This window comes from uncultured Streptomyces sp. (genome assembly GCF_947488945.1).
GTDB lineage: Bacteria > Actinomycetota > Actinomycetes > Streptomycetales > Streptomycetaceae > Streptomyces.
The window spans coordinates 114,862-170,484 of record NZ_CANLBS010000009.1 but is presented as its reverse complement, the minus strand read 5'-3'; the positions used below and the strand labels follow the sequence as shown (position 1 = coordinate 170,484).

The window sequence follows — 55,623 nt, the reverse complement described above, 5'->3', positions numbered from 1 at the left end:
CAGTTCTCGCTGATCGCACCGTCGCAGTCGGTGCGCTTCGCCGCGCCCGTGAGAGCGGTGTTCGCGAAGAACTGCCGGGTGTAGGTGTTGGCCGCGCAGGCGGCCGCCGACGCCGACGGCGCGCCGACCGCGACCAGCCCGCCCGCCAGGGTGACGACCACCGCGACGGCGGCGATCGGACGGGATTGTCCGACACTGCTCACTGATTCCCCTTGAGGTGCCCAAGTGACCGTCTCGGGACGGTCGTTCGCGGGGTTCGATCAGCGAGACGGCGTTGTGGTTGTACGGCCGCGGCGATCTTTTTCAGCGCCGGTCACCCCTGGTGGCGGCGGGGTGTACTCCCCCTGTCGGACAGGTGAACCGGCGCACCCGTCGGGGTCCCGGGTGGCGGCTCGGGCCGCCGGATCGGGGGCCGGGCCAGCCCGTTCACCCCTCTCCGGGGATACCCGTGCGGGTGCCCCCGGTGAGGGTGCTCCGGCCCTCCGCCCCGCCGTCAGCCGGCGATGTCGGCGTAGCCCTCGATGGACTGCGGGTCGCGGGTGCCGGGCCCGATGTAGGTCGCCGAGGGGCGGACCAGGCGGCCGGTGCGCTTCTGCTCCAGGATGTGCGCGGACCAGCCGGCGGTGCGGGCGCAGGTGAACATCGAGGTGAACATGTGCGCCGGGACCTCCGCGAAGTCCAGCACGATCGCCGCCCAGAACTCCACGTTGGTGGCCAGCACCCGGTCCGGGCGGCGGGCGTGCAGCTCCTCCAGCGCCGCCTTCTCCAGTGCCTCCGCGACCTCGAACCGCGGTGCCGCCAGCTCGCGGGCCGTGCGCCGCAGCACCCGGGCGCGGGGGTCCTCGGCGCGGTAGACCCGGTGGCCGAAGCCCATCAGCCGCTCGCCCTTGTCGAGCGCCTTGCGCACGTACGCGGTCGCGTCGCCGGTCCGCTCGATCTCCTCGATCATGCCGAGGACGCGGGACGGGGCGCCGCCGTGCAGCGGGCCGGACATCGCGCCCACCGCCCCGGAGAGCGCGGCCGCCACGTCGGCCCCGGTGGAGGCGATGACCCGGGCGGTGAAGGTGGAGGCGTTCATGCCGTGCTCGGCGGCCGACGTCCAGTAGGCGTCGACGGCCTTGACGTGCTTCGGGTCCGGCTCGCCGCGCCAGCGGATCATGAACCGCTCGACCACCGAGTCGGCCTTGTCGATCTCGCTCTGCGGCACCATCGCGAGCCCTTGGCCGCGCGCCGACTGGGCCACGTAGGACAGCGCCATCACGGCGGCCCGCGCGAGGTCGTCGCGGGCGGTCGCCTCGTCGATGTCCAGCAGCGGTTTCAGGCCCCAGACGGGGGCGAGCATGGCCAGAGCGGACTGCACGTCGACCCGGATGTCGCCGGAGTGGACGGGGATCGGGAACGGCTCGGCGGCCGGCAGACCGGGGTTGAACGCCCCGTCGACCAGCAGTCCCCACACGTTGCCGAAGGAGACATGACCGACGAGGTCCTCGATGTCGACCCCCCGGTAGCGGAGCGAACCGCCTTCCTTGTCCGGTTCGGCGATCTCCGTTTCGAACGCGACGACTCCCTCGAGTCCGGGTACGAAGTCGGACATCAGGCGGCTCCCTCTGTTCGGCGGCGGGCGGTGGCGGTACGGACCCCGGTGCGGCCCGTGCGCCGGCGGTACGGGGACCGGGCGGCGCGGGACCTTCGGGGCCACGCCCACGATATTGGCGGGTGCCGCACCGGGCGGGGAAGCGTGACGTCCGGCACAAGGCCTCCACCTCGGGCGCCGCCGCCCCCTCCGGCCGGTCGTTTCTCCGGCCGGTCGGTCGCCCGCACCGCCGGCCCGTACCCCCGCCCGCACACCCCTGCGGGCGCCTCCGGCCCGGCTCGCGCCCCGGCCGGTCTCCCGGAAGCGGACCCGCTGCGGCAGGATGGGCCCGTGCCCACAGCAGACCCGACACCGCCGTCCGCCGCGCGCCCCGCCGCCGGTCCCCGGCCCGCCCCCGGCCCCGCCGCCGACCGTGCGACCGACCCGGCGGCGATGCGCGAGCAGTACCGTTCCGAGGCGTTCGACGAGCGCGACCTCGCGGCCGATCCGATGGAGCAGTTCGCCCGCTGGTTCCGGCAGGTCGCCGCCGGGGGGATGCTGCACGAGCCGAACGCCATGGTGGTCTCCACCGCCACCCCGGAGGGCCGCCCGTCCTCCCGCACCGTGCTCCTCAAGCAGTACGACGGGCGCGGCTTCGTCTTCTTCACCAACTACGGGTCGCGCAAGGGCCAGGAGCTGGCCGCCAACCCGTACGTCTCGCTGCTCTTTCCCTGGCACCCGCTGGCCCGGCAGGTCATCGTCACCGGCGCCGCCGAGCGGGTCGGCCGGGACGAGACGGTCGCGTACTTCCGCACCCGGCCGCACGGATCCCAACTCGGCGCCTGGGCCAGCGATCAGTCCGCCGTCATCGCCTCCCGCGAGGAACTGAACGCCCGCTACGAGGAGTTGGCGACCCGCTACCCGGAGGGCGAGAAGGTCCCCGCGCCCCCGCACTGGGGAGGTTTCCGGGTCGTCCCGGAGACCGTCGAGTTCTGGCAGGGCCACGAGAACCGGCTGCACGACCGACTGCGGTACGTCCGGGACGGCGCCGCCGGCACCGCTGACGACGCCGGCTGGCGGGTGGAGCGTCTCTGCCCGTGAGCCGTGAGCCTTCAGTCCGCCGTGCCGCCGGCCGCCCCGTCCGACGGTGACGGTGGCAGCAGCCGCAGCAGGTCCAGGAGATCGGCCTCGGTGATCTCCTGGCCGAGGAACACCGTCCGGTAGACCACGTAACCGATCCAGCCGTCCACGACCGCCTGCACCGGCAGGTCGCCCGGCACCCGCCCGCGGGCGACGCCCCGGCGCAGCAGCGCGGTGGCCGGTTCGGCGTGGGCCCGCAGCAGGTCCCGCAGCTCGGCCCGGCCGGCCTCGCCGCGCTCCGTCAGGGCGCCGGTCACCACGCTGGGGTCGCCGAGCAGGGTCAGCGTCCGCACCAGATTCCCCAGCCACAGCAGCGCGTCCTCGCGCAGGTCGCCGGTGTCGGGGGCCGGCTGCGGAGCGAGCCGGTCCGCGACCGCCTCGGTGATCACCGCCGCCTTGTTCGGCCACCACCGGTACACCGTCATCCTGGCAACCCCTGCCCGCGACGCGATCCGGTCCATCGTCACGCCCTTGTAGCCGAGTTCGGCCACCAGTGCCCGGGTGGCCGCCAGGACGGCCTCATGGGCTTCCGGGTCGCGGTGCGGGCCGCGCCGGGGGCGGGAGGCGGCGGGGTGGTCGTTCATGGGCCCTCCGGGTACGGGAACTGGCGCGCGGAATATCTAGACTGTACGTACTGTCTAAACAAGTGGCAGTCGTACAGATCTCAGTGTGGAGGTTCAGTCATGGAAGACCGGTTCAGCGGCAAGGTCGTCCTCATCACCGGCGGCGGTTCCGGTCTCGGTCGCGCCACGGCCCTGAGGGTCGCGTCCGAGGGCGCCCGCCTCGCGCTCGTGGACGTCAGCGAGCAAGGGCTCGCGGACACGGCGGCCGAGGTGGAGAAGGCCGTACCCGGCGCGGAGATACTGCGCGTCACCGCCGACGTCGGCTCCGAGGACGACGTGCGACGGTACGTCTCCGAGACGGTCCGGGCGTACGGGCGCATCGACGGCTTCTTCAACAACGCCGGCATCGAGGGCAAGCAGAACCTCACCGAGGACTTCGGGGCCGACGAGTTCGACCGGGTCGTCCGGGTCAACCTGCGCGGGGTCTTCCTCGGGCTCAAGCACGTGCTCCCCGTCATGCGGGACCAGGGCTCCGGCTCCGTGGTGAACACCGCCTCCGTCGGCGGCATCCGGGGCGTCGGCAACCAGTCCGGCTACGCGGCGGCGAAGCACGGCGTCGTGGGCCTGACCCGCAACTCCGGTGTCGAGTACGGCCGGTTCGGCGTCTCGGTCAAGGCGATCGCCCCCGGCGCCATCATGACCCCGATGGTCGAGGCCTCGCTGAAGCAGATCGACGCGGACGAGTGGGAGAAGGCGGGCGAGGCGTTCGTCAGCGTCAACCCGATGAAGCGGTTCGGCAAGCCGGAAGAGGTCGGCAGCCTGGTCGCGTTCCTGCTCTCCGAGGAGTCCGGCTTCATCAACGCCACCGTCGTCGCGATCGACGGCGGACAGTCCGAGCAGTACTGAGCACCCGGGCCGCTCCGTCAGCGGTGCCGCCCGCCGGCGGCGTACCGGCCCCGGACAGACAGGCCGCCGGCCCCCGGACAAGCGGAAACCCGCAGGCTCTGGTCCCTCCTCACGGAGGAGCCGGCCGGATCTACCGGCGAGCCTGCGGGTCGGTGACTGCTGGGTTTTCGGCGGACAGCCCGCCGAGGACGTGCGACGACGGGCTGTCAGCCCGCAGCCACCTCACGAATCCGATAAGACCGCACTTTTCGGATCACCTCCTTTCAACGTGTGCCTCCACTCTAGGAAGAGGGCGCGGGTCGGACAACCTATTTATCGGGAACGCCCCGCACGCCGGTCCGCGGTCGAGTTGAATGGTCCTGACGTGCAGCAATGCGGGCAGGCGGGGCCGACAGGTGGCGCGGGGGGTCCGGAGTGAGTGCTTCCAGGGGCAGCGGGACCGCCGACGCGTCCGCTTCCGGGGCGGTCGCGGGGGCCGAACTGCTCGCCGCGCTGCTCGACGGGATGGACGCGGCGCTCTGCGCGTTCGACGCCGAGGGCGTCGTCACCCACTGGAACCGCGAGGCCGAGCGCATCCTCGGCTGGTCCGCCGCCGAAGCGGTGGGCCGCAAGGGCTTCGCCGGATGGGCGGCCCGCGCCGCCGACGCCGACGAGGTGGGCCGCAGGTTGATGGCGGCGCGCGACGCGCCCGGCCGGCAGGTCCACGAGTTCGCCCTGCTCCGCAAGGACGGCGGCCGGGTGCTGGTGCGGACCCAGTCCGCCGGGGTGCCCGGCGCGGACGGCGCACCGGCCGGGGTGTACTGCGCGTTCAGCGAGCTGCACGCGCAGATCGACCTGGAGCGGTCCATCGCGCTGAGCGCGGCCCTGCTGCGGGACGGCCCCTGGGGCGTGGTCCTGGTCGACGCCGACCTGCGGCCCACCGTCCTCAACGCGCATGCCGCCCGGGCGCTGGGCGGCGGCCGCACCTCACCGCTCGGCCGGCCGCTCGGCGAGCTGGTCGTCCAAGGGGTCGAGGACCTGGAGGGCGCGTTCCACCACGTCCTCGCGCACGGGGCGCCGCCCGCCCCCGCCGAGCTGTGGGTGACGGTGCGCACACGGGAGGGCGAGCGGCGGCGCTGCTGGCGCAGCGGCTTCCTCCGGCTGGCCTCGCCGCTGAGCGAGGAGCCCGCACCGCTGGGCGTCGCCTGGCTGTTCCAGGACGTCACCGAGGCGCGGACCGCCGAGCAGAACGCGGCCCGGCTCCGCTTCCGCTCCCACCAGTTGCACCGCGCGGCCCGTGCCGCGGCCGAGTGCGAGGACCCGATGGAGGCGGCCACCGCGACCCTGGACTTCACCCTCGCGGGCTTCGCCGACCATGTGCTGCTCGACCTGGTCGCGGGCGACCGGCTGGTGCGGACGGCGGCGACCCCCGCCGACGCCCCCGGCCCCTGCCTGCCGGTGGCCAACGGCTCGGTGCCCGCCCGCTACGGTCCGGGCCACCCGGCCCTGCACGCGCTGGACCGGCTGGCCCCGGTCCGGGCGAGCGGCGGGGACAGGGCGGCGGAGTGGGCGGCCGAGCGCCGGTGGCCGCGCGACGCTGCGCACGCGCTGTGCGCGGTGCTGCGCAGCCGGGGGCGCACCCTGGGGGTCGTCACCTTCCTGCGTACGTCCGACCGGCCCGCCTTCGAACGGCAGGACGCCGAGCACGCGGAGAGCGCCGCGCTCCGGGTCGCCGCGGCGGTCGACCTGGCCGGCGCGGTGGCGGCGGCCGGCGCCGACGCCGACGACGGGGACTGACGGCGTTCCGGGGCCGGACCGGGGCCGTCGGCGGAAGGGTCCGCGGGGCGGGCAGAAGGGGCGTCGCCCCCGACCGGCGTGGGCCCCCTCAGCGCCGGTAGAACCTCAGCCCCGGTAGTACCACCTCAGCGCCGGCAGTACCTCAGCGCCGGTAGAAGATCCGGTCGCCGTACTCCTTCATGACCCGCTCGTTCCACGCGTGGCCGCCGTCCACGTTGCCCGAGCGCAGCAGCGGGGGCTCGATGCCGCGCGCGACGAGCGCCTCGGCGGCGGCGGCCATCGTCGCCTGCATCAGCGCGCTGGTGACCACGGTGGAGGCCGGGGCGAACGGCGCCTCGACGCCGTCGGCGGTCAGCTCCGCGTCACCGACGGCGATCTTGCTGTCCAGCACGATGTCGCAGTGGTCCAGCAGGAACCCGCCCGACGCCGCGCGGGAGGCGGTCTCCCGCGCGTACGCCACCGACGTCAGGCCGACCACGGTCAGGCCCCGGGCGCGCGCCTCGCGGGCCATCTCGACCGGCAGGGTGTTGCGGCCGGAGAGCGAGATGATCACCAGCAGGTCCCCGGCGTTGGCGGGCGACGTGTCGAGGACCGAGGCGGCGAGGCCCGTCACCCGCTCCAGCGCGGAGCCGAGGGTGGCGGGCATCACGTCGACGCCGAGCGTGCCGGGCACCGCCAGCAGGTTCATCAGGGCGAGACCGCCCGCGCGGTAGACGACGTCCTGGGCGGGCAGCGAGGAGTGACCGGCCCCGAAGGCGAACAGCCTGCCGCCGTCCGCGACCGTCTTGGCCACGGCGGCGCCGGCCGCCGCGATGTTCCCGGCCTCCTCGTCGCGGACCCTGGCCAGCAGGCCGATGGCGGCGTCGAGGAACTGGCCGGACAGTGTGCTGTCGGTCATCGGGGCCCTTCCGGCAGGGGGTGGGAGGCGGTGCCGCCGCTCACGTTGCGGTCCGGCCGGGCGCACTGTCAAGGGCGCCGGGGCCTCTTCGGGAGAGGGCCGCCCACGGCCCGGCACGGTTGTCGGCGCGATGCGTCAGAATTGGTGCAGGGCCACCGCCGCACACCGCAACGACGTTTTCTCGTCACAGCCATCGAGGGGCACGAATGTCCGGACTGATCGACACCACGGAGATGTATCTCCGCACCATCCTCGAACTCGAAGAGGAAGGCGTGGTCCCCATGCGCGCCCGTATCGCCGAACGGCTGGACCAGTCCGGTCCGACGGTCAGCCAGACGGTGGCCCGCATGGAGCGCGACGGTCTGGTGCAGGTCGCGGGCGACCGCCACCTGGAGCTGACCGACGAGGGACGGACGCTCGCCACCCGCGTCATGCGCAAGCACCGCCTCGCCGAGTGCCTGCTCGTCGACGTCATCGGGCTGGAGTGGGAGCAGGTCCACGCCGAGGCGTGCCGCTGGGAGCACGTGATGAGCGAGGCGGTGGAGCGGCGGGTGCTGGAGCTGCTGCGCCACCCGACGGAGTCCCCGTACGGAAACCCGATCCCGGGCCTCGAAGAGCTCGGGGAGCAGGCCGAGGCCGATCCGTTCCTGGAGCAGGGCATGGTCAGCCTGGCCGACCTCGACCCGGGCACGGAGGGCAAGACGGTCGTCGTACGCCGGATCGGGGAGCCCATCCAGACGGACGCGCAGTTGATGTACACGCTCCGCAGGGCCGGCGTGCAGCCGGGTTCGGTGGTCAGCGTGACGGAGTCGGCCGGCGGGGTGCTGGTCGGATCGAGCGGCGAGGCCGCCGAGCTGAACCCGGAGGTCGCCTCGCACGTGTTCGTGGCCAAGCGCTGACCCGTCCGGCGATCAGGGGACCGGGGCAGCGGGCGTGACGGCAACCGAACCGTGACGCCCGCTTTCCGTTTTCCGCCCCGAATCGCAGCGGTCGGGCGCGGGGCGTGCCAGGCTGAGGCCAGGCATACGACCTGAGAGCGTCGGCCGGTTCCGGTCGCGCGGTCCGGGAGGGGAGCAGGTAATGCGCCCGTCGAACAGGCCTGTGCGGCCCGACGTGCCTGCCGCGCGTCCGCGCACGCCCCTGACCTGGAAACCACCCGCGCCCCCGGTTCCCGGCCCGGCCCGCACGGGCCCCGCCGACGGCGTGCGCACCGGACCCGCGCGCGGCTCCGCACCGCCCGCGCACCGTCGCGGAAGCGGAAAGACCCCGGCGCCCGAAGGCGCCGGGGTCCGTTCTCCCCTGATCCGACCTGGAGCCCCGAGCTCCCGAGGTCGTCCCCGCGGGCCGGTTTTCCCCGAGCGGCCCGCTCCCCGCAGAACATCTCCCCGTGTCGTCCGCCGCCAATCCCGGGACGGCGTCACTCGAACGAGGGGTGTGCGGTGTCGACCACCGATTTTCGAATAAGAGTTCGATAGTCTGCTCGTGCCACGGGGTCCGAGGAAACAGAAGGGGGTGCCAGGACATATGGTGCGGCGCATTGATGTGGCAGGGACCGACGGGCTGCGCCTGGCGGCCTGGGAGTTCGCCGATCCGCCCAAGGGGCGTGCGGAGACGGAGCGGGCGCCGGGGGTCTTACTGCTGCACGGACTGATGGGCCGTGCCTCGCACTGGGCGCCGACCGCCCGTTGGCTCTCCGAGCGGCACCGCGCGGTCGCGCTCGACCAGCGGGGCCACGGGCGCAGCGAGAAGCCGGACGGCGGCCCGTACACCCGTGACGCGTACGTCAGCGACGTGGAGGCCGCGATCGAACAGCTCGGTCTGGCGCCGGCGGTCGTCGTCGGACACGCGATGGGGGCGCTCACCGGGTGGCAGCTCGCCGCCAAGCGCCCGGACCTGGTGCGCGCCCTGGTCATCAGCGACATGCGCGCCTCCGCGCTCGGCGCGGCCTCGCAGCGGGAGTGGAGCGACTGGTTCGACTCCTGGCCGCTGCCCTTCGGGACCCTTGCCGACGTGCGGAAGTGGTTCGGCGAGGACGACCCGTGGGTGGAGCGCCCGAACCCCTCCCGCGGCGCCTTCTACGCCGAGGTGATGGCCGAACGCGCCGACGGCTGGCGCCCGGTGTTCTCCCGTCGGCAGATGCTGCTGTCCCGCGCCACCTGGGTCTACGACGCGCACTGGGAGGAGCTGGCCCAGGTCCGCTGCCCCACGCTGGTGCTGCGCGGACTCGACGGCGAGCTCGGCCGGGCCGAGGCCCAGGAGATGGTCCGGGTGCTGCCCCGGGGCCAGTACGCCGAGGTCGCCGACGCCGGCCACCTCGTCCACTACGACCAGCCGGACGGCTGGCGGGCGGCCGTCGAGCCGTTCCTGAACCAGCTCCACGACGAGTCCTGACCCACCCGGCCCCCTGATGGTCCGACACGGCGGCGCGCCCTGAGCACAGGGGGCGCACGCCCGCGCGCCGGGCGGGCGTATGCCCCTGTACGCAGGGGACATACGCCCGCGGGGAGGGGTGTACGCGGGCGTGCACCCGGGGCGTCGGCTGCCGGGCGGGCGGGTTCTCAGCCCTTGCTGACCGCCGCCAGGATCTCCGGCAGCCGGCCCGCCGTGCGACGGGCGGCCAGGTGCAGGCCCGCCCATGCCAGCAGCGCGCCGTACACCGCGCCGGCCGGCAGCACCGCCCACAGCGCGTCCTGGCGGTCCGACACGTGCAGCCAGACCGTCAGCGCGATCACCGGACCCGCCAGCACCCCGGACCCGAACATCCCGCCGAGGATCGAGATCCAGGCGAGGCTGCCCTGGCCGGGCACCACGTTCTTGAAGGCGCCGTCCTGCGGGATCGAGTACGGGTACAGCGCCGAGCCCAGCGCACCGGTGCCGAGCATCGCCCCCAGCACCGCGAACGACACTCCCACCGCGCCCGGCAACGTGGTCCCGTCGCCGATCACCACGGCGGTCAGGACGCACACCAGCACGGTGAACGGCAGCGTGATCAGCAGCAGCGCCAGCGCCCGGCCCCGGAGTTCGACGTACGCGTCGCGGGCCGAGGAGATCGTCTGGGCGACCATCCAGAACGCCGAGGTGTCCTGGCCGAACTGGTTGTACATCTGCATGCCGAGCATCCCGGCGGCGAAGCTGGCGAGGTACACCGAACCGGTGCCCTGCACGGCGTTGAGCAGCGGCACGATCAATCCGACCGCCAGCGCCGACACCCAGGCCGTCTTCGTCTTCGGGTCCCGGACCACGTAGCGCAGGCTGCGCCCCACCACCGTCCGGGTGCGCCCCTCCGGCAGCAGCCGGCCGAACCGCGGGGCGCCCGCCGCTCCGGAGGTCCGGGCCTTCGTGCGGCCGGGGCCCGAGGCGGCGAGGGTCGACGCGTCGGGCGAGGTCATCAGCCGCACCAGCCCCCGCCGCCAGACCCACAGCAGGGCGGCCAGCGCCGCCGCCGAGACGAGCAGTTGCGCGAGGGCGGCCCCGTACGCGCCGTCGGAGGCCGAACCGACCGCGCCGATCGCCGAGGCGGCGGGCAGCCAGCGGACCACTCCGGCGACGGGTTCGAGCGCGGCCAACCCGCCGCCCTGACCGAGCCGCTGGGCCCCGAAACTGACGAACTGGATGCCCACAGCGATCACCAGCCCGCTCAGCACCGCCAGGTCGCGCCCCTTGCGGGAGGTCAGCAGGCGGGTGTTGGCGGTGGTGACGGCCCGCGCCAGCGCCACGCAGACCAGCAGCGCCAGCGGCACCGCGACCACGCCGGCGACCACCGCGGCCGCGCCGTGCGCGGTGGCGAGGACCGAACCGACCAGCAGGCAGAGGGCGAACAGCGGGCCGATCCCCACCAGGGAGGACGCCAGCAGGGCGCGCACCAGGGGATCGGGGCGCAGCGGCAGCATCACCAGCCGCGACGGGTCCAGGGTCTCGTCCCCGCCGGGGAAGAACAGCGGGAGCACCGCCCAGCCCAGCGCCAGCACCCCGGTGAACAGCACCACCAGCGTGTCCGCGTCCTGGTGGCCGCGCAGCAGCACCAGTCCCAGCACCTGGAGCGCCGCGACGAGCACGGTCACCGCGGCCGAGCCGATGAACGCGGCCCGGCGGCCGGTGGACTGGAGCAGTCCGTTGCGCAGCAGCGTCAGCTTGAGCCGGACGAAGAGCGGGACGAGCCCACCGTCACCACGGCCGCCGTCCTTCGGCGCGGATCCCGCGGTCGGCGCGTCGAGCACGCTCATCGGGGGCCGCCCAGCCAGTCCAGGCCGTCCGCGCCGTCCCGGCCGCTCGCGCCCACCAGTTCGAGGAACGCCTCCTGCAACGAGGGAGCGTCGCCGCGTACGTCGGCGAGGGTGCCGTGCGCCTTGATGCGCCCGGCGGCCATCACCGCCACCCAGTCGCACAACGACTCGACCAGCTCCATCACATGGCTGGAGAAGACGACCGTCGCCCCCGAGCGGGTGTACCGCTCCAGGACGCCGCGGATCGTCTGCGCGGAGACCGGGTCCACCCCCTCGAACGGCTCGTCCAGGAACAGGACTTCGGGGTTGTGGAGCAGGGCGCAGGCCAGACCGGTTTTCTTCCGCATACCGGTGGAGTAGTCGACGACCAGCTTGTGCTGCGCGCCCGCGAGGTCGAGCACGTCCAGCAGCTGGGTGGCCCGCCGGTCCACCTCGGCACCGGGCAGTCCGCGCAACCGGCCCGTGTAGGCGAGCAGTTCGCGGCCGGACAGCCGCTCGAACAGACGCAGCCCCTCCGGCAGCACCCCGATCCGCGCCTTCACCGGGACCGGGTCCGTCCAGACGTCGTGGCCGCCGATCTCGACCGTGCCCCTGTCGGGCCTCAGCAGCCCGGTCACCATCGACAGGGTGGTGGTCTTGCCGGCGCCGTTCGGACCCACCAGGCCGATGAACCGGCCGGCCGGCAGCTCCAGATCGATCCCGGAGACCGCCACCTGTTCGCCGAAGCGCTTCCACAGCCCCCGCACGCGCACGGCGGGCGGCGCCGTCCCCACCGACCTGCCGGCCGTGTCCCCCCTGAGGTCGTCCTGCGCGTCGTCTCGTGCAACTGCCCGGTCCGGCATGGCGCGGCCTTTCGTGTCCCCGACGGTGGGGACCACCCTACGAAAGACGGCCGCGGGCGTCCGCCGTCTCCCGGGCGCAGGCGTACGCGAGCGGGCCGACCAGCTCGGCGGCCCCGGGCAGCCGGTGGTCGGCGGGGGCGGGTCTGCGCACCCACTGCACGGCCCCGCGTCCGCCGACGCGCGTCGGCGGGGCGGCGACGTAGTCGCCCTCGCCCCGTCCGGCCAGTCCGATCGCGGCGGCGTCCCAGCCCAGGTTCCCCACCAGTTCGGGGAGTTTGGCGGCGCCGCCCGGCAGTACGAGGAAGAGGGTGCGCCGGTCCGGGGTCCGGATGACCGGCCCCACGGCCAGCTCCAGCCGCTCCATCCGCGCCAGGGCGAGGAAGCCCGCGGACTCGGTGACGTCCAGGGCGTCGAAGCTCCGGCCGGTCGGCAGCAGCACGGAGGACGTGGGCCGGCCGGTCCAGATCCGGCGGACGGCGGGCCCGCTGCCGGTCGCCAGGCCCGCCCAGTCGGGCGTGGTGGCGTGTGCGCCGGGCCGCGCGCAGTCGGCGTCGCCGCAGGAGCAGACCTCCCGGCCGCCCACGGTCTCCAGCCAGGTGCCGGGTAACACGTCCCAACGACGTTCCTCCGCGCAGCGCACGGCGGCGTCGATCAGCTGTTCCGTCCGCTGCCTGGGGAGGGGTGCGGCTTCCTTGAGGGTGAGGGGCTCTTTCACGTCCCGCACAACTCCCGGCGTCACCGGGGGTTACGGGCAGGGGGGAGCTTGGTCGGGTCCGCCGATCCCGCACGCGGGGCGCACGGAGGCACGGGCGGGGGCGCGCGCGAGGCGGAGCGCCGTGGCGGGGTAACCAGAGGCAGGGCGTGCGGGGTGCACGCGCGCGGGCCGACAGGATCGGCGGGTGGGCTTTTTGGGCAGAGTGCGGGGGAGCACCACCGCTCGCTCGGCTCATACCGATTACGGAGGAATATGCGCATTGCCCGTGCCGCACACGGGCAGTGTTCCCCTCCGCCGTCCGCGCGCCCGGCACCGCCTGCCGGCCGCACACACCAGACACGTACCGACGCACCAGACACGACGCACACGACAGCCACCACGTCCGCACCGTTCACAGGGGGAATGACAGATGGCAGCCAGGCCGCTCGTAGCCCGCCAGCCCAACGAAAGGCTCCAGACGCTCATCCAGGAGGCCGCGTGTTCCAACGCGGGCCTGGCCAGGCGGGTCAACATGGTGGGGGCGGAGCGCGGACTCGACCTGCGCTACGACAAGACGTCCGTCGCCCGCTGGCTCCGCGGCCAGCAGCCACGCGGCAGGGCGCCCGGGATCATCGCCGAGGCCATCGGCCGCAAGCTCGGACGCACCGTCACCATCGACGAGATCGGGATGGCGAACGGCAAGAACCTCGCCTCCGGCGTCGGCCTGCGCTTCGCCCCGACGGTGCTCGGGGCCATCGAGCAGGTCTGCGAACTGTGGCGCAGCGACGTCGGGCGCCGGGACCTGCTGACCGGTTCGACGGTCGCCGCGTCCGCCCTGGTCGAGCCGAGCAGGGACTGGCTGATCTCCGGCGCGGACCCGCACGTGGCCCGCGGCTCCGGGGCGCGGGTCGGCGCCTCGGACGTCGAGGCGGTGCGGGCGATGACGACCGCACTCGTCGACCTCGACCACCGCTTCGGCAGCGGGCACGTGCGCCCGGTCCTCGTGCACTACCTCAACAGTGTGGTCTCCGGACTGCTTTCGGGCGCGTACACGGAGGCGGTCGGCCGGGAGCTGTTCGGCGCGGTCGCCCGGATGACCGAGCTGGCCGGGTACATGGCGGTGGACACCGGGCAGCCCGGCCTCGCCCAGCGGTACTACATCCAGGCGCTGCGGCTGGCGCAGGCCGCGGGCGACCGCGCGTACGGCGGCTACGTGCTGGCCGCCTCGATGAGCCACCTCGCGGCGCAGCTCGGCAACCCCCGCGAGATCGCCCAACTGGCCCGCGCCGCCCAGGAAGGCGCCCGCGGCAGAGTCACCCCCCGGGCGGAGGCCATGTTCCACGCCGCGGAGGCGCGCGGCCACGCGCTGCTGGGCGACGCGCGCACCTGCGAGGCGGTGGCCGGCCAGGCGGTCGACGCGCTGGAGCGCGCCGAGGCGGACACCGGCGACGACCCGGCATGGATCGCCCACTTCGACGAGGCCTACCTCGCGGACGAACTGGCCCACTGCCACCGGGACCTGGGCCAGGCGGACGCGGCGGCCCGCCGGGCGACGGAGGCGCTGTCCGGGCTCCCCGCGACGCGGGCCCGCAGGCGCGGCATCGGCCTGGTGCTGCTCGCCTCGGCGCAGATCCAGCAGCGCGAGGTGGAGGCGGCCTGCCACACCGGTCTGGAGGCGGTGGACCTGCTCGCCACGGTCCGCTCCAGTCGCGGCGCGGAGTACCTGGACGACCTCCAGCAGCGCCTGCTGCCGTACGGGGAGGAACCTGCGGTCCGCGAGTTCGGGGCGCGCCTCGAACTCCAGGCGGCCTGACGCACGTCCGGAGGGCGGGCCGCGACGGGCCCGCCCCGCCGCCGTGCCACGCCTTTCGGGGAGTCCGGGGGAGCCGCCGCCGGTCCTCGCGTGCGCGTGCGCCCGGCTCCCGCCCGGTGCCGTCCCAGGTGCCCCGGCCGTGTCCGGTCGAGCCCGGTGCGCCCTCCCCGAACTGCGGGTTCCCGTCGGCCCGGGGCCGCGATCCGGTGCGCCCGGCGGCACTTCGGGGCGGACCCGGCGGTGTGAAGGGGCGGTGTGCGGGCCCACGCGCTTGGCGGAGCCGGGGGACCACCCGATAGCGTGGGCCGACGATTCCATAGTTCACACGTAGGAGTCCCGGTGACGCAGAACGGACAGGGTGACGATCGGCAGCTGCCTGCCGTACGGCCCGCCCATGAAGGTGTCGTGCTGCCCTCTGACGGCGGCGCCCCCTGGCACCCGGGGCAGTCCGGGCCCACTCCACCGGGACAGGCGGCCCCGACGGGCGGCAGTCCCTGGGGGCAGCCCTGGGGCCCGGACGCCCCCCAGCAGGGCGGTGGCGGCCCCTCGGGCGACCAGGGCGCCTACGACCCGTACGGACAGCAGCAGCCCGACCCGTACGGGCAGGGCGCGCCCCAGCAGTCCGGGTACGGCCGGCAGCAGCCCGACCCCTACGGGCAGGGCGCGCAGCAGCAGGGCGGACAGCAGCCGTACCCCCCGCAGGGACAGCCGCTGCCGCCCGCCCAGCAGCAGCCGCCGGCCCCGTACGCCCAGCCGCTGCCGCCGGAGGCCCCGGCGGGCGCGCCGCTGGGACAGGGCGGCGGCGACGCGGACGCGACGCAGTACATCGCGCCCGTCCCCGGCGGCATGCCCCCGGTCCGGGGCGCCCAGGGGCAGCAGCCCGGCTCCTCCGGCCAGGAGGACGCGACGCAGTACATCCCGCCGGTGCCGGGCGGCGACGGCCCCTACGGGATACGTCCGGGCGGCCCGGAGGACCGGCAGCCGCCCGCCGAGTTCGACAACCTCTTCCGCGACGAGGCCCCGTCCGGCGCCACCCAGCAGATGCCGATGTACGACCAGCGGCAGGCCCACCAGCAGCCGCCGCAGCAGACGGGGTACGGCAGGCAGGCGCCGCAGCAGCCGTACGGCCGGCAGCAGCCCCAGCAGGGTTACCCCGGCGGCCAGTTGCCGCCGCAGGCCGCCCAGCCGTACGCCGCCGCGCCCCAGGGCTACCAGGGCGGCTACCCCGACGACGGTCCCGAAGAGGCCCCCCGGCGCCGACGGTCGCCGCACATCCCGCTGATCGCCGCCGTCGTCGTCGGCTGCGCCGTCGTCGGTCTCGGCGCGGGGGCGCTGATGAGCGGCGGCGACGACGACCCCGACGACAAGCAGCCGGTGGCGTCGCAGAGTTCGTCCGCCCCGCAGTCCTCCGGCACGCCCGCCGAGGATCCGGCGAAGCCGCAGGCGGTCGCGCTCGACGCGCTGCTCGCCGACAGCAACGACAGCCGTTCGATGGTGATCGGCGCGGTCGAGAAGATCAAAGCCTGCAAGGACCTCGACCAAGCCGCCGCCGACCTCAAGAGCGCCGCCCAGCAGCGCCGCGACCTGGTCACCCGGCTGGGAGAGATCTCCGTCGACAAGCTGCCGGACCACGCGACGCTCACCTCGTCGCTGACCCGTGCCTGGGAGGCGTCCGCCTCGGCCGACGACCACTACGCCGCGTGGGCGGTCCAGGCCAAGACCAGCAAGAAGGTCTGCAAGGGCGGTCATGCCGCCAACACCAAGGAGACCAGCAAGGCGGCCGAGCAGAGCGGCGTCGCCAGCAAGGCCAAGAACCAGGCATCCGGCCTCTGGAACAAGATCGCCGACAGTCACGGCCTCACCCGCCGTCAGTCGACCCAGCTCTGACGGCCGGAACTCCCGGCACGGCCGTCGCCCGGCCCCCTGACGGAGGACCGGGCGACGGGCGTGCGGCGTACGGGCGGGATCAGCCGCCCGCCGCGCTCCGGGCGTTCGACAGCGTCTCCGTGACGTCCACGAACCCCTGCTTCTGCGCGACGAGCCGTCCCTCGCGCACCACTTGGAACGTCACCTCGCCGTTGACGATCCGGGGGTAGGCCGACGAGCCGAGCATGTCCTGGTAGCGCCAGCGCAGCGTGGGCGTGAGGCCGCCGGTGTCGACCGACAGGCCCCTGTTCAGCACCGCCATGACGCGCGAGGCCGTGGCGTCCGCCCCGTCCAGCGCCCGGACGGCCTGCGCCAGCACGGTGTAGGCGATCCAGGCGGTCTGCACCCCGGTGTCCGCCGGGTCGATGGTGTTGTCCCCGAAGGCGTGCGCGCGCAGCACCTCGCGCATCGGGTCCCAGCGCGCGTCGCCGGAGTCCGGGTACCAGCCGGTGACGTACGCCCCCTCGAAGGGGCTGTTCGCGCCGCCGGTGCTGTCGATGAGCGGCTGCCCGACGCTGCCGAGCACCGAGGAGATCCTGACGCCGCCGTCCTCCGGTTCCAGCCGGCGGAAGGAGTCGAAGAACGTCTGCGTGCGGTCGTCGAGGACCGCCGTCACGCACCCGTCGTCGTCCGCCGCCGCGAGCGCCTGCCGGGCCTGCTCGTCGTACGAGGTCGCTGACTCGGGCGCCACCACGTCGGTGGCCGCGCCGCGCCGCGCCTCGGCGAGGCTGGTGTCCAGCAGCGGCGCCATCGCGTCCCCGGCGATCGAGTCGGGCCGCACCAGGGCGACCCGGTGGCAGCCGGCCGCCAGTTGCTTGCCGTTGCCCGCGAGCAGCGACGACTGGCCGCCGTTGACGGGGAAGGAGACGAAGCTGCTGAACTCCTCGTCGGAGGCCCCGTACCCGCCTATGTACGGGATGCCCGCGGCCTCCAGCGGGGCCAGGAAGGAGCGGCCGTGCCGGCTGTACGAGCCGACGACCGCGGCCACGTCCTGCTCGACCGCCTGCCGCGCGCACTTCTCGGCGCCGACCGTGGTGTCCTTCTCGTCGCAGGTGACGACCTTGAGTTCGCGCCCGTCGATGCCGCCCTCGGAGTCGACCCAGCGGGCGTAGGCGGAGGCCATCGCGGTGACGCCGGACTTGGACAGGGCGTCCGCGTCGTCGGCGGCGCCGCGCGGCGCCCACGTCATCACGGTGACGGGGGCTCCGGCGTCCGCGGAACCGCCGGGGACCACCCCGCAGCCGGTGGTCAGCAGGGCTCCGGCCACGGCGGTACTCGTGAAGAGCGTGAGGGTGCGGGGAGTGCTGGGGCGTCGCCGTCCGGTCATGTGCGTAAACGTTTCCGCCGGCCGGGTAACGGCGCTGTGTGCGTGGGTCGACGCTCAGTGACATCCAGGTGAATTGCGGGGGCGCGCGGGGGTGCCCGCAGGGGGAACGTACGATCGACGACCGTGAGTCAAGCTTCGGAGAACACTTCCCGTCGGGGCCGTCGCTCCCCCACCATGGGCGGCATGCCGCACAACGACATGCCGTGGTGGCGCTGGCGCAGCAACGTGCGCTCGGCGCTGCACATGCTCTCCGACCCCGTCTTCCACCACGAGTGCTGGCTCGCCGGCCGGGAGGGGTACGGCGACGTCACCGACGCCGTGTACCGCCTGGTCGAGGACACCTGGCTCGACAACTGGTCCGCCGAGAAGTACGTCGGCACCATATTCCGCGACGCCACGGAGGCGGCCGCCGTGGACGCGGCGGTCCTCCGGGTGCTGCGGATCATGCACCAGGTCGGCGCGGACGCACCTGTCTCGGCCTATCTGGCGCACGAGAGCTGGCCGGAAGCCGTCCATGTGGCCCGCCAGGCCCATGTGATGCTCGCCACCAACGACGGCGAGGACCCGGACGTCCCGCCGCGCTCGCTCGACGTCCTGCGGATCATGACCGGTTCGGCCTGAACCGGTCGGCCGGGCGGTTTCCGTCCGGGTGACCCGGCCGGGCGGTCCCGGGCCGCGGGGTGGCTCCGGCCGCCCCCGCCGGAGCGGCTCCGCAAGGCGCCGGTGTGGCACCCTACGGGGATGACCGCGCCGCAGCCCGCCTCCCCCGCCGCCACCGCCCCGGACGCCGACTCCGAGCAGTACGTCCTCATCCTGGCCTGCCCCGACAAACAGGGCATCGTGCACGCCGTGTCGAGCTATCTCTTCATGACGGGCTGCAACATCGAGGACAGCCAGCAGTTCGGCGACCGGGACACCGGCCTGTTCTTCATGCGGGTCCACTTCTCCGCCCCCGCGCACATCACGGTCGAGCGGCTGCGGGCCAGCTTCGCCGCCGTCGGGGACTCGTTCCGGATGGACTGGCAGATCCACGGCGCGGCCGACCGGATGCGCGTCGTGCTCATGGTCAGCAAGTTCGGGCACTGCCTCAACGACCTGCTGTTCCGCTCCCGCATCGGGGCGCTGCCGGTCGAGATCGCCGCGGTCGTCTCCAACCACACGGACTTCGCCGAACTGGTCGCCTCGTACGACGTGCCCTTCCGGCACATCCCGGTGACCAGGGACACCAAGGCGGAGGCCGAGGCGGAACTCCTGCGACTCGTCCGCGAGCAGGACGTCGAACTCGTCGTGCTGGCGCGGTACATGCAGGTGCTCTCCGACGACCTGTGCAAGCAGCTCAGCGGGCGGATCATCAACATCCACCACTCGTTCCTGCCGAGTTTCAAGGGCGCGAAGCCCTACCACCAGGCGCACGCCCGCGGCGTGAAGCTGATCGGCGCGACCGCCCACTACGTGACGGCCGACCTCGACGAGGGGCCGATCATCGAGCAGGAGGTCGAGCGCGTCGGCCACGGCGTCACCCCGGACCAGCTGGTCGCCCTCGGGCGGGACGTGGAGTGCCGGGCGCTGGCCCGTGCGGTCAAGTGGCACGCGGAGCGCCGCATCCTGCTCAACGGCCGGCGCACGGTGGTCTTCGCGTAGCGCGACCGCGCGGCCCCCCGGACGTCTCCGTCGCACGCGGAGGCGTCCGGGCCCGTCTCACATCCGGCTGAGCGAGGCGAGCGCGAAGAGCACGTCCGCGATGGCCTCGCGCTCGCCGACGTGCCCGGCCGCCGCCTCGGCGGGCGGCACATGACCGGCGAGCAACTGGCAGAACTCCGCGGCGTCCACCGCGATGTGCGCCTCCACGTGGTCCCGCGAGCCGAGGGCGGCGGGGGAGTCCAGCGGGATGTACCAGTCGCCGCCGCCCCAGCCCTCCACCTCCAGATGGAGCGAGCGGCCCGGTGAACCCGCCGCGACCAGTTGCTTCGCCGGTGACGCCAGTCCGGCCCGGCGGCGATTGGCCAGCGCGCCCGGCACCTGCCGCACCGCCAGGTCGATCATCCGGTGCAGGTGCCCCGACGAAGGCTGCGCGTACGGGTAGTCCACCGCCTCCGCGATGTCCCAGCCGTGCACCCAGCACTCGAAGGCCCGGTCCAGCAGCGAGTCCCGCATCGGCAGAGCCAGGTCGCCGTAGCTGACCGACTGGTTCTCCACGCCCCGCCCGGCGAACGACACGGTGCGGATCAGCGCGTGGTTCTGCTCCCGCCACGGTTCGCGCACCGCCCGGGTCGGCGGGCGACGGCCGGCCGACCAGAGGGCCTCCGTCCGCGCCACCGGCGACAGCTCCCGTCCGTCGGGGCCGAGCGGATCGTCCAGGTCCAGCGCCACCGCGACCAGCCCGTCGACGGCCATCAGGTGGCTGATCACCCCGGCGACCGTGGTCTTGCGGCTGACCTGGCGCTCGTCCTGGAACCACCGCAGCCGCACCGGGGCGTGCCACTCGGACGGGCCGATGTCCCGCAGCAGCGCGTCCAGCCGGGCGGTCTCCGCGTCGTACGGGGCGGCCCACTCCGGTACGGGGATGCGCGCCGGACGGCGCTCCAGGCATCCCTCGATGACGCGGGAGCGCAGCATCGGGTCCAGATCCAGCGACCGGTCGGTGTGCAGCAGCCCCACCGCGTCCCGCAGCCGCCGGCCCTCCTCGGCGCAGCCGTGGCAGCCGTCGAGATGGGCTTCCACCGCCGCGCTCTCCTCGGCGGAGCAGGCCGACAGGGCCCAGGCGCCCAGCAGCGACTTGAGCACGGTGTGGGTCAGCTTCGGGCCGGCCCCCTGCGCGGGGACCCTGGCCGGCCCCTTCGCCGTCCGTGCGTCCTCCGCCCGTGAGGGGGCGGATCCCGCCCCGTCCGCGTCCCCGTCCGCGTGGGTGTCGGCGACGGTGTCGCCGTCCTCGCACGGCCCGGTACCGGCCCCTTCGGTCCCGGTGGCGGCCTCGTCGCCCGCGTCCCGCGCGGTCGGCAGCGCCGTCAGGTCGGCCAGGTCCGACCGGATCACCGGCCGGGGCGTCCCGTCCAGGTCGAGGTCGTCCGCCGGGGTCCGCGGGCCGGGTATGTGCCTGACGTGCCGCACCTCGTCCTCGCCGTCCCCGCCGTTCCCGCCGTCGTCCCCTCCGGTCACAGCGTCCGCCCGTAACCCGCCGTGGAGAAGCCCTCCATCGGACGGGTGTTGGCCGTGGAGAGCAGTTGGAGACCGAGCCGCAGCCGCCTGCGCGCCTCGTCCTCGGTGACCTCGAGGTCGGCGGCGGTCTGGCGGTAGTCCCGGCGCTGCACGTAGGCGAGCTCCAGGGCCTTGCGCAGCGGCACGGGCATGGCGGCCACGATGTAGTCGGCGCGGGCCGCCGCGGTCGCCCTGCGCACCCGCTCCTCCAGCCCGTCCGGGTCGGGCGGGGCGTCCTCGCCGTGCTCGTCGGCGTACGCGTCGGCCTCGGCGGCCCGCAGCCGCCGTACCGCGCCCCGGAGCGCGAGGTGCGCCACCCAGGAGCGCATCGAGCCCTGACGGGGGTCGTAGGTCTCCGGGTGCTCCCAGACGTGGGTGAAGACCTCGCGGGTCACCAGGTCCGCGGCGTCCTCGTCGTCCAGCACCCGGTGGGCCTGGCTGTGGACGAGCGAGGCGAACCGGTCGTACAGCTCGCCCAGCGCCGCCGCCTCACCGCGTGACAGCCGTTGCTGCATCCTGCGGTCCCAGCGGGGCGGCGTGTCCTTCGCCATGCTTCCCCCAGCCCGTGCTCCGTGCCCCGTATGTCCTCGCCGTCCCCGTGCCACCCGAATGTAGTCGGGGGCCCCGGACGATGACGAACCTTTGCGGCAACTCCGCCCGCCGGGCCGTCGCGGATGATAGGGGAACGTCGCCCCCCACGCCCGGTTGACCGGGTAAACAGATCCGAACTGATCATTTCTGTATGAACCCACCTGTCGGCCGACGGGTGGTCGGGTGTTTCATGGGGGAGCGGCAGGGCAGCCGCAAGGAGGAACGGAAACTTCCGCATCCGTGCCGTTCGTTTCCGTGCCGAGGGGTCGGACCCGCTCGGCGCGGGCGGGCCGCCCGCGCGCCGACGAGGTGCCGGAGCGGTGACACGGCATCGCGGCCCGGACGGGCACGGTGCGGAGCCGACGGCCCTGGCGGGCGGTCGGCCCCGGTTCGACGGAAGCCCCCGGAACGAGAGGCCCGGTCGCGTGACGCTGAAGGTGGACGAGTCGGAGCAGGGTTCCTGGACCGTGCTCCGGATACGCGGCGAACTCGACCTGGTGACCTCACCCGTCGTGCGCCAGTCCGTGCACGGGGCGGTGGCCGAGGGGCAGCACCAGGTCGTGCTGGACCTGTCGGAGGTCCTCTTCTGCGACTCCAGCGGAGTCGGCGTGCTCATCGCCTCCCGCCGCCTCATGAAGTCCTGCGGAGGACGGCTCCGGCTGATCCTGCCGGCCCGCGGCGCCGAGGACGGTTCGCACGTCAACAAGGTGCTCGCGGCGCTCGGGGTGCGTCGACTGTTCGAGGTCTTCGCCGACGCCGAGGCGGCCGTGGACGAGCGGGCCCAGCCCCTTCCCGCCTGACCGGCGGTCCTGACCGGCGCGGGCGCGCCGGTCAGGACGAGATCGTCACACGGTGGGAGTGCGTTGGTGACACGTGGCCCGTCCGGGCGTCGTACGCTCCCCGCATGGACAGCGCAGAATACGAGCGCAAGATCGCGCACCGCTTCGCCGCCTTCGACCAGGACGGCAGCGGTTTCATCGATCGGGTCGACTTCAACGCCGCCGCCGCCCGGCTCCTCGCGGAGTTCTCCACCACGGCCCGCTGTGACAAGGGGCAGGCGCTCTACACGGGGGCGGAGGCCTTCTGGCAGGGCATGGCGGGCATCGCGGACGTCGACGGGGACCAGCGCGTCAGCCGGGAGGAGTTCGCCGGCGGGGCCGTGAAGCGGCTGCGCGACAACCCCGAGCGGTTCGCCGAGATCGCCCGCCCCTTCCTCCGCGCGGCACTCGAACTGGCCGACGGCGAGGGCGGTGGTACGCCCGGGGTCGAGGAAGTGGCGCGGGCGCTGCGGGCGCTCGGCGCCGACGACGACGCCGCGCGGGCGGCGGCGCGGGGGCTGGACACCGACCGGGACGGCCGGATCGCCGAGGAGGACGCGGTGGCCGCGTTCGCCGCCTTCTTCACCGTCATCGAACCGGACGCCTGACAGCGACGGCGTGAGGGCGCCGCCCGCCGCCCGGACCGGGCGGCGGGCGGCAGCGGTACCTCTTCGGGCAGATGTCCGGGGACGGGCGGCCGCGGCGGCCGCCGCGGACCCTCTGGCGTGCGGTGACGCACCGCAGCCGGGCCGGATGCGGGTGGGCGTGGGCTTCGCCGTCTTCGTCACCGGACGGAGTCGCGGACGCCCTCGGGTACGCTGCCTGGGATGCGAGTGGTTCAGGAACCGGAAGCTCCGGAGGCGGTCAGGACGGCCTCTCCGGTCGTGGACCGGTGCGCCGCCCGCGCTTCACGGAGCTGCGCCGGAACGGCTCGGGAGACGGTTTCCGACCCCCGTACGCGCTCCAGTTCGACTCCCCGCAACGTGCGTCGCACAGTATGCCGCACGCGTACTCCTTCGCGCTGGAATATGCCCGAAGCGCTTGTTGCGGTGACTGTACGTCAACCATGCTGTCGCGCAAGGGAATCACGTTCCGTGACCCTGAGGAGGCGCGAGGCGATGTGTCCGCCGGTTCGGATGGTGTGAGCGGTGCAGGTGCTTCAGGTTCAGCTTGAGGTCGGGCCGGATCCCGCGGAGGTGGGACGGGCCCGCAGATGGGCGCGGTCCCGCCTGGTCGGGTCCGGTATAGGAGACGACGAGCCGCTTGCCGAGACGCTGATTCTGCTGATCTCGGAACTCGTCACCAATGCCGTGGTCCACACGGGCTGCCCGGCGGTGCTGCGGATGCTCTTCGGCTCCGCGGGCGCGACCGGGGCGGCCGGCACGGTCCGCGTGGAGGTGGCGGACGCGAGCGGGCGCCCGCCGCAGCAGCGGCACGCCGAGGGCGACGACACCAACGGCCGCGGACTCGAACTGGTCGACGGGCTCGCCGACCGGTGGGGGTGGCAGCCCGAGGGCGAGGGCAAGCAGATCTGGTGCGAGGTGGACCGGTGCGGTCCGGGCGCCGTGCCGCCGGTCACGGAACTCCCGTGCACCGGTGAAGCCGCCCTGGTCTATTCGGACACCCTGACCGAACTGGGCTGACGCCGACTCGGGGCCCGGTCCGCACGGACCGGGCCGTCGTGCGTTTGAGAGGCCACCGGTCCGGTCCGGGTGCGCCGCACCGCCGTGTCCGGGTGCGCCGCGCCGCTGTGTCCGGGTGCGCCGCGCCGCCGTACGCCGTCGGACCGAAGCCGTGGTGTACGCCGACACCACAACGTCAGGCGCGGTCACCCGCCGTGGCCCGGAACGTCTTGCGGTACACGGTCGGCGTCACCCCCACCGCCGCCCGGAAGTGCTGCCGCAGCGAGGTCGCCGTGCGGAAGCCCGCGTCCCGGGCGACCTGGTCGACCGAGAGCCCGGTCGATTCCAGCAGTCGGCGGGCCCGTTCGACCCGCTGCAGGGTGAGCCACTGCCCCGGGCTCACGCCGACCTCCTCGCGGAACCTCCGGGTGAAGGTCCGCACGCTCATCGCCTCCCGCCGGGCCATGTCGCGCAGCGGGATCGGCTCGCCCAGCCGCCCGAGCGCCCAGGTCCTGGCCGCCACGGTGCTCGCCAACCCCGGCTCCGGCAAAGGGCGTTCGATGTACTGCGCCTGCCCGCCGTCGCGGTGCGGGGGCACGACCGTGCGCCGGGCGACCTCGTTGGCCACCGCCGTCCCGTGGTCGCGCCGCACGATGTGCAGGCACAGGTCGATCCCGGCGGCCACCCCGGCGGAGGTCAGCACGTCCCCGTCGTCGACGAAGAGCACGTCGGGATCGACCCGGACCCGTGGGAACAGCCGCTGGAAGTGGTCGGCGGACGCCCAGTGGGTGGTGGCCGGCCGACCGTCCAGGAAGCCCGCGGCGGCCAGCACGTAACCGCCGGTGCAGATCGAGACCAGCCGGGTACCGGGGCGCACGTGCGCGAACGCGGCGGCCAGTTCCTCGGTGAGGACGCCCTGTTCGTGGACCGGACCCAGTTCGTAGGAGGCCGGGACGACGACGGTGTCGGCCGTGGCCAGTACCTCGGGACCGTGCTCCACCACGACGGAGAAGTCCGCGTCGGTGAGCACCGGCCCCGGCGGCCGCACCGAGCAGGTCACCACGTCGTACAGCTTCTCGCCCCGGTTCAGGGGCTCGCGGCTCAGGGAACGGCCGAATATGCGCTGAGGGATGCCCAGTTCGAACGGTATGACCCCGTCCAGGGCGAGAACCACCACACGGTGCGGCATGACTACTCCCGGAAATCGACCAGTGGCACGGACCACGAACCGGTCCACGTCCCTGCTGCGAGGGGAAAGCCCTGGGGCGCCGCTCCCCTTCCCCGCACCCCGCGGCTCAGGAGCCGGTGCGGTCGCGCTGCTCGGACTCCTGGAGTTCCAGCAGCCGCAGCACATGGTCGGTGGTCCGCTTCCGCGAGCTGCCGACCGCCCAGAGCGCGGTGCCCGCGGCGGTGGTGGGCACCGCGAGGGCGAGTATCCCCACCAACTCGGGCCAGTCCCGCTCGCCGTGGCAGAGCGACCGGGTGTTGCCGGCGTAGGTGTCCGAGACCGGGGCGTCGCACTCCACCTCGTCCTGGTACTCGGTGGCGGTGAACGGCGTCAGCAGCAGGAAGCCGAACCAGCCGAGCAGCACCGCGGACACGGCCAGCAGCCCGATGCCCCAGCCCACCGCCCGGCCCGCGGCGCGGTCGAACTCCTGGCGTACGGACCAGTACATGCGCATTCCTCGTTCCGGAAAGATGGTGCGTGGACGGGCAGGCGGCGCGTGGGCGACGGGGAACCCCGGTCACACACGCTCCATCGGGCGGTGCGGCCCCACGGGCAGGACGACGTCGACGGTGTCGCCGGGGCGGACCACACCGCCCTGCCGGACCACGCTCATGATCCCGGCCTTGAAGGTGAACTCCCCGGTCTCCGCGTCGATGGCGAACATCTCCTTCAGCAGCCCCTGCTGGAAGGCGTCGAGCTGCGCGCACGGGTTGCGCAGACCAGTCACCTCCACGACGGCCTCCGGGCCGAGGTGCAGCAGGGCGCCGGTCGGCAGCGACAGCAGGTCGAGACCGCGGTGGTGATGTTCTCGCCGAGTTGTCCGGCCGACACGGCGAAGCCCTTGCCGTTCAGCTCGTCGAACAACTCCTCGTGCATCAGGTGGACCTGGCGGAGGTTGGGCAGGTCCGGTTCGTAGGTCATGCGGAACCGGTGCTTGATCTTCTCGCCCGCGTGCACGTCCCCCTCCACCCCGAGCCCGGCGAGCAGCGTGACGCTCTCCCGGTTCGGTTTGGTGAACGCGTACGTCCCCATGCTGCTGACCGCCGTCACCCGCGCGCCCATGGCCCCCGCCCCGTCCTCGTCCGTCCGCCGACAGGGCCGAGCGTAGACGGTCGGCCGCACCCCTGGGCCGGGGCGGGGAACCCGGCCGCCCTCCCTGTGGCCCGATCCTTGCGAACCATGGCCATCCGGCCACTCGTCGCCTTCCCCGCCGCGCCCGATGCTGAGGAACGTGACCCAGACAACCGAGAGCGCCGCCCGGGACGACGAGCACGGGCCCGCGACCCCCGCCGCCGACGGCCTCACTGCCGCGCTGCCGAAGGCCCGTACCTCCCGATTCCGTGTCCACCGGGCCTGGATCGTCGCCGCCGTCACCTTCGTGACGATCATCGGCGGGGCCGCCTTCAACTCGCTGCCCGGCCTCCTCATGGACCCGTTGCAGGACGAGTTCGGCTGGTCGCGGGGCGAGATCGGCTTCGCCGTCTCGATCGACATGGCGCTCTACGGCCTCACCGCGCCGTTCGCCGCCGCCCTGATGGACCGGTTCGGCATCCGGCGGGTGGTGGCCGTCGCCCTGTCCATGGTGGCCCTCGGCGCGCTCGCCAGCGTCTGGATGACCGCGAGCTGGCAACTGATGCTCTACTGGGGCCTGTTGGTGGGGCTCGGTACCGGCTCCATGGCCATGGCCTTCTCCGCGACCGTCACCGACCGCTGGTTCACCGCCCGGCGGGGCCTGGTCACCGGCATCCTGACCGCCGCCGGGGCCTCCGGCCAGCTCGTCTTCCTGCCGCTGTGCGCGTGGATCGTCGAACACCACGGCTGGCGTCCCGCCTCGGTCACCGTGGCCCTGGCCGCGCTGGTGGTGGTGCCCTTCGTCTGCCTGCTGATGCGCGACCACCCCGCCGACGTGGGCCTCGCCCCGTACGGCGGCGCGTACGTGGAGAAGCCGGCCCCCGCCCGGGGTGCGGCCGGCCGGGCGGTACGCGTCCTGTTCGACGCGGCCCGCACCGGCCCGTTCTGGCTGCTGGCCGGCACGTTCGCGATCTGCGGCGCCTCCACCAACGGCCTGATCCGCACCCACTTCGTGCCGTCCGCCCACGACCACGGCATGCAGATCACCACGGCCGCGTCCCTGCTGGCGGTCATCGGGGTGTTCGACGTGATCGGCACGGTCTTCTCGGGCTGGCTCACCGACCGCTTCGAACCCCGCCGCCTGCTCGCCGTCTACTACGCCCTGCGCGGGATCTCGCTGCTCTTCCTGCCCATGCTGATGCTGCCGACCGTCCACCCGCCGATGGTCTTCTTCATCGTCTTCTACGGTCTGGACTGGGTCGCCACCGTGCCGCCCACCATCGCCCTGTGCCGCGAGCAGTACGGCCAGGACAGCGCCATCGTCTTCGGCTGGGTCCTCGCCTCCCACCAGGTCGGCGCCGCACTGGTCGCCTTCCTCGGCGGCGTGGCCCGCGACGCCTTCGGCTCCTACGACCCGGTCTGGTACGCCTCCGGGGCTCTGTGCGCGGCGGCCGCCCTGATGGCCCTGGTCATCCGGCGGAAGGTCGCGACGGAGGGGGCGCGGGTGCCGACCGGGTGACGGGGGCCGGCATCGGCTACCGCCGCTGAGCCAGGGACCGCGCGTGCTCGACGACCCGCCGCAGTTCCTCCCTGTCGAGCCGTCGCACGTCCTGCACGAGTCCCGCGACACCGGATGTCGCGGGTGGGGGCGGCGGGACGGTCCCGGGCAGCGGTACACCGGTCGCCAGGGAGAGATCGGTGGCGGGAACACCCAGCACGACGGCGAAGTCGATGAGCAACTCGGGCGTGACCGGTACGCGCCCCTGGCTCACGCCGCCGTAGCTGGAGGCGGCCCAGTACCTGCCGGTGAGGAGGAGGAACGTCTTCGCGGTCGCTGTCCACCCGAGGTTCCGGTTGTCCGCGAGACTCATGAGGAGAGAGCCCGGGCCGGAACCACCCCTCGCGTACACCGGTGACAGGCGGGCCGGGCGGGTGACGCCCGTCGCGGGCAGCGCCTCCACGAAGGCCCGCAACGCCTCACGCCGCTGCGAAGGCAGATCGAGGGCGGCGCGGACGAGTTGGGGCAGCAGACTGCCGGCGGCCGGGTCCGCCGGGGCCAGGTCCTCGGGCACGTCGAGTCCGGCGAGGGTGAAGACATCGGCCGGGAGCAGACCGAGCCGGGGCGCGAGGAGCCGAAGGAGCTCAGGTCTGACGGCAGCGCCGCTGTGGAGCGGCGGGGCGCCGTGGACCGGATCGGTCAGGTCGGCCAACAACCGCGTCAACGGCGTAAGTTCGTCTCTCTCGGTCATGCCTCGGCACCCTAGCCGGATGGTGCACGCCTCATCCGGGAACCGCTTTCGACCGGTCCCATGCCCGCGAAAACCCCTCGCCCGCGCCCCGGCGCCGTGATCGAATGCCGGATGACCTCATTCTGGACCGGGGAACGGATACGCCTGCGCGCCGTCGAGCCCGAAGACGCCGGGGCGCTGATGCGCTTCGCCGTGGAGGAGGAGCGACGGGGGGACCTGCTGCTGCCGCCCCGTTCGGCCGAGAGCCACCGGGCGCGGGCGAAGGAGCTGGCGGCCGAGAAGTCCGAGGGCGACTGCTTCCGACTGGTGATCGAGGCGCTCGACACCGGTGAACCGGTCGGCACGCTCGGCCCCCACCACGCGAACGCGCGTGAGGGCTGGTTCGAGTACGGCATCTCCCTCGGCGCCGACCACCGGCGCAAGGGGTACGCGCGGGAGGCGGTGGGGATGCTGCTCCGCTACATGTTCGCCGAGCGGCGCTTCCACCGCTGCGGCGTACGGGTCCTCGCGGACAACGAAGCGTCCCTCGCCTTCCACCGCGGCCTCGGCTTCGTGGAGGAGGGCCGCCTCCGCGAGCATGTCTACGTCGCCGGGCGTCACCAGGACGTCGTCCTGTTCAGCCTGCTCGCCCACGAGTTCGGGAATCAGCCCCCCACCGGCGGTCACTGACGCACCGGCCCCTGCGGTCCTTCCCCGGGGCTACGGCGGCCGTCCGGCTTGAGCGTGCCGAGCAGTCGTCCGAGCTTGCGGTTTTCGTGCCGAGCGGGCCGGACCGCCGGAACGGGCGTGCGCGGCGCCGGCCAGCCGCTGCCCACCGGACGGGCGGAGTGGTCCCAGCCCAGGCAGGTGTGCCCGGAACGAAGCTCCAGCGGCTCGGGCCACCAGCCGACGAAAGGCGTGTCCGACTCCAGGCTCGTGGCGAGAGCGTCGAACAGGCCGGCCAGGTCGACGGCCCAGCCCGTGGCCTCGGTGGCGCCGGACCCGAGCCCCATCTCGTACACGTGCCCGTACGTCGGACCCGGCCGGTGATCGATGAAGGCAGTGCCCCCGTCGTTGGGGCGGGCGAAGGGCACCCACTGATGTGCGTGGTCGTAGAGGTCGTCCCCGCACGAAAGCACGGCGACGGCCTCTCCGAGGCCGTTCGCCAGATGCTCCTGCGCGGTGGCGATGGCCTCGGTTCCAAGCAGCCGGTGGCTCAGCGGAAGGAACGCCCCGGCGTAGTGATGCTGCGGCTCGGGGTGGGGGATCACGCCGTCGTGCCGCCCCAGCAGTGCCTTCAGGTGCGGATGGAGGGGAAAGCCGAGCCGCGTTTCGAGATCGGTGATCTCCTCGGCGGTGGCGGCCGGTCGCAGCGCCGCGAGATCGATGGGGACGTGCGCGGCCATCCAGCCGGTGAACCGGTTCCATGCCGCGTCGAACGTCGCCACTGAGTCGTCGGTCATGCCCCGACCGTAGACCGCGCCTGTGACATCGCTCCGGTACACCCGGACGCGTGCCGGGCGGGCGGTCGGCGACGCCCGGCCGGCTCAGCCGATCCGCTTCGCGATCTTCTGCGCGTCCAGGGCCATTTCGCGGAACATCCCGCTGATCGGGTTGGTGAACCCGGTGAAGTAGAGGCCCGGCGCCTGTTCCGGCGTCCGCGCACCGTGGACGACCGGACGGCCGCGGGCGTCGAGCACGCCGAGGTGGCCGACGAGCCCTTCGAGCCGGCGCTCGTACCCGGTGGCGGCTACGACCGCCTCCGGGGTGATCCGCGAACCGTCCGCCAGCACCACGCTCTCCCCGTCGAACGACTCCACCGCTGCCGTCGGCTCCACCAGGCCCGACTTCACGGCGGCGATCAACCCCACGTCCTGGACCGGGATCGCGCCTTCCTTCACCCGCGAGTACAGCCCGGTGGACGGCCGCGGCAGCCCCTGCGCGGACAGATCGGGCACGGCCACCTTCGCCATCAGCGCCCCGGCCCGGTCCACCAGCCGCACCGGCAGCCGCCGCACGAGGATGCCGGTCGCCTGGGCGGGCCAGCCCGCCGTCGACCGCCGGACGATGTGCGGGGCGGTGCGCACCGCGATCCTCACCCGGCCCGCGCCGCCCTCCACCAGGTCCACGGCGATCTCCGCGCCGGTGTTCCCGACCCCGACGACCAGCACGTCCTTGCCCCGGTACGGCTCCGCGTCGCGGTACTCCGCGGCGTGCACGAGCTTCCCCGCGTACGTCTCGCGCCCCGGCCAGTCCGGCAGCTTCGGGGTGTGGTTGAACCCGGTGGCGACCACGACCGCACGGCCCGTCAGCACCCGGCCGCCGTTGGCCCGGAGCTGCCAGCCGGTGCCGTCGGCGGCCCGCTCGATCCGGGACACCTCCACGCCCGTGATCACTTCCAGCTCGTGGTGTTCGACGTACTTCTCCAGGTACCGCACCACGTCCGCGCGGGCCACCCACCGCCCGAACCTGCGCGGTATCGGCAGCCCGGGAAGCGCCGACCAGCGCCGGGTCGTATGCAGATGCAGCCGGTCGTAATGCCGACGCCACGAGGCCCCGACGTGCTCCGACTTCTCCAGCACCACCGCCCGCACCCCGCGCTGCCGCAGCGCGGCTGCGGCGGCCAGCCCGCCCGGCCCGCCGCCGACCACGTACACGGGCCGGTCCTCCGTGCGATACAGGGCAGGATCGGCGGAACCACCGGCGGTGGGGGTGATGTCGGACATGTTTCGGAGCGTAACGGCGTACGACGGCGGTGGGTCTCGGCGGGAAACGGAATCCGTTGCGAATTGATCACGGGTGGAGGGGACTTGGCGCTCCGGGCCCCGCGTGGTCCCGCAGGGCCGCGAGGTCGGGCGGCGCGACCTCCTCGGCGTACGGTGCCAACTGGGCCGTCACCAGCCCGTGCAGCAGTTCCGCATCCACGAACTCCCCGACCCCCGGCGCTCCGCAGCGCCAGGTCAGCGGGTAGGTGTTGCCCTCCGGGGCGGGAATCCCCACGTACAGGTCGCGGGCGGACGGTCCGAAGCACGTCGCGCCGGGCGGCCAGGCGTAGTCCGCGCTCTCGCCCGGCGGGATCAGGAAGTACGTCCACCGGCCGCCCGCGATCTCCCGCACCACCGGCCCCGGTTCACCGTCCGTGAGGGTCACCAGGTGCTGGAAGACCGCCTCGCCCCGCACCCCGCGCAGCCGGATGGCGTCGAAGTGGATTCCGGACAGGCGTAGTTGCAGACCGGCCACCGGCACCCATTCGGGGATTCTTTTCCTCGTCATGACGACGAGGATTCCCCCCGATGCGTAGCGTGACCAGCGGAACACGGTCCACATCGGATGTTGTGGGAAGGCGGTGGTAGCGGTGGCGACGAGTGGGGAGCCCTCGCAGGTGCTGCGGCTCGTGGGCGAGCTGATCAAGATCCACCGGACCCGCGCCGGCCTGACCCAGAAGGCGGCGGCGGACCGGCTGTTGATCTCCGAATCGCTCATGGGCGCGTACGAACGGGCGGAGCGGATTCCGTCGCTGGAGTTCTTGGGGACGGCCGATCGCGTCTTCGACGCCGGGGGAGCGCTGTGCGCGTGCAAGGAGCTGGTCGACGAGGAGAAGTACCCGGCCAAGTTCCTGGACTGGGCGCGGCTCGAACGCCAGGCCCGGGTCATCAGCGCCTACGAGACCATGCTGTTTCCGGGACTTCTCCAGACGGAGGGGTACGCCTACGCCCTCTACCGCTCCCGGAAACCGGCGTACACCGAGGACGAGATCGTGCGGCATGTCGAGGCGCGACTGGAGAGGCAAGCGGTGCTGAGCCGTACGCCCCCGCCGTACGTCGGGTACGTCATCGAGGAGTCGGTGCTGGAGAAGACCCTCGGCGGCACCACCGTGCTCAAGGATCAACTTCTCCATCTGCTCGACTGCACCCGGCGGATGAACCACCTCACGGTCCAAGTCATGCCGTCCCACCAGCACACCCACGCGGGGCTGAACGGGCCGATGCAGTTGATGAGTACGGCGGAAGGCCGCAGTCTGGTGTACGTCGAGGCGCAGGGCGGCGGTAAGTTGATCTCCAAGCCCGAGCAGGTCGCTGACCTGTTCGACCTCTTCGGCATTCTGCGGGCCCAGGCGCTCACCCCCTGGGAATCGGCGGAGCTCATCGAGAAGAAGGCGGAGCAGCTATGAACGGCATGTCGGGACTGGCCTGGTTCAAGTCCAGTTACAGCAACAACGAGGGCGAGGCCTGCGTCGAAGTCGCATACGCCTGGCACAAGTCCAGCCACAGCAACAACGAGGGTGGCGCCTGTGTCGAGGTGGCCTCCTGTGCGCACGCGGTGCATGTGCGTGACTCCAAGGTCACCGACGGTCCGACGTTCTCCGTCGCTCCCGCCGCGTGGGCCGCGTTCGTGAGCGCCGCTCCCGCCGTCTGACCCCGTACAGCGCGCCGTCGCACCCACCGCACGCCACGCACCGACGGCCGCCGCGCCCCTCACAACCCCGGAGCCCCCCACACCGGGAACCAGCGGGACAGGTCCTTCTCCACGCGGAGGTCGTCGCCGAGGGTGGCGCGGACCTGGAGTTCGAGCGGGTTGTCGCGCTTCTCGCCGCCGCCGGGGGCGGGGGCGAAGGGGTAGAAGGTGCCGCGCTTGTACAGGTAGACCAGGGCCAGCGGCCGGTGCCCGTGCCCGGGGTCCTCGAAGCCGATCAGGGAGCACAGCAGGTGGGGGCCGTAGCCGCCGTCCTGGAGCAGGGTGTTCACCGCGTGCAGGTCGTTGACCAGGGCAGCGAGGTCGTCCGGCGGCTGGGTGGCGAGCAGCCAGGTGTAGCCGTAGCGGTCCTGGCTGAACTCCACCGGCACCCCGCCCCGGCCGGTGTCCGCGTCCAGCAGCTCGCGCACGTCCTCCTGGAGCCGTGCGAAGCTCCCGCCCTCGACCCCCGCGAAACAGACCGAGCCCCGGCCGGTCGGGCGGAAACCGGTGCCTGCTTGGAGGGTGAGCGCGGCGGACGGCACGGCGAAGAGCTGGTCGAGGTCGGGGCGCACCGGCTTGCTGCGGCCGAGGATCGCGTCGAACAGGCCCACGGGCCCTCCTTACGGGCGGGACAGATCGGCGGAGATGCGGGCGAGCTGGTCCAGACGCTGGTCCAGCGGCGGATGCGAGGAGAAGAGTCGGCCGATGCTCTCCCCGGAGGAGAAGGCGGGGACGAAGTAGAACGCGTTGTACGGCTCGGCCTTCCGCAGATCCTGGGTGGGTATGCGGGCCATCTGCCCGCTCACCTTCGTGAGGGCCGAGGCGAGCGAGGACGGCCGGCCGGTGAGGAGGGCGGCGGTGCGGTCGGCGGACAGTTCGCGGTAGCGGGACAGCAGCCGGGTGAGCAGGAAGCTGATCGCGTAGACCACCGCGCTGATCAGTGGGATCAGCATGAGGATGACGCCCGCCGGGTCGTTGCCGCGGTTGTTGCGCGCGAAGCCGCCCCACAGGGCCACCCGGGTGACGATGCCCGCCAGCACCCCCAGGAACGAGGCGATCGTCATCACGGCGACGTCCCGATGGGCGACGTGGGACATCTCGTGCGCGAGGACCCCCTCCAGCTCGTCCGGCTCCAGTCTCCGCAGCAGCCCGGTGGTGGCGCAGACCAGCGCCGTCTTCTCGTTCCGGCCGGTGGCGAACGCGTTGGGCACGTCACTGGTGGCGATGGCGACCCGGGGTTTGCGCATGTCCGCGAGGGCGCAGATCCGGTCGATCGCGCCGTGCAGCTCCGGCGCCTCCTGCGGAGTGACCTCGCGCGCCCCCATGCCGTACGCGGCGATCCGGTCGCTGAACCAGAACTGGGCGACGAACATCCCCCCGGTGATGACCAGGATCACCGGCCACGACCCCCGGAGGGCGGCCACCAGTACCCCGACGACGACCACGTAGAGCAGACCGATGAAGAACATGGTGCTCACCATGCGGGTGGTCAGCCCACGGTCCGGGGCGTAACGGGAACGAGGTCGTGCCATGGGGGCCTCCAGCAGCTCGCCTGTCTCCCATACTGCTCCTTTCCCGTGGAAACCGGGCAAAGATGTGTGGCCCTCCCCATGCGGGGGCCCGCGGGGTCACGGCCGGAGCAGCTCGCGCGTCCAGGGGCCGTCGCCGGGCCGTCGGTAGCGGAGCCGTACGTGGCGGCGGCGGGCCTCACCCTGGAAGAACTCCACCTCACGCGGGGTGACGACGTACAGCCGCCAGCTCGGGGCGTCCGCCTCCGGCTCCGCGCGTGCCCGCTCCCAGGCGGCCTCGAATTCCCGGACCAGGTCGTCGTACGAGTCCAGCACCTCGCTCTGGCGTCCCACCAGCGCGGAGGCGAGCGCTCCGGTCGAGTGGGCGTGCAGGTCGGCCAGGCTCTCCGCCGCGCTCCGGAGGGTGACGGGGCCGCGCACCCGGACCTGGCGCCCCTGTGCCGGCCAGTAGAAGTTGAGTGCGCCGTGCGGGTGGGCGGCGAGCTGGTGGCCCTTCGCGCTGGTCACATGGGTTCCGAAGTGCCAGCCGACTTCGTCCGCGTCGTGCAGCATCAGGGTGCGCACGTCGGGGTGGCCGTAGGCGTCGACGGTCGCCAGGGTCATGGTGTGCGGCTCGGTCTGGCCGGCGTCGACGGCCTCCGCGAACCACGACCGGAAGAGCGCGAGGGGCTCGGCCGGGGCGGCGCCGGGGTCGAAGGCGGGCAGTTCGACGTCCCAGACGCGCTGGGCGTGGAGCCTACGGAGAAAGTCGCTGCGGTCCTCGTTCATGCGGCCCATTGCAGCACCCGGCGGGGGTCCGAGGGGCTGTCCGACATTCCGGGCCGGGCCGACCGGACCGGGGCTGGGAGCATGGTGCCCGCCGTCGGTGCGTCTGCCCGTACCGCCGCCGCCGGGACCGGCGGACGCACCGACGGCGGGCCACATGCTGGATGTGGCCCGCCGTCGGTGAGACAGGATGAGTCGGGGCGTCCGGAGGCGCGACGCGCGCCCGTGCGGAGATCCGTGCGGGGGAGGGCTGCTGCGGCGGCTACCTCGTCGGCTTCTTGCCGGTGACTCCGAGGTGCACCAACAGGGCCAGGCTGGGCTTGAGTTCGGCCTGCTTGACGCCGGTGCCCGCGAATCCCTTCTGGTGCGAGGCGACCTCGGCCAGCATCGCCACCAGGCAGTTCGCCACCGCGGCGGGACTGACGTCCTTGTCGACCTTGCCCTTGGACTGGAGGCCCTTGACGGCTTCGGTGAGGGAGCCGGTCACGGAACTCAGGATCTTCACACGGATCTTGTTGAACCGCTTGTCGCCTTCGGCCGCGGCGAGGTCGATGACGCGGAGAATCGCGTCGTTGCGGCGCCAGAAGTCGAAGAAACCATCCACCAGTTCCTCGGCCGTCTGCCATCCGGCGCGACCGACCCAGGAGCGGCCCTCGACCAGTTCGGTCAGCCCGGTGCCCTCCTTGGCCAACTCGTCGGCGACTTCGAGTACCGCTCCCTCGACGTCGGGGAAGTACTGGTAGAAAGTCGCGGGTGAAGTCCCGGCCTTCCGGGCGACGTCGATGACTTTGACGTCCCGGTACGGCGAGGAGCTGAGCATCTCGCTGAGGCAGTCGAGCAGCTTCTGCCGCGTCGCCTGACCGCGTCGACCGGCCACGCGGCCGTCAACGGTGCGTACTTGTCCTGTCATGCCGTCAGCTTACCGACGGGTGAGATGAGCGCGATTTGGCCGACTGCAAATGGGGAATGTCCCGGTATCGGTGGGGTGTGTAGACGCTTTCCGGCCAGGTTCGGGCAGCGATCGGGGCGGACCGGGAGGGCCCGGTGAAGGTTCTCCACAGGGCTCGGGCGCGGGGTCGTGGAATCCCGCGGAGGGCCATCGTGGGGGCGCCGTCGGGTCGGAAGCGGCGCGAGGGGCGGACGGGGGCGGGTGGAGGGGCCGTGAAAGCGATGATGTTATTAACAGCCTGTGGATAACTTCGGTGGACAACTTCTGTCGACCGGTAAAGGCCGGGCCCGGCCTTCACCGGTCGCGCGCGTGTACCCACACTCGCGCCCGACCGGTGAAGGCCGCCCGCCGCCGGGGGGCGGCCGGAGCAACGGGCCGTTACGTTGGCGGAGGAGGAGGGGGAGGAAGGACCGGCCCCATGACGGCATTCGCGCACTCCGCGCCCTGCTGGGTGGACGTCCAGCTCGCGGACCTCGAAGCGGGCAAGCGGTTCTACGGCGGACTCTTCGGCTGGACCTTCCACGCGGGCGACGGAATGCCCTTCGCGGACGCGTACGCCGAGGACGGCTCCCTGGTCGCGGCGCTCGCCGCCAAGCGGGACGGGCGGATGCCCACGACGTGGGGCGTGTACTTCTCCACCGAGGACGTCCGGGCCTCGGTCGCCGCCGTCCGCGCGGCGGGCGGACAGATCATCACCGATCCCGTGCACGCGGGGGACGCGGGCACGGTCGCCCTGGCCGTGGACCCCGGCGGAGCCGTCTTCGGCCTCTGGCAGCCCGGCCGGCGGGCCGGCTTCGAGAAGCAGAACGAGCCCGGATCCTTCTGCTGGACCGAGGTCCACACCCGCGACCCGGAACGCGTCGACCCCTTCTACGCGGCGGTGTTCGGCTTCCACGGCACGGACCTGGACGACGCCTCCAGCGGCGAGACCAGCGCTTCCGAGACCGGCATCGGCTTCCGGATGTGGTCCCCGGCGGGCACCGAACCCGGCCCGGACACCGCGATCGGCGGACGCAGTGTCATCACCGACGCCTTTCCCGCCATGATGCCGAGCCACTTCCTCGTCTACTTCGCCGTCGCCGACTGCGACGCGACCGCGCGGGACACCCTGCGGCTCGGCGGCCGCGTCATCGAGGAGCCCTTCGACATCCCCTACGGGCGGATGGCGGTCCTCCAGGACGACCAGGGGGCTCTGTTCGCCGTCCTCCAGCCCGCCGGGGCGCTGCCCGGCCACGACTGACGGGGCGACGCCCGGCGGTCCGTCAGTGGCCGGACGGCCCGCGCCGCACGGATGTCCGGTAACAGCCGGAGTAGCACGGGACACTCCGATCCGCCCCCGGGTTCGCCACCTGAGCCCGGGCCAGGAAGAATCGGGGGGCGCACCGCCAGGTGGCGCCCGGTGGTGTGACGCCGCACGGGGCGGTAGATCGCGGGCCTCCGCATTCCGGGGGCCCGTACGGGGAGGTGGCACAAGTGGAGCAGCTCACGCAGCACGACCCGCGGCGGATCGGCCCGTTCGAGGTGCTGGGACGGCTCGGGGCCGGCGGCATGGGACTGGTCTATCTCGCGCGTTCGGCATCCGGCCGGCGGGTCGCGATCAAGACGGTCCGCACGGAACTCGCCGAGGACCAGCTCTTCCGCGTCCGCTTCACCCGCGAGGTGGAGGCCGCCCGCGCGGTCAGCGGGTTCTACACCGCCGCCGTGGTCGACGCCGACCCGCGCGCCGCCGTGCCGTGGCTGGCCACCGCCTACGTGCCCGCGCCCTCGCTCGAAGAGATAGTGAACGAGTGCGGGCCGCTGCCCACCCAGGCCGTGCGGTGGCTGGCCGCCGGCATCGCCGAGGCCCTCCAGTCCATCCACGGTGCCGGACTCGTCCACCGCGACCTGAAGCCGTCCAACGTCCTCGTCGTGGAGGACGGGCCCCGGGTCATCGACTTCGGGATCGCCTCGGGCGTCTCCAACACCCGCCTGACGATGACCAATGTGGCCGTCGGCACTCCCGCGTACATGTCCCCGGAGCAGGCGCGCGACTCCCGCAGCGTCACCGGGGCCAGCGACATCTTCTCGCTGGGCTCGACGCTCGTCTTCGCCGCGACCGGCCACGCCCCCTTCCACGGCGCCAACCCGGTCGAGACCGTCTTCATGCTGCTGCGCGAAGGACCGGACACCGAAGGGCTGCCGGACGACCTGCGGCCGCTGATCGAGTCCTGCATGCAGATGGAAGCCGGCCGCAGGCCGTCCCCCGCCGACCTCCAGGCGCAGCTCGCCCCGCACCTTTTCGGTTCCGGCAGCGACGACAGCGGCACCGCGTCGGCGTGGCTGCCGGGCAGCGCCACCGCCATGATCGAGACCCGCCGGGGCGGCGGCCGGACGACCGCGCCGGCCGCGCCGCAGGTGGTGGCCCCGCCGCCGCCCAGCCGCCCGCCGCTGGTCGCGGGTCCGGGGCCGGGCCGGTCCACCGACGAACTGCCCGCAACCTCGCCCGTCGCCGTGCCGCTCTCCGACGGCGGCCCGGTCCGGCTGATCGGTGCCAAGGTGCCGATCGGCCCCGGCCCCCGCGCCGCCGAGGGCCGCGGCGCCGCCGCCGCGCACCCGGCGCCCGCCACCGGCTGGGTCCGCGCCCCCGGCGGACACACCGCCGCAGCCCTCGCCCCGCCCGCCCCCGTCCCGGCCCCCGCGCCCGCCCCGGACGGGGCCTCCGGCCGCTGGCGCCCCTGGCGGTTCCGGATGTCCAACGACGTGTGGGGGACCCCGATCGTCGACGGCGACCTGCTGTACGTGACGTCGTTCGAGATCCACGCGCTCGACGTCGGCAACGGCCGCCGGCAGTTCAAGACCCGCGACGTGGCGTGGGCGATGGCGGTCGACGGGGGCCGCATCCACGCCTCCGACGGCCCGTCGCTGTACGCCCTGGACGCCACCGGCGGCGCCGAACTCTGGCGGGTGCGGACCGACGCGTGGGTGTACTCGCTCCAGGCCGAGCGGGGCACGGTGCTCACCGCGACCCGGGGCGGCGGGGTGCAGGCGTGGGAGGCGGGCACCGGCGAGAAGCTGTGGGAACTCACCGGCGCCCAGGCCGACTTCGAGACGCCGGAGGCCGGCCCGGCGCTCCACGGCTCCACGGTCTACGTCTGGCAGGACGCCCGGCTGCGGGCGCTCGACGCGCGTACCGGCGCCGAGCGCTGGTCCTACCCGATCGGGGACGCGGCCTCCTGCGGCGGCGTCCCCGTCCGGCTGGCGCCCGCCCCCGACGGCCGGGTGTACGTGGCCGCCGGCACCCGGGTCCTCGCCGTGGACATCGCCTCCGGCCACGTCCGCTGGCACTTCGAGTCCCCGGCCGTCTTCCTGTCGCCGCCCGCGTTCGCTCCGGGCTCCGCGGTGGCGGGCGGCGGGGTGTACCTCGCCGACTACCTCGGCACGGTCTACGCCCTGGACGCGGCCACCGGCAAGGACCGCTGGCGGATCGCCACCGAGGCCCGCCACTCCGTCGAACCGGTGCTGGTGACCGCCGGGAACGTGCACGTCGGCAGCGGCAGCGCGCTCTACACGCTCGACGCGGTGACCGGCACGCCCAAGTGGCGCTTCGCCGCCGGCGGCGACGTGGTGGGCGCCCCGGTCGTCGCCGACGGACGGGTCCACTTCGGCTCGGCCGACCACGTCCTGTACACCCTCGACGCGGCCGGCGGCACCCTGCGCTGGAAGCTCGCCACCGGCGGCGAGATCACCGGCTCCCCGGTCGCCAGGGCCGGTGTCGTCTACGCCTGCAGCAAGGACCGGTGCGTGTACGCGCTGGACGCCGTCAAGGGCACCGGCACGGGCAACCGGCCCCGGTCGTAGCGCACGCACGCCCACGCGCACGCCCCGGTCGGGCACGGGCGTTCTCAGGCGTCGGGGGTGCCGTCGCCGCGGGGGCGGTCCTCGGAGGGGGCGACGGTCGGGAGCGACAGGGTGTCCTCCTCACCGCCCCGGGCCGCCCGTCGGTCGGTGGACGGGGGCCCCGTGTACGGCTCCGGCTCCGGCTCGGGCCACGGCGAGGTGATGTGGGCCGGGCCCGGTTCGGGGGTGGGCGGCCACGTGTCCGGGTGGGCGGATCCCGGCGCCGTGTAAGGCGGCGGTCGTCTGCGGCGGATGCTCCGGCGGCCGGGCATCAGCACCGCGCCCAGCAGGAGCAGCACCCCGCCGCCGGCCGCGCCCGCGACGCCCCGGCCGAGCCCCGAACCGTCGCCCGCGATGATCAGACCGCCCTCGGCCTGTCCCAGGCGCACCATCCACAGGACGGTGAATCCGAGCGCGACCAGGCCCGCGAGCGCGACCAGCAGGCGCTGGCGCAGCAGCACACCGAGCACCGCGAGCACGGCCGCCAGGACGAAGGGCAGCAGCAGCGACATCAGCAGCGGGGGACGGTCCGGGGTGAGGTCGCCGAACAGGTCCCGCACGCGGTAGGAGCGCCCGAGGCGGCCGCCGTACCAGTCACGGAAGGGGCTCAGCACGGCGACCGCCGCTCCGGCGAGAGCGACGGCGGAGCCGAGAACGGTGCGGATCATCGCCGGCCTCCTGCGCATCGGCGCGCATGCGCGGCGGTGCGCGTCGCGCTCGCGCCCGACGCTACGCGCGGCCGATCGTCCCCGCCACACAGATCATGACCACGCTGTGACAGGGTCATGACCCACTGAAGCGCGTGAGCCGTCATGCTGGAGGGCCGGGGCGGACAAGCCGGAACGGCACGAAGAGAAGTCCACACGACAAGGGGGGCTGCGTCGATGATGCGGCAACACATGAAGATGGCCGCGCTGCTCGCCGTGGTGGTGCTCGCGCTCACCGGGTTCTCGACGTCGAGCCACGGCGGCAAGAGCAAGAGCAGTGGCAAGAGCAGCAGTAGCAGCGGCAGCAAGAGCAAGAGCAAGAGCGGCGGAAGCTCGGGGGGCGGCGGTTGCTCCAGCTCGAAGAAGAGCAACCACGACTACGACGACGATGACGACTACACGGACACCACGACGGACACGTACGCGACGGCCACCCCCTCGGCGACGGCCTCCGACGCACCCGTGGTCCGCGTGATCAGCTGCGCCCAGCCCCGCAAGGGCAAGCGCAAGGCCGTGACGTCCTCGGTCGTCGAGATCACGTCGACGGAGCTGGGCACGCAGACGTACGAGATCGAGGTGACCTTCGTCGACGCGCGTGGCACCACCGTGGACACCGCCGAGGTCACCACCGAACTCGACTACGACGAGACCGACCGGGTCACGGTCCGCATGGACAGCCCCGGCAAGGTGGCCCGCGTCAAGCGGTGCCGCGTCACCGCCGAGACCCTCGTCTGACACACGGCCGCACAGCCGCACAGCATCACGGCCGCACGGCATCGCGGTCGCACGGCATCGCAGGAGCGGGCCGTCCCCCCGGGGGACGGCCCGCTCCTGCGTGGGCGGCCTGCGCGAGGCGGCCCGCACACGGACGCAGGCACGGCCCCCCGGCCGTGCCTGCGCGTGGTGCTCCGGCCGCGGCGGCATCCCCTCCGCGCCGCCGGGGCCGTCCCCCGTTCCCCCCGTTCCCCCGCTTCCCCCGTTCCCCCTGGCGGTGGTTAGTTGACCGGCTCGGTGGTGGCGTGCGCGTCGGCCGGCTTGGCGGTGACCTTGGCCGTGACCAGCGGCTCGCTGGTGGCGTGCGCGTCCAGGGTCGTGATCTCCTCGCCCGTGGCGTGCGCGTCCGCGGGCTTGAGCTCGTCCTTGTTCGAAGCCATGGGATTCAACTCCTGAAGTGTCGATGGACCTGAGTGCGTCGGGCCCGCCCGGCTGTTCCCCCGTGGACTGCCGGACGGGCCTTGCGGACCGCTCACCCTAGCTGCGGGACCGCAGATCGATCCGTGTGCCCCCCGACGCGACGGCTCGATGGGTAGAGAGTGACGCGCCGCGATAAACGAACGCTGAACGCCGTCAGGACGGTTGGCCGGCCGCCGCCGGTTCGAGCAGGGCCCGCACGGTCGCCGACTCCGTGGAACCGAGGTCGTCGAAGACGGTCAGGGCCTCCCGCCAGCAGACACGCGCCCGGTCCGACTGCCCGACGGACCACAGGGCCTGGCCCAGCACCGTCAGGACGTTGGCCCGGCGCCAGTCGCCGCCGATGCCCCGCAGGACGACGAGAGCCTGCTCCGCGTGGGTGGCCGCCTGCGCCGCCTCCCGCTCCGCCAGGTGGAGTTCGGCGAGCCGGAAGAGCGTCATGCCGTGCCACAGGTGCTGGCGGCTGTCGCGGAACACGGTCAGCGCCTCCAGCAGGACCTTCCGGGCGCGGACGGCCTGCCCCGCCCCGGTCAGGGCGAGCCCGAGGGCGTACTTGCCGTTGGCCAGGCGAAGGGCGAGACCGGTCGTGTCGGCCTCGTACATGGCCACCCCGCGCTGGGCCAGAGCCACCGCGCTCGTGGTGCGGCCGACCGCGAGGTGCACCCGTGAGAGGTTGCAGAGGGCCGCCGCCTCGCCCGGCTTGTTGCCGTCCTCGCGGAACGCCTCCATGGCCTGCGTCAGATGGGCTTCGGCGTCGTCGTGGCGGTTCTCGTACAGGGCGATGATGCCCCGCTGGTTGGGGGCCTGCCCCAGCGACACCGGGTCGTCGGCCCGCCGGCCGAGACCGTGGGCCCGGCGGGCCTCCGCGTCGGCCTCGGCGAACCGGCCGGAGACGCTGTGGACGTGGGACAGCATGGTGCGCGCCCGTGCTTCGGCCAGGGCCTCGCCCACGGTCCGGGCCGCTTCGCTGACGGCCTTCGCCGCGGCTGCGAACTGGTAGGAGTTCGCGCCCGATTCGCCCAGGTCGACCACCGCCATCAACAGGTCGGCGGCCCGCCGGGGCATGCCGCCCGCGGCCGACTGCCGGGCGCACGCGAGCAGCGCGCTCGACTCGGAGAACAGCCAGTCGAGGGCGTGCTCCCTGGCCGTGAACGACAGTCCCGGATACGAGGTGCGGGTGAAGTGGTCGAGGACGCGCTCCCCCGGCCGTTCCAGCGCGTACACCCCGGCGGCCGTCGCCAGGTAGAAGTCCAGCAGCCGGGACAGGGCGGCTTCCCGCTCTCCCGGCGGCTGTTCGTCGCGTTCGGCGCACGCACGCGCGTAGAGGCGCACGAGGTCGTGGTAGCGGTAGCGGCCGGGGGCGGCCGACTCCAGGAGGGAGGTGTCGACCAGGGACTCCAGGACGTCCTCCGCGTCGTGCTCCTCCAGGTCGAGGACGGCGGCGGCAGCCGCCAGGGAGATGTCCGGGCCGTCCGCGAGGCCCAGCAGCCGGAACGCGCGGGCCTGCGCCGGCTCCAACTGGCCGTAACCCAGCTCGAAGGTGGCCTTCACGGCGAGGTCGCCCGCCTGCAGCTCGTCCAGCCGGCGGCGCTCGTCGGCGAGCTTCGCGGCCAGCACCGAGACCGTCCAGGTGCGGCGGGAGGCCAGCCGGGAGGCGGCGATCCGGATGGCCAACGGCAGGAACCCGCAGGCGGCGACCACGTCCAGGGCCGCGTCCCGTTCCGCGGCCACCCGCTCCTCGCCGACGATCCGGGTGAAGAGCTGCAACGCCTCCTCCGGGGACATCACGTCCAGGTCCACCAGGTGGGCGCCCGCCAGGTCGACCATGCGCACCCGGCTGGTCACCAGCGCCGCACACCCGGCGGTACCCGGCAGCAACGGCCGCACCTGGGCGGTGTCGTGGGCGTTGTCCAGCAGCACGAGGACCCGGCGGCCGTCCAGCGTCGAGCGGTACAGCGCGGACCGCTCGGCCAGTCCCTCGGGGATGTCGCCGTCGGGGGTGCCCAGCGCACGGAGGAACGAGCCGAGGACGGTCTCGGGCTCCGCCTTGTGGCCGCCGGCTCCCTGCAGGTCCACGTAGAGCTGGCCGTCCGGGAAGTGGGGGCGCGCCTGGTGCGCGATGTGCACCGCCAGCGTCGTCTTGCCGACCCCGCCGATCCCGGCCAGGGCCGAGACCGCCATGACCGAGCCCCCGGTGGTCGCCAGCCGTGCCCCGAGGTCGCGCACGAAGGACGCCCGGCCCGTGAAGTCGGGCACCGTGGCCGGGAGCTGGGCCGGCCGGACCACCGCGGGGGCGGGTGCGGCGCTCGCCTCGGCGGTGTGCGCCAGTTCGTCGTCGGCGCGCAGGATGCGCTGCTGGAGCTGGGCCAGTTCGGGACGCGGGTCGACGCCCAGTTCGTCGGCGAGCAGCCTGCGGGTGTCCGCGTACACGGCGAGCGCCTCGGCCTGCCGGCCGCTGCGGTAGAGCGCGACCATCAACAGCTCGCGCAGCCGCTCGCGCAGCGGGTGGGCGGCGGTGAGCGCGGTGAGTTCGGAGACGGCCTCCGCGTGCCGGCCGAGCTCCAGGTCCAGGTCGAGCCGGGTCTCGGTGAGCTGGAGCCGCCACTCCTCCAGCCGGGTGCGCTGGTTCTCCGCGTAGGGGCCCGGCACGGAGGCCAGCGTCTCGCCGTCCCAGAAGCCCAGCGCCTTCGCGGTCAGCGCGCGGGCGCGGTGGCGGTCGCCGCCGGCGCGCGCCCGCTCCGCTCCGGCGGCCAGTTCCTGGACGGCCACGACGTCGAGAGCGTTGCCGGGGACCCGGATCGCGTAGCCGCCGGACTCGCTGACCAGGGTGTCGGGCCCCAGCGCCTTGCGCAGCCGGGACGCGTACGTCCGCACGGCGGCCAGGGCCTGCGAGGGCGGGTCCTCGCCCCAGATGGCGTCGATGAGTTCGGCGGCGGTGGCGGTGCGGCCCTCGCGCAGCAGGAGAGCGGTCAGCAGGGCCCGCTGCTGCGGCGAACCGGAAGGCAGCGGTTCCGTGCCGCGCCGGACCCGCACCGGGCCGAGGACGGCGAAGGACAGCGCGACGGCGTCCGCCGGTTCCTCCGCGGCGCGCTGATCCGGAATGCGCAGACGAGGTCCGTCGTCGCGGTCCATTGATGCCCCCTGTCCTGCTCGCCCGCCCGGTCCTGCCGGTCCGCGCGTGACCCGTCCGCCCCGCCCCCCAGCGGTGATCGGGGGTGTGCGTCCGGATTGCTCCGTACCGCTGGTATCGCCGTCAACAGTCTGCCTTGTCGCGGGCCGCCCCGTCAGCACGGGGTGACGCTCTGCACAAGCCTTCGACAACGATTGCGCAATCGCTCCCACGGTTGCGGGGGAGGGGTGGTGACGGTAAGTCACGGATGGGGCGAGCGGGCCGTGCGGGGGCGGGTGGTGGGGGCGGAGGGTGGAGGCGGCTCCGGCCGGACCGCCGGGGGGCGGGGCCGGCCGGAGCGTCTGCCCGGTTGGCGGGGCGGAGGGGGCGGGTCAGCCGCGGACCCCCGGTTCCTGGACCGCCGGCTCGCGGACCACCGGTTCCTGGAGCTCGGTCACCCAGTCCTCCCGGTTCTCGGGGCACTCCAGACTGACCTCGCGGGTGTACCCCGCCGCGCGGTAGCCGTGCGCGTCCAGCCACCGGGCCAGGGTCTGCTCCGTGGCGAGGACCCCGTCCATCGCGCCGCGGTGCATGATGGTCGCGGCCTCGAAGGCCGGCAGCCCGACCACCGTCACGCCGGAGTCGCCCACCGGCCCGACGGGCGCCGAGACGGTGACCCCCGCGTGCACGACGATGCGGCCCGACCCGTCGGGCGCGTCCTCGTACCGGGCGATGCCCGGACCGGTGGGGGTGATGCCCGCGGTGCCGAGCAGCGGGAACAGCCGCTCGTACAGCGGCGCGATCACCGGGGTGATGTCCTGCGGCCGGTAGCCGTCCGCGAGCCCGGTCAGCTCGGCGACCCGCACCGCGGGAATGGTCTTGATCATGACGTCGTCCGTGGACATGCGTCCCTCGCTCTCGATGGTCCGGAGCCTCGCCTCGACCCGCGCCAGCCGGTCCGCCGCCTCCCGGGCGGCCTCCTCCAGCTCGGCCCTCCGCGACCGCAGCATTCCGCGCAGCGCCTCCGGCCCGACCTCTTCGTCCAGGATCGCCCCGACCTGCTGGAGCGTGAAGCCGAGATCCTTCAGGGCGACGATCCGGTTGAGCCGGGCGAGCTGGGCGGCGCCGTAGTGGCGGTAGCCGGTGACGGGGTCGGTACGGGCGGGGCGGAGCAGACCGACGGCGTCGTAGTGGCGCAGCATGCGCGCCGACACCCGGCCGTACCTGGCGAACTCTCCGATGGTGAACATGACGTCTCCCAGTGCAGGGCTTCACGCCGTGTCAAGGTCAAGAGCCGGAGGCGGGGAGCCGCGGGCCGGGAGCGGGGGTCCGGAGCCGGGCGCGGTGCCGGGGTGCTGGTCGCCCGGCGCGGCCTCCGGGGCGCCGGGTGCGTCCGGGACCTCGGTGGGTGGGGGCCAAAGCAGGAGCTCCGCTCCTCCGCCGGGGCGGGGGAGCGGAGCTCCTTGGGTACTGCGTTGCCGGCCGCGATCGACCGACCCGGGCAACTAGGCCGGGGTGACGTTCTCAGCCTGCGGGCCCTTCGGCCCCTGAGTGACGTCGAAGTTCACGACCTGGTTCTCCTCGAGGGAGCGGAACCCGGACGCGTTGATCGCGGAGTAGTGAACGAAGACATCCGGGCCGCCGCCGTCCTGGGCGATGAAGCCGAAGCCCTTTTCAGCGTTGAACCACTTGACGGTTCCGGTAGCCATAAAGCCCTCCTTGGGCCAAAGGGTTGCCCTGCTCCAGAACCTGCATACAAGTCTGAAAACTACAAAAGCCTGCGGGTTACATGCTCCGCAGGCTCTGTACTGCAAGGGAAACCAAACTGCAACTTGCGGGCGAGCCTAGCACGCAGTCTCGGGCCAGCGGTAGAGGGAAAGATCACTTCACTCGAATGTTTGACGGGTGTCCGCCGACGGCGTGTCGGACGCTTCCGGAAGGCCCTCGGCGGAGGGTCGGCCGAGTGGTCCGGGAGTGCCGCGCCGTCGCCCCGGTGGTGCTGTGGTGACGGCACGGGTCTAGCCTCGCGATGTGGACAATTCAACCGTCTCCCCCCTCGAAAGCGGCGATCGTCGCACCCGGCCCCGTGTGGGTCACATCCAGTTCCTCAACTGCCTCCCCCTCTACTGGGGCCTGGCACGGACCGGAACCCTGCTCGATCTGGAGCTGTCGAAGGACACCCCGGAGAAGCTCAGCGAGCAGCTGGTCCGGGGCACGCTGGACATCGGCCCCATCACCCTCGTCGAGTACCTGCGCAACGCCGACGACCTGGTCGCCTTCCCCGACATCGCGGTCGGCTGCGACGGCCCCGTCATGTCCTGCGTGATCGTGTCGCAGGTGCCGCTGGAGCAGCTCGACCACGCCCGGGTGGCCCTCGGCTCGACCTCCCGGACCTCTGTCCGGCTGGCGCAGCTCCTGCTCGCCGAGCGGTACGGCGTGAACCCGGACTACTACACCTGCCCGCCGGACCTCGGGTTGATGATGCAGGAGGCGGACGCCGCCGTACTCATCGGCGACGCGGCCCTGCGCGCCAATCTGCACGACGCGCCCCGCCTCGGGCTCCAGGTCCACGACCTGGGCCAGATGTGGAAGGAGTGGACGGGCCTGCCGTTCGTCTTCGCCGTCTGGGCCGCCCGCAAGGACTTCCTGGCCGCCGAGCCGGACGCGGTGGCCAAGGTGCACGAGGCGTTCCTGGCCTCCCGCGACCTCTCCCTCCAGGAGGTCACCAAGGTCGCCGAGCAGGCGGCGCGCTGGGAGGCGTTCGACGCCGAGATCCTGGAGCGCTACTTCACCACCCTCGACTTCCGGTTCGGCGAGGACCAGCTCGCCGGGGTGCGGGAGTTCGCGCGGCGTACGGGTGAGACCACGGGCTACCCCTCCGACGTGCGCGTGGAGCTGTTCGGCGGCTGAGCCGCCTGGCCTGGGCGGGCGCCGGTCGCGGGCGCGGGTCGCCGGCTCGGGGCCCCGGACACGGGCACGGGATGCGGAGTGGCCGGTCTGCGAGGGCGGGGTGTGCCGGGCGGGTGGGGGTGGGCCGGGTGTGCCCGGAGAGGATGAATGCGGAGCCTTTCCTCTCCCCGTCCCGTTCCTTTCCGGATCAGGCCTTTCGGCCGCCGCCGGGCGGTTACGGCGTTCCCGGACCTTCCTGCCGGTCGGACGTCGGTGGGCGGTCCGATATCGGTCGGGATATCGCCGCGATCCGGCGCCGGGTGCGGTCCCGGCGCCGAATGTGTCGAACCCGTCGAACCCGTCGAATCCGTCCTATCCGTTGAATCCGTCGAACCCTCCCCACCCGCCTCATCCGTCGAATGCGCCGGTGGGAAAGCCGACGGGAGGAAAGCGGGGGGCATTGGTGGTGGCCGCGCCCCTTCACCGGTCCCCGCACCCCATTCCGGAATGGATCATTCCCCTTTTTGTCCGCCGCCGGCCCACCCGGTCCGGGACCGGCGGCGGCGTTCCCGGACGCCCTGTGAACGCGCCGGTCCAGCCCCTAGGGTGCGAGGTGAGCAGGTCGTACACGGGGGAGTCGTCATGCAGCCGCTGGAAGCCGGCGAACCGCGCACCATCGGTGCCTACCGCCTCCTCGGCCGCCTCGGCGCCGGGGGCATGGGGCGGGTCTATCTGGGGCGCAGCGCGGGCGGCCGGACCGTCGCCGTCAAGGTCGTGCACCCGCATTTCGCCCTGGACCCGCAGTTCCGCGCCCGGTTCCGGCGCGAGGTGGAGACCGCCCGGCGCGTGGGTGCGCGGTGGACCGCGCCCGTACTGGACGCGGATCCGGACGCCCGGGTGCCGTGGGTGGCGACCGGCTACGTGGCGGGCCCTTCGCTGGCCCAGGCGGTCCCCGCACACGGCGCGCTGCCCGAGCACGCGGTACGCGCCCTGGGCGCCGGTCTCGCCGAGGCGCTCGCCGCGGTCCACGCCCAGGACATCGTGCACCGGGACGTGAAGCCGTCCAACGTCCTGCTGGCCCTGGACGGACCCCGCCTGATCGACTTCGGCATCGCGCGGGCCCTCGGCGCCTCCGTCTCCCTCACCTCCACCGGGGTCTCCGTCGGTTCGCCCGGCTACATGGCGCCGGAGCAGATCCGGGGCCACGACGTCACCGGGGCGGCGGACGTCTTCTCGCTGGGCGCCGTCCTCGTCTACGCGGCCACCGGTGAAGCGCCGTTCCCCGGCGACTCGTCCGCCGTCCTCCTCTACAAGGTGGTCCACGAGGAGCCCGAACTCGGAGACCTGGCGGGCGGGCTCCGCCGGCTCGCCGTGGCCTGCCTCGACAAGGACCCGGCGGCCCGGCCCGGCCCCGCCGAACTCGCCCGGGAGCTCGCGCCGGGCGGGGCGGCCGCGCTGGTGGAGTCCGGCTGGCTGCCCGGCCCGCTGGTGCGCGAGGTGAGCGCGTCGGCGGTGGCGCTGCTCGACCTGGAGCCGCAGGAGCCCCCGGTGCTCTCCGGCCCGGTGCCGTTCACCAACGCCTCGCTGGAAGCGCGGGACCTGCCGCCGGACGGAGCCGCGCCGGACGGCGTTGTGCGGGACGGCGGGGACGGCGCCGTCCGGGGCGGAGGGTCCGGTGGCTCCGGGGCGCCGCTCGGTGTGTTCGGGCCGCCCGTGCCTCCGACGCACGCCGCGCCCCCGTACGCCGCCCCCACGGCCGGTGGCCTGCCCGGTGGGACCGGTGGGACCGGTGGGACCGGCGGGACCGGCGGTGGTGGGGCGGGTGTCCACCGGCCCGGCTTCTCGCTCAGTGTCGGCGCCGGCGCGCAACCCCGTACGGGCGGGCGCCGGGTGAGCTGCACGGTCGCGCTCGCGGTGGCCGGGGCCCTGGCCGTGGTCACCCTCGGCGCGGGGATGCTCGGCGACCTGCTGCCCTGGGGGGCCGACGACTCCGACCGGGGCAACGACACCGCGGCCGGCCCGCCGTCCGCCTCGGCCTCACGCGACCCGTCCGCGGCCGGGACGGCGCCCGGCGACGCGACACCCGGTGCGCCCAGCGGCTCACCGCCGGCTGCGACCGGCGGCCCGGACCCCACCGCCGGGCCGTCCGGGAGCGCGGAACCGGTGGACCGGCTGCCCGCCGGCTTCGCCGGTACCTGGTCCGGTCCGACCACCGAACGCTCCGGAACCCCGCACGGCACGCTCACCGCCGTCTTCACCGGGGGGAAGACGGGCGAGGACGTCGTCCGGATGACCCAGTCCATCGAGTACCTCGGCTCCGAGATCTCCTGTTCGAGCATCGGGACGCTCCGCCCCGGCAGCACCGCGAAGGTGCTGAAGATCCGCGACCGGCCGGTCGCGGACAGCTCCGCGAACCCGTTCTGCACCGGCGCGGAGTCCGACCTGACGTTCACCCTCACCGACGCGGGGAGCCTCGCCTACCGTTCGTACGAGGAGGCCGCCGGACTGCCCACCGGCACGCTGGACCGGTCCGGCCGCTGACGGCGGGCCGGGTGGGCGTAGTCTGGATCGGTCCGTGGATCCGTAGAGAAACCGCCGAAAGGTGACAGCCCGGTGACCGAGAAGGCCGACCTCCAGCCCATCCTCGACCGCGCCGCCGAAGGCGGGCGGATCTCCGCGGAGGAGGCGCTCGACCTCTACCGGTCGGCTCCGCTGCACGCGCTCGGGGCCGCGGCCGACGCCGCGCGCCGCCGCCGTTACGCCGGTACGGAGCACATCGCGACGTACATCATCGAGCGCAACATCAACTACACCAACGTGTGCGTCACGGCGTGCAAGTTCTGCGCGTTCTACGCGGCTCCGAAGGACACCGACAAGGGCTGGTCCCGCGACCTCGACGACATCCTGCGCCGCTGCGCGGAGACCGTCGAGCTCGGCGGCACCCAGATCATGTTCCAGGGCGGCCACCACCCGGACTACGGCGTGGAGTACTACGAGGAGCACTTCTCCGCGATCAAGAAGGCGTTCCCGCAGCTCGTCATCCACTCGCTCGGCGCCTCCGAGATCGAGCACATGGCGCGGATCTCGAACGTCTCCGCCGAGGAGGCCGTCTCGCGCATCCACGCCGCCGGTCTCGACTCGTTCGCGGGTGCGGGCGCCGAACTCCTGCCGGCCCGGCCGCGCAAGGCGATCGCGCCGCTCAAGGAGTCGGGCGAGCGCTGGCTGGAGATCATGGAGATCGCCCACGGCCTGGGCGTCGAGTCCACCTCCACCATGCTGATGGGCACCGGCGAGACCAACGCCGAGCGGATCGAGCACCTGCGGATGATCCGCGACGTGCAGGACCGCACGGGCGGCTTCCGCGCCTTCATCCCGTACACCTACCAGCCCGAGAACAACAAGCTCAAGGGCCAGACGCAGGCCACGGTCTTCGAGTACCTGCGGATGATCGCCATCGCGCGCATCTTCCTCGACAACGTCGCCCACATCCAGGGTTCCTGGCTCACCACGGGCAAGGAAGCCGGTCAGCTCTCGCTGCACTACGGCGCGGACGACCTCGGCTCGATCATGCTGGAGGAGAACGTCGTCTCCTCCGCCGGCGCCAAGCACCGCTCCAACCGCATGGAGATCATCGACCTGATCCGCAAGGCGGACCGCGTCCCGGCCCAGCGCGCCACCACCTACGAGCACCTCGTCGTGCACGACGACCCGGCGAACGACCCGGTCGACGACCGTGTCGTCTCGCACATCTCCTCCACCGCTCTCGACGGGGGCACGGCGCACCCGGAGCTCAAGCTCCTCAACGCCAACTGACGGTCCCTCCTTGCTGACGATCCACGCGTGCGCCCTGCTGCTGCCCGGCGGCGGTCTGCCGCCGGTGCGGAGCGGGGCGGTGGCCGTGGAGGACGCGGTGGTCGCCGCCTTCGGCACGTACGAGGAACTGGCCGCCGCCCACCCCTCGGCCCGGGTGCGGCGATGGCCCGGTCTGCTGACACCCGGACTCGTGCAGCCCCACGCCGTGGCGCTGCTGACGGGGGCGTACTTCCCCGATCCCCGCGAGGCGGACGAGTGGGGCACGGCCCCCGTGACCGGCGGGTCGGCCGAGGCCCCGCTGAGCGATGAGACCCGGCGGGCCGGCAGCGTCCGGCGCGGACTTCACCGGATGCTTCAGCACGGCACCACCGCTGTTGTGGCCGGTGCCGGTGCCGGTGCCGGTGCCGGTGCCGGTGCCGCGCCCGCGCTGCTCACCGCCGTCCGGAGATCCGGCCTCGCGGTCCTGTCCGCCGCACCGGCCTCCGCTCCCGTCCCCTCCGAGGACGCCGCCCGGGACCTCCCCCTCGATCCCCTGTCCGGACTCCGCTCGGTGGCGGATGCCGTGGCGGCACCGCTGGCCGTGGGGGCGAGGGCCGATCTGGCGGCCTTCGACGCCCCCGACGAGCCCGCCCTGCTGCGATCCGGAGCGGCCTGCTGCGTCGCCACCGTGGCCGCGGGGCGGCTGGTCCACCGCAGGAGGTAGGGGCGGCCGGGGCGCGCCTGTCGCCGGGGGCCGGGACGGGGCGCAGTCGCGCACGCCGGTCGGCCGACCCGCCGCGAGCGACCGCCGCGAGGGCTGTCGTCGGGGGCTGCTTGAATGGGCGGGTGACCCGAGCATCCCTGGACAAGCAGCCGCACGAAGTCGCCTCGATGTTCGACGACGTGGCGGCCAACTACGACCTGACCAACGACGTGATCTCGCTCGGGCAGGCGCGCGCCTGGCGCAAGGAGGTCGCGCGCGCGGTGGACGCCCGCCCCGCGCAGAAGATCCTGGACCTGGCCGCGGGCACCGCCACGTCCTCGCAGCCGTTCGCGCGGGCGGGCGCGTACGTGGTGCCGTGCGACTTCTCGCTCGGCATGCTCCGGGTCGGCAAGAAGCGCCACCCGTGGATGCCGTTCACGGCGGGCGACGGCACCCGGCTGCCGTTCAAGGACGAGACGTTCGACGCGGTCACGATCTCCTTCGGGCTACGCAACATCCAGGACACCGAGGCCGCGCTGAGCGAGCTGTACCGGGTCACCAAGCCGGGCGGACGCGTGGTGATCTGCGAGTTCTCCCAGCCGACCTGGGCGCCGTTCCGCACGGTCTACCTGGAGTACCTGATGAAGGCGCTGCCGCCGATCGCCCGCACGGTGGCCAGCAACCCGGACGCGTACGTCTACCTCGCCGAGTCCATCCGCGCCTGGCCCGACCAGGCCGGTCTGGCGGGCCTGCTCCAGAAGGCCGGCTGGTCGGACGTGGCCTGGCGCAACCTCACCGGCGGCGTCGTGGCCCTGCACCGGGGCACCCGCGCCTGACCCGTCCGCCCGCGCCCGGCCCCGCCCGCCCGCGCCCGGCCCCGCCCGCCCGTGACCGCCGGCCCGTCCCGTGACGGCCGTCCCGGTGGTGACCGCCGGCCCGCCCCGTGACCGTCCCCGCCCCGTGACCGCCCCTGCCCCCTGACTGTCGCCGCCGGGGGGTTACGGGGCACGCGGATCACCGCTGCCGTCTCACAGCGCCAGCCGGAAGCAGAGCGCCTGCCGCCCGTCGGACATCGGGTAGGTCTCCGCCCGCCGCATGCCCAGTCGCCCCGCCACCGCCACCGAACGGGCGTTGCGGGAGTCGACCATCGCCACCACCTCGGGGACACCGGCGGCCCGGACCCGCTCCAGGGTGAGGCGGGCCGCCGTCGTCGCGTACCCCTTGCCCCAGGCGGCGCGGCCGAGCCGCCAGCCGATCTCGACGGACCCCACCGGTCCGAACTCCGGGTGCGGCCACGGCTGGGCGCCGGTGAAACCGAGCACCTCGTCGTCGTCCCCGAGGACCGTCCAGAAGCAGTAGCCCAGTTCGGCGTCGTGCCGCCGCTGGCGCGCGGTCAGTTCCTCGTAGACGGAGAACTCGGCGCGCCGACCGCCGTGGAACTCCATCACCTCGGGGTGGTCGAAGACCCGGTGCCAGGCGAGCGCGTCCTCGTCGCTGGGGACGCGCAGCCGTACGGTCGGGTTCGAGACAGGCGCGATCGTCATCGGGGAGCCCTTCGGGTGGTTGATCAGCCGGCCCCCCTAGACTGCATGGGACAAGTGCCGGGCGGCACGCGAATTCGAGTCTTCGGGAGATCCGACCGTGACCGAGCCCCTCTCCGAACACAGCGCGGACGTGATCGTCGTCGGTGCCGGCCCGGCCGGTTCCACGACCGCTTACCACCTCGCGAAGGCCGGGCTCGACGTCCTGCTGCTGGAGAAGACGGCGTTCCCGCGCGAGAAGGTGTGCGGCGACGGCCTCACCCCGCGCGCCACCAAGCAACTCGTGTCCATGGGCATCGACATCTCCGAAGAGGCCGGCTGGCTGCGCAACAAGGGCCTGCGCATCATCGGCGGCGGCGTCCGCCTCCAGCTCGACTGGCCGGATCTGGCCTCCTACCCGGACTACGGACTCGTCCGCAAGCGCGACGACTTCGACGAGCAGCTCGCCCGGCAGGCGCAGAAGGCGGGCGCGCGGCTGTACGAGCGCGCCAACGTCGGCGCCCCGATCGTCGACGAGCGCACCGGCCGCATCACCGGCGTGCACGCCAAGCTCGGCGAGGAGAAGACCCCGGTCACCTTCCACGCCCCGCTCGTCGTCGCCGCCGACGGCAACTCCACCCGCCTCTCCCTGGCGATGGGCCTGCACCGCCGCGAGGACCGCCCGATGGGCGTCGCGGTCCGCACCTACTTCACCTCGCCCCGCCACGACGACGACTACCTGGAGTCCTGGCTGGAGCTGTGGGACCGGCGCGGTGCCGAGGACCGGCTGCTGCCCGGCTACGGCTGGATCTTCGGCATGGGCGACGGCACGTCCAACGTCGGTCTCGGCATCCTCAACTCCTCCTCCGCCTTCAAGGAACTGGACTGGCGCGAGGTCCTCAAGTCCTGGTGCGCCTCCATGCCGGAGGACTGGGGTTACACCCCCGAGAACATGACGACCCCGATCCGGGGCGCGGCCCTCCCGATGGCCTTCAACCGCCAGCCGCACTACACCAAGGGCCTGCTGCTCGTCGGTGACGCGGGCGGTCTCGTCAACCCGTTCAACGGCGAGGGCATCGCGTACGCCATGGAGTCGGGGCAGCTCGCCGCGGACGTCATCGTCCAGGCGCACGCCCGCGCGACCCCGGCCCAGCGCGAACTGGCCCTGCACAACTACCCGAAGATCCTCAAGGACACCTACGGCGGCTACTACACGCTGGGCCGCGCGTTCGTGAAGGTCATCGGCAACCCGAAGATCATGAAGATCGCCACGCAGCGCGGTCTGACGCATCCGATCCTGATGAAGTTCACCCTGAAGATGCTGGCCAACCTCACCGACCCTACCGGCGGCGATGCGATGGACCGCATCATCAACGGCCTGTCGAAGGTCGCACCGAAGGCGTGATCCCCGGGCCGGCCCGCCACGGCCCGGCCCGGCCCCCGCGGTACCGCCCGGCCCCGGCAGCGACGGTTTCCGTCGCCGCCGGGGCCGTTCGCGCGGCACCCGTCCGGCCGCCGGTATCCCCTCCGGTCCGGTGGTGCGGGTACCCTCTTGTCCGTGTCCAGCCCCGAGTCCGACAGACCGAGGCCGCCGGTGACCCGGCGGCCGACCGCGCGCTGAACGACGCCGCCGGTAACCCCACGAGGGCCCGGACGCTCGTTCCCGTACGGTCCGATGCCGCCGGCTCCACCGCGGGGACGGGT

At 73.4% G+C, this 55,623-nt stretch carries 51 protein-coding genes and 1 pseudogene (1 of these 52 only partly in view); 25 read left to right on the top strand and 27 right to left on the bottom strand.

Annotated elements, in window-relative coordinates; translation table 11 throughout:
- Both Q0994_RS16825 and Q0994_RS16820 read right to left on the bottom strand, forming a co-directional pair.
- On the bottom strand, positions 1–203 hold the 5' end (the start) of the coding sequence (locus Q0994_RS16825; protein WP_299535276.1) for a PA14 domain-containing protein. Its footprint begins 2,242 nt before the window's first position; the window shows 203 of its 2,445 coding nt (coding positions 1–203); its start codon is at positions 201–203; its stop codon lies off the left edge, out of view.
- A gap of 290 nt (positions 204–493) precedes the next feature.
- Positions 494–1,594: a citrate synthase 2 gene (locus Q0994_RS16820; RefSeq protein WP_299535273.1), complete on the bottom strand. Its 1,101-nt coding sequence runs from the start codon at positions 1,592–1,594 to the stop codon at positions 494–496.
- A gap of 432 nt (positions 1,595–2,026) precedes the next feature.
- Between Q0994_RS16820 and pdxH the strand changes: the two genes are divergently transcribed.
- Positions 2,027–2,674 carry a pyridoxamine 5'-phosphate oxidase gene (gene pdxH / locus Q0994_RS16815; RefSeq protein ID WP_299535738.1) on the top strand — a complete coding sequence of 216 codons (648 nt, stop codon included), beginning with the start codon at positions 2,027–2,029 and terminating at the stop codon, positions 2,672–2,674.
- Between the two features lie 11 nt (positions 2,675–2,685).
- Here pdxH and Q0994_RS16810 read toward each other — a convergent pair whose 3' ends face one another.
- Entirely contained in the window at positions 2,686–3,297 is a 612-nt protein-coding gene (locus Q0994_RS16810) for a TetR/AcrR family transcriptional regulator (RefSeq protein WP_299535271.1), read from the bottom strand.
- Positions 3,298–3,396: 99 nt separating this feature from the next.
- Between Q0994_RS16810 and Q0994_RS16805 the strand changes: the two genes are divergently transcribed.
- Both Q0994_RS16805 and Q0994_RS16800 read left to right on the top strand, forming a co-directional pair.
- Positions 3,397–4,182, top strand: coding sequence for an SDR family oxidoreductase (locus Q0994_RS16805; RefSeq protein WP_299535269.1), 786 nt, complete (start codon positions 3,397–3,399; stop codon positions 4,180–4,182).
- Positions 4,183–4,596: 414 nt separating this feature from the next.
- A complete protein-coding gene (locus tag Q0994_RS16800) occupies positions 4,597–5,958 on the top strand; it encodes a PAS domain-containing protein (protein ID WP_299535268.1) in 1,362 nt (453 codons plus the stop codon).
- Between the two features lie 142 nt (positions 5,959–6,100).
- Here the strand turns inward: Q0994_RS16800 and Q0994_RS16795 are convergent, their stop codons facing one another.
- Complete coding sequence (locus Q0994_RS16795; RefSeq protein ID WP_299535266.1) at positions 6,101–6,856, bottom strand: SIS domain-containing protein; 756 nt, start codon at positions 6,854–6,856, stop codon at positions 6,101–6,103.
- Positions 6,857–7,062: 206 nt separating this feature from the next.
- Here Q0994_RS16795 and Q0994_RS16790 point away from each other — a divergent pair, with 206 nt between their 5' ends.
- Together Q0994_RS16790 and Q0994_RS16785 are read left to right on the top strand one after the other, a co-directional pair.
- Positions 7,063–7,755: a metal-dependent transcriptional regulator gene (locus tag Q0994_RS16790; RefSeq protein ID WP_299535264.1), complete on the top strand. Its 693-nt coding sequence runs from the start codon at positions 7,063–7,065 to the stop codon at positions 7,753–7,755.
- A gap of 625 nt (positions 7,756–8,380) precedes the next feature.
- On the top strand, positions 8,381–9,247 hold the full coding sequence (locus Q0994_RS16785) for an alpha/beta fold hydrolase (RefSeq protein WP_299535736.1): 867 nt from the start codon (positions 8,381–8,383) through the stop codon (positions 9,245–9,247).
- Positions 9,248–9,414: 167 nt separating this feature from the next.
- On the opposite strand, the gene Q0994_RS16780 is transcribed toward Q0994_RS16785, so the two are convergent.
- Genes Q0994_RS16780 through Q0994_RS16770 form a run of 3 tightly spaced genes read right to left on the bottom strand, consistent with a single transcriptional unit; the run spans position 9,415 to position 12,645 of the window.
- The gene (locus Q0994_RS16780; RefSeq protein ID WP_299535262.1) at positions 9,415–11,079 is read right to left on the bottom strand and encodes a transporter; all 1,665 of its coding nucleotides are present in this window, start codon (positions 11,077–11,079) and stop codon (positions 9,415–9,417) included.
- The gene (locus Q0994_RS16775) at positions 11,076–11,921 is read right to left on the bottom strand and encodes an ABC transporter ATP-binding protein (RefSeq protein WP_299535260.1); all 846 of its coding nucleotides are present in this window, start codon (positions 11,919–11,921) and stop codon (positions 11,076–11,078) included. The genes Q0994_RS16780 and Q0994_RS16775 overlap by 4 nt, the downstream gene beginning before the upstream one ends.
- Positions 11,922–11,958: 37 nt before the next feature.
- A complete protein-coding gene (locus Q0994_RS16770; protein WP_299535257.1) occupies positions 11,959–12,645 on the bottom strand; it encodes a bifunctional DNA primase/polymerase in 687 nt (228 codons plus the stop codon).
- Positions 12,646–13,045: 400 nt separating this feature from the next.
- Here Q0994_RS16770 and Q0994_RS16765 point away from each other — a divergent pair, with 400 nt between their 5' ends.
- Together Q0994_RS16765 and Q0994_RS16760 are read left to right on the top strand one after the other, a co-directional pair.
- A complete protein-coding gene (locus Q0994_RS16765; protein ID WP_299535254.1) occupies positions 13,046–14,428 on the top strand; it encodes a transcriptional regulator in 1,383 nt (460 codons plus the stop codon).
- 339 nt (positions 14,429–14,767) lie between these two features.
- Entirely contained in the window at positions 14,768–16,315 is a 1,548-nt protein-coding gene (locus tag Q0994_RS16760) for a hypothetical protein (protein ID WP_299535252.1), read from the top strand.
- A gap of 79 nt (positions 16,316–16,394) precedes the next feature.
- On the opposite strand, the gene Q0994_RS16755 is transcribed toward Q0994_RS16760, so the two are convergent.
- Positions 16,395–17,681 carry an ABC transporter substrate-binding protein gene (locus tag Q0994_RS16755; RefSeq protein ID WP_299535249.1) on the bottom strand — a complete coding sequence of 429 codons (1,287 nt, stop codon included), beginning with the start codon at positions 17,679–17,681 and terminating at the stop codon, positions 16,395–16,397.
- Between the two features lie 174 nt (positions 17,682–17,855).
- Between Q0994_RS16755 and Q0994_RS16750 the strand changes: the two genes are divergently transcribed.
- Both Q0994_RS16750 and purU read left to right on the top strand, forming a co-directional pair.
- Positions 17,856–18,302, top strand: a complete 447-nt coding sequence (locus Q0994_RS16750) for an SCO4402 family protein (protein ID WP_299535734.1) — start codon at positions 17,856–17,858, stop codon at positions 18,300–18,302.
- A gap of 120 nt (positions 18,303–18,422) precedes the next feature.
- Positions 18,423–19,322 (top strand): formyltetrahydrofolate deformylase, encoded by a 900-nt coding sequence (gene purU / locus Q0994_RS16745; RefSeq protein ID WP_299535247.1) that lies wholly within the window; start codon positions 18,423–18,425, stop codon positions 19,320–19,322.
- A 57-nt stretch (positions 19,323–19,379) separates the two neighbouring features.
- Here the strand turns inward: purU and Q0994_RS16740 are convergent, their stop codons facing one another.
- Both Q0994_RS16740 and Q0994_RS16735 read right to left on the bottom strand, forming a co-directional pair.
- Positions 19,380–20,837 (bottom strand): maleylpyruvate isomerase N-terminal domain-containing protein, encoded by a 1,458-nt coding sequence (locus tag Q0994_RS16740; RefSeq protein WP_299535245.1) that lies wholly within the window; start codon positions 20,835–20,837, stop codon positions 19,380–19,382.
- Positions 20,834–21,427 carry an RNA polymerase sigma factor gene (locus Q0994_RS16735; protein ID WP_299535243.1) on the bottom strand — a complete coding sequence of 198 codons (594 nt, stop codon included), beginning with the start codon at positions 21,425–21,427 and terminating at the stop codon, positions 20,834–20,836. The genes Q0994_RS16740 and Q0994_RS16735 overlap by 4 nt, the downstream gene beginning before the upstream one ends.
- Before the next feature lie 465 nt (positions 21,428–21,892).
- Between Q0994_RS16735 and Q0994_RS16730 the strand changes: the two genes are divergently transcribed.
- From Q0994_RS16730 to Q0994_RS16720, 3 genes are all read left to right on the top strand, one after another.
- Positions 21,893–22,267 (top strand): STAS domain-containing protein, encoded by a 375-nt coding sequence (locus tag Q0994_RS16730; RefSeq protein WP_299535240.1) that lies wholly within the window; start codon positions 21,893–21,895, stop codon positions 22,265–22,267.
- A 104-nt stretch (positions 22,268–22,371) separates the two neighbouring features.
- Positions 22,372–22,893 (top strand): EF-hand domain-containing protein, encoded by a 522-nt coding sequence (locus tag Q0994_RS16725; protein ID WP_299535237.1) that lies wholly within the window; start codon positions 22,372–22,374, stop codon positions 22,891–22,893.
- Positions 22,894–23,433: 540 nt separating this feature from the next.
- Positions 23,434–23,928 carry an ATP-binding protein gene (locus Q0994_RS16720; RefSeq protein WP_299535234.1) on the top strand — a complete coding sequence of 165 codons (495 nt, stop codon included), beginning with the start codon at positions 23,434–23,436 and terminating at the stop codon, positions 23,926–23,928.
- Positions 23,929–24,103: 175 nt separating this feature from the next.
- On the opposite strand, the gene Q0994_RS16715 is transcribed toward Q0994_RS16720, so the two are convergent.
- From Q0994_RS16715 to Q0994_RS16705, 3 genes and pseudogenes are all read right to left on the bottom strand, one after another.
- Positions 24,104–25,096 (bottom strand): GlxA family transcriptional regulator, encoded by a 993-nt coding sequence (locus Q0994_RS16715; protein WP_299535231.1) that lies wholly within the window; start codon positions 25,094–25,096, stop codon positions 24,104–24,106.
- Positions 25,097–25,202: 106 nt separating this feature from the next.
- Positions 25,203–25,583, bottom strand: a complete 381-nt coding sequence (locus Q0994_RS16710) for a hypothetical protein (protein ID WP_299535229.1) — start codon at positions 25,581–25,583, stop codon at positions 25,203–25,205.
- Positions 25,584–25,652: 69 nt separating this feature from the next.
- Positions 25,653–26,197: pseudogene (locus Q0994_RS16705) on the bottom strand (MOSC domain-containing protein).
- A 157-nt stretch (positions 26,198–26,354) separates the two neighbouring features.
- Between Q0994_RS16705 and Q0994_RS16700 the strand changes: the two are divergent.
- Positions 26,355–27,725 carry an MFS transporter gene (locus Q0994_RS16700; protein ID WP_299535227.1) on the top strand — a complete coding sequence of 457 codons (1,371 nt, stop codon included), beginning with the start codon at positions 26,355–26,357 and terminating at the stop codon, positions 27,723–27,725.
- A gap of 16 nt (positions 27,726–27,741) precedes the next feature.
- Here Q0994_RS16700 and Q0994_RS16695 read toward each other — a convergent pair whose 3' ends face one another.
- A complete protein-coding gene (locus tag Q0994_RS16695) occupies positions 27,742–28,455 on the bottom strand; it encodes a hypothetical protein (protein ID WP_299535224.1) in 714 nt (237 codons plus the stop codon).
- Positions 28,456–28,566: 111 nt separating this feature from the next.
- On the opposite strand from Q0994_RS16695, the gene Q0994_RS16690 reads away from it, so the two are divergent.
- A complete protein-coding gene (locus Q0994_RS16690) occupies positions 28,567–29,124 on the top strand; it encodes a GNAT family N-acetyltransferase (RefSeq protein ID WP_299535222.1) in 558 nt (185 codons plus the stop codon).
- Here Q0994_RS16690 and Q0994_RS16685 read toward each other — a convergent pair.
- From Q0994_RS16685 to Q0994_RS16675, 3 genes are all read right to left on the bottom strand, one after another.
- On the bottom strand, positions 29,118–29,897 hold the full coding sequence (locus Q0994_RS16685) for an SMI1/KNR4 family protein (RefSeq protein WP_299535220.1): 780 nt from the start codon (positions 29,895–29,897) through the stop codon (positions 29,118–29,120). The genes Q0994_RS16690 and Q0994_RS16685 overlap by 7 nt on opposite strands.
- Positions 29,898–29,981: 84 nt before the next feature.
- On the bottom strand, positions 29,982–31,160 hold the full coding sequence (locus Q0994_RS16680; protein WP_299535218.1) for an NAD(P)/FAD-dependent oxidoreductase: 1,179 nt from the start codon (positions 31,158–31,160) through the stop codon (positions 29,982–29,984).
- A 67-nt stretch (positions 31,161–31,227) separates the two neighbouring features.
- Complete coding sequence (locus tag Q0994_RS16675; protein WP_299535216.1) at positions 31,228–31,707, bottom strand: hypothetical protein; 480 nt, start codon at positions 31,705–31,707, stop codon at positions 31,228–31,230.
- 82 nt (positions 31,708–31,789) lie between these two features.
- Here Q0994_RS16675 and Q0994_RS16670 point away from each other — a divergent pair, with 82 nt between their 5' ends.
- Both Q0994_RS16670 and Q0994_RS16665 read left to right on the top strand, forming a co-directional pair.
- Positions 31,790–32,605 (top strand): helix-turn-helix transcriptional regulator, encoded by an 816-nt coding sequence (locus Q0994_RS16670; protein WP_299535213.1) that lies wholly within the window; start codon positions 31,790–31,792, stop codon positions 32,603–32,605.
- 5 nt (positions 32,606–32,610) lie between these two features.
- Positions 32,611–32,850 carry a DUF397 domain-containing protein gene (locus Q0994_RS16665; RefSeq protein WP_299535731.1) on the top strand — a complete coding sequence of 80 codons (240 nt, stop codon included), beginning with the start codon at positions 32,611–32,613 and terminating at the stop codon, positions 32,848–32,850.
- Between the two features lie 59 nt (positions 32,851–32,909).
- Here Q0994_RS16665 and Q0994_RS16660 read toward each other — a convergent pair whose 3' ends face one another.
- The 4 genes from Q0994_RS16660 to Q0994_RS16645 all read right to left on the bottom strand — a co-directional run bounded on the left by Q0994_RS16660 (position 32,910) and on the right by Q0994_RS16645 (position 36,093).
- Entirely contained in the window at positions 32,910–33,500 is a 591-nt protein-coding gene (locus Q0994_RS16660; protein WP_299535211.1) for a PspA-associated protein PspAB, read from the bottom strand.
- A gap of 9 nt (positions 33,501–33,509) precedes the next feature.
- Positions 33,510–34,421 carry a zinc metalloprotease HtpX gene (htpX, locus tag Q0994_RS16655; protein WP_299535209.1) on the bottom strand — a complete coding sequence of 304 codons (912 nt, stop codon included), beginning with the start codon at positions 34,419–34,421 and terminating at the stop codon, positions 33,510–33,512.
- A gap of 96 nt (positions 34,422–34,517) precedes the next feature.
- A complete protein-coding gene (locus Q0994_RS16650; protein ID WP_299535206.1) occupies positions 34,518–35,186 on the bottom strand; it encodes a pyridoxal 5'-phosphate synthase in 669 nt (222 codons plus the stop codon).
- A gap of 259 nt (positions 35,187–35,445) precedes the next feature.
- Complete coding sequence (locus Q0994_RS16645; protein ID WP_299535204.1) at positions 35,446–36,093, bottom strand: TetR family transcriptional regulator; 648 nt, start codon at positions 36,091–36,093, stop codon at positions 35,446–35,448.
- Between the two features lie 457 nt (positions 36,094–36,550).
- Here Q0994_RS16645 and Q0994_RS16640 point away from each other — a divergent pair, with 457 nt between their 5' ends.
- Complete coding sequence (locus tag Q0994_RS16640) at positions 36,551–37,372, top strand: VOC family protein (protein ID WP_299535202.1); 822 nt, start codon at positions 36,551–36,553, stop codon at positions 37,370–37,372.
- 233 nt (positions 37,373–37,605) lie between these two features.
- Entirely contained in the window at positions 37,606–39,969 is a 2,364-nt protein-coding gene (locus Q0994_RS16635) for a serine/threonine-protein kinase (RefSeq protein WP_299535199.1), read from the top strand.
- 44 nt (positions 39,970–40,013) lie between these two features.
- On the opposite strand, the gene Q0994_RS16630 is transcribed toward Q0994_RS16635, so the two are convergent.
- Positions 40,014–40,676: a hypothetical protein gene (locus tag Q0994_RS16630; protein WP_299535197.1), complete on the bottom strand. Its 663-nt coding sequence runs from the start codon at positions 40,674–40,676 to the stop codon at positions 40,014–40,016.
- A 216-nt stretch (positions 40,677–40,892) separates the two neighbouring features.
- On the opposite strand from Q0994_RS16630, the gene Q0994_RS16625 reads away from it, so the two are divergent.
- The gene (locus Q0994_RS16625; RefSeq protein ID WP_299535194.1) at positions 40,893–41,450 is read left to right on the top strand and encodes a hypothetical protein; all 558 of its coding nucleotides are present in this window, start codon (positions 40,893–40,895) and stop codon (positions 41,448–41,450) included.
- A 260-nt stretch (positions 41,451–41,710) separates the two neighbouring features.
- Here Q0994_RS16625 and Q0994_RS16620 read toward each other — a convergent pair whose 3' ends face one another.
- From Q0994_RS16620 to Q0994_RS16605, 4 genes are all read right to left on the bottom strand, one after another.
- Positions 41,711–41,869: a hypothetical protein gene (locus tag Q0994_RS16620; RefSeq protein ID WP_299535192.1), complete on the bottom strand. Its 159-nt coding sequence runs from the start codon at positions 41,867–41,869 to the stop codon at positions 41,711–41,713.
- A 193-nt stretch (positions 41,870–42,062) separates the two neighbouring features.
- Positions 42,063–45,038 (bottom strand): AfsR/SARP family transcriptional regulator, encoded by a 2,976-nt coding sequence (locus Q0994_RS16615; RefSeq protein WP_299535190.1) that lies wholly within the window; start codon positions 45,036–45,038, stop codon positions 42,063–42,065.
- A 369-nt stretch (positions 45,039–45,407) separates the two neighbouring features.
- The gene (locus tag Q0994_RS16610) at positions 45,408–46,265 is read right to left on the bottom strand and encodes a MerR family transcriptional regulator (RefSeq protein WP_299535187.1); all 858 of its coding nucleotides are present in this window, start codon (positions 46,263–46,265) and stop codon (positions 45,408–45,410) included.
- A gap of 255 nt (positions 46,266–46,520) precedes the next feature.
- Positions 46,521–46,724: a cold-shock protein gene (locus Q0994_RS16605; protein ID WP_003967102.1), complete on the bottom strand. Its 204-nt coding sequence runs from the start codon at positions 46,722–46,724 to the stop codon at positions 46,521–46,523.
- A 322-nt stretch (positions 46,725–47,046) separates the two neighbouring features.
- On the opposite strand from Q0994_RS16605, the gene Q0994_RS16600 reads away from it, so the two are divergent.
- The 5 genes from Q0994_RS16600 to Q0994_RS16580 all read left to right on the top strand — a co-directional run bounded on the left by Q0994_RS16600 (position 47,047) and on the right by Q0994_RS16580 (position 53,235).
- A complete protein-coding gene (locus Q0994_RS16600; RefSeq protein ID WP_299535140.1) occupies positions 47,047–47,925 on the top strand; it encodes a menaquinone biosynthetic enzyme MqnA/MqnD family protein in 879 nt (292 codons plus the stop codon).
- A gap of 621 nt (positions 47,926–48,546) precedes the next feature.
- Positions 48,547–50,445, top strand: coding sequence for a protein kinase domain-containing protein (locus tag Q0994_RS16595; protein ID WP_299535138.1), 1,899 nt, complete (start codon positions 48,547–48,549; stop codon positions 50,443–50,445).
- A gap of 72 nt (positions 50,446–50,517) precedes the next feature.
- Positions 50,518–51,717, top strand: coding sequence for a cyclic dehypoxanthinyl futalosine synthase (mqnC, locus tag Q0994_RS16590; RefSeq protein ID WP_299535135.1), 1,200 nt, complete (start codon positions 50,518–50,520; stop codon positions 51,715–51,717).
- 10 nt (positions 51,718–51,727) lie between these two features.
- Entirely contained in the window at positions 51,728–52,420 is a 693-nt protein-coding gene (locus tag Q0994_RS16585; RefSeq protein WP_299535132.1) for an imidazolonepropionase-like domain-containing protein, read from the top strand.
- Between the two features lie 122 nt (positions 52,421–52,542).
- Positions 52,543–53,235, top strand: a complete 693-nt coding sequence (locus tag Q0994_RS16580) for a demethylmenaquinone methyltransferase (RefSeq protein WP_299535129.1) — start codon at positions 52,543–52,545, stop codon at positions 53,233–53,235.
- A gap of 192 nt (positions 53,236–53,427) precedes the next feature.
- Here Q0994_RS16580 and Q0994_RS16575 read toward each other — a convergent pair whose 3' ends face one another.
- On the bottom strand, positions 53,428–53,943 hold the full coding sequence (locus Q0994_RS16575; RefSeq protein WP_299535127.1) for a GNAT family N-acetyltransferase: 516 nt from the start codon (positions 53,941–53,943) through the stop codon (positions 53,428–53,430).
- Positions 53,944–54,040: 97 nt separating this feature from the next.
- On the opposite strand from Q0994_RS16575, the gene Q0994_RS16570 reads away from it, so the two are divergent.
- Positions 54,041–55,324, top strand: a complete 1,284-nt coding sequence (locus Q0994_RS16570; RefSeq protein WP_299535125.1) for a geranylgeranyl reductase family protein — start codon at positions 54,041–54,043, stop codon at positions 55,322–55,324.
- Positions 55,325–55,623 lie beyond the last annotated feature (299 nt).

What these genes read in the sequence shown, in the direction of transcription:
- Q0994_RS16820 (WP_299535273.1), bottom strand. Translation starts at nt 1,594, where the DNA reads ATGTCCGACTTCGTACCCGGACTCGAGGGAGTCGTCGCGTTCGAAACG.
- pdxH (WP_299535738.1), top strand. Translation starts at nt 2,027, where the DNA reads ATGCGCGAGCAGTACCGTTCCGAGGCGTTCGACGAGCGCGACCTCGCG.
- Q0994_RS16810 (WP_299535271.1), bottom strand. Translation starts at nt 3,297, where the DNA reads ATGAACGACCACCCCGCCGCCTCCCGCCCCCGGCGCGGCCCGCACCGC.
- Q0994_RS16805 (WP_299535269.1), top strand. Translation starts at nt 3,397, where the DNA reads ATGGAAGACCGGTTCAGCGGCAAGGTCGTCCTCATCACCGGCGGCGGT.
- Q0994_RS16795 (WP_299535266.1), bottom strand. Translation starts at nt 6,856, where the DNA reads ATGACCGACAGCACACTGTCCGGCCAGTTCCTCGACGCCGCCATCGGC.
- Q0994_RS16790 (WP_299535264.1), top strand. Translation starts at nt 7,063, where the DNA reads ATGTCCGGACTGATCGACACCACGGAGATGTATCTCCGCACCATCCTC.
- Q0994_RS16785 (WP_299535736.1), top strand. Translation starts at nt 8,381, where the DNA reads ATGGTGCGGCGCATTGATGTGGCAGGGACCGACGGGCTGCGCCTGGCG.
- Q0994_RS16780 (WP_299535262.1), bottom strand. Translation starts at nt 11,079, where the DNA reads ATGAGCGTGCTCGACGCGCCGACCGCGGGATCCGCGCCGAAGGACGGC.
- Q0994_RS16775 (WP_299535260.1), bottom strand. Translation starts at nt 11,921, where the DNA reads ATGCCGGACCGGGCAGTTGCACGAGACGACGCGCAGGACGACCTCAGG.
- Q0994_RS16765 (WP_299535254.1), top strand. Translation starts at nt 13,046, where the DNA reads ATGGCAGCCAGGCCGCTCGTAGCCCGCCAGCCCAACGAAAGGCTCCAG.
- Q0994_RS16755 (WP_299535249.1), bottom strand. Translation starts at nt 17,681, where the DNA reads ATGACCGGACGGCGACGCCCCAGCACTCCCCGCACCCTCACGCTCTTC.
- Q0994_RS16750 (WP_299535734.1), top strand. Translation starts at nt 17,856, where the DNA reads ATGGGCGGCATGCCGCACAACGACATGCCGTGGTGGCGCTGGCGCAGC.
- purU (WP_299535247.1), top strand. Translation starts at nt 18,423, where the DNA reads ATGACCGCGCCGCAGCCCGCCTCCCCCGCCGCCACCGCCCCGGACGCC.
- Q0994_RS16735 (WP_299535243.1), bottom strand. Translation starts at nt 21,427, where the DNA reads ATGGCGAAGGACACGCCGCCCCGCTGGGACCGCAGGATGCAGCAACGG.
- Q0994_RS16725 (WP_299535237.1), top strand. Translation starts at nt 22,372, where the DNA reads ATGGACAGCGCAGAATACGAGCGCAAGATCGCGCACCGCTTCGCCGCC.
- Q0994_RS16715 (WP_299535231.1), bottom strand. Translation starts at nt 25,096, where the DNA reads ATGCCGCACCGTGTGGTGGTTCTCGCCCTGGACGGGGTCATACCGTTC.
- Q0994_RS16710 (WP_299535229.1), bottom strand. Translation starts at nt 25,583, where the DNA reads ATGTACTGGTCCGTACGCCAGGAGTTCGACCGCGCCGCGGGCCGGGCG.
- Q0994_RS16700 (WP_299535227.1), top strand. Translation starts at nt 26,355, where the DNA reads ATGCTGAGGAACGTGACCCAGACAACCGAGAGCGCCGCCCGGGACGAC.
- Q0994_RS16695 (WP_299535224.1), bottom strand. Translation starts at nt 28,455, where the DNA reads ATGACCGAGAGAGACGAACTTACGCCGTTGACGCGGTTGTTGGCCGAC.
- Q0994_RS16690 (WP_299535222.1), top strand. Translation starts at nt 28,567, where the DNA reads ATGACCTCATTCTGGACCGGGGAACGGATACGCCTGCGCGCCGTCGAG.
- Q0994_RS16685 (WP_299535220.1), bottom strand. Translation starts at nt 29,897, where the DNA reads ATGACCGACGACTCAGTGGCGACGTTCGACGCGGCATGGAACCGGTTC.
- Q0994_RS16680 (WP_299535218.1), bottom strand. Translation starts at nt 31,160, where the DNA reads ATGTCCGACATCACCCCCACCGCCGGTGGTTCCGCCGATCCTGCCCTG.
- Q0994_RS16675 (WP_299535216.1), bottom strand. Translation starts at nt 31,707, where the DNA reads ATGACGAGGAAAAGAATCCCCGAATGGGTGCCGGTGGCCGGTCTGCAA.
- Q0994_RS16665 (WP_299535731.1), top strand. Translation starts at nt 32,611, where the DNA reads ATGTCGGGACTGGCCTGGTTCAAGTCCAGTTACAGCAACAACGAGGGC.
- htpX (WP_299535209.1), bottom strand. Translation starts at nt 34,421, where the DNA reads ATGGCACGACCTCGTTCCCGTTACGCCCCGGACCGTGGGCTGACCACC.
- Q0994_RS16650 (WP_299535206.1), bottom strand. Translation starts at nt 35,186, where the DNA reads ATGAACGAGGACCGCAGCGACTTTCTCCGTAGGCTCCACGCCCAGCGC.
- Q0994_RS16645 (WP_299535204.1), bottom strand. Translation starts at nt 36,093, where the DNA reads ATGACAGGACAAGTACGCACCGTTGACGGCCGCGTGGCCGGTCGACGC.
- Q0994_RS16640 (WP_299535202.1), top strand. Translation starts at nt 36,551, where the DNA reads ATGACGGCATTCGCGCACTCCGCGCCCTGCTGGGTGGACGTCCAGCTC.
- Q0994_RS16630 (WP_299535197.1), bottom strand. Translation starts at nt 40,676, where the DNA reads ATGATCCGCACCGTTCTCGGCTCCGCCGTCGCTCTCGCCGGAGCGGCG.
- Q0994_RS16625 (WP_299535194.1), top strand. Translation starts at nt 40,893, where the DNA reads ATGATGCGGCAACACATGAAGATGGCCGCGCTGCTCGCCGTGGTGGTG.
- Q0994_RS16620 (WP_299535192.1), bottom strand. Translation starts at nt 41,869, where the DNA reads ATGGCTTCGAACAAGGACGAGCTCAAGCCCGCGGACGCGCACGCCACG.
- Q0994_RS16615 (WP_299535190.1), bottom strand. Translation starts at nt 45,038, where the DNA reads ATGGACCGCGACGACGGACCTCGTCTGCGCATTCCGGATCAGCGCGCC.
- Q0994_RS16610 (WP_299535187.1), bottom strand. Translation starts at nt 46,265, where the DNA reads ATGTTCACCATCGGAGAGTTCGCCAGGTACGGCCGGGTGTCGGCGCGC.
- Q0994_RS16605 (WP_003967102.1), bottom strand. Translation starts at nt 46,724, where the DNA reads ATGGCTACCGGAACCGTCAAGTGGTTCAACGCTGAAAAGGGCTTCGGC.
- Q0994_RS16595 (WP_299535138.1), top strand. Translation starts at nt 48,547, where the DNA reads ATGCAGCCGCTGGAAGCCGGCGAACCGCGCACCATCGGTGCCTACCGC.
- Q0994_RS16575 (WP_299535127.1), bottom strand. Translation starts at nt 53,943, where the DNA reads ATGACGATCGCGCCTGTCTCGAACCCGACCGTACGGCTGCGCGTCCCC.